The sequence below is a fragment of the Raineyella antarctica genome (genome assembly GCF_900092135.1).
Taxonomy (GTDB): domain Bacteria; phylum Actinomycetota; class Actinomycetes; order Propionibacteriales; family Propionibacteriaceae; genus Raineyella; species Raineyella antarctica.
In genome coordinates this window covers 225761-283431 of record NZ_FMYF01000002.1, presented here as the reverse complement: position 1 = coordinate 283431, position 57671 = coordinate 225761, and the positions used below count along the sequence as shown (strand labels likewise).

45 protein-coding genes (2 of these 45 running past the window's edge) are annotated in these 57671 nt (G+C 71.7%); 27 read left to right on the top strand and 18 right to left on the bottom strand.

From position 1 onward, the window contains the following. The 5 genes from GA0111570_RS03740 to GA0111570_RS03720 form a co-directional block, all read left to right on the top strand. Positions 1–418, top strand: partial view of a complex I subunit 4 family protein gene (locus GA0111570_RS03740; protein ID WP_092606493.1) — the final stretch only. 1073 nt of this gene lie to the left of the window's left edge; only the last 418 of its 1491 coding nucleotides appear in the window; its start codon lies beyond the left edge, outside the window; its stop codon occupies positions 416–418. Between the two features lie 3 nt (positions 419–421). Further along, positions 422–1867 (top strand): NADH-quinone oxidoreductase subunit N, encoded by a 1446-nt coding sequence (locus GA0111570_RS03735; protein ID WP_217634004.1) that lies wholly within the window; start codon positions 422–424, stop codon positions 1865–1867. Between the two features lie 132 nt (positions 1868–1999). Beyond that, complete coding sequence (gene arsA, locus GA0111570_RS03730; protein WP_092606489.1) at positions 2000–3832, top strand: arsenical pump-driving ATPase; 1833 nt, start codon at positions 2000–2002, stop codon at positions 3830–3832. A gap of 28 nt (positions 3833–3860) precedes the next feature. Next, complete coding sequence (locus GA0111570_RS03725; protein ID WP_092606487.1) at positions 3861–5039, top strand: pyridoxal-phosphate dependent enzyme; 1179 nt, start codon at positions 3861–3863, stop codon at positions 5037–5039. 189 nt (positions 5040–5228) lie between these two features. Continuing rightward, complete coding sequence (locus tag GA0111570_RS03720) at positions 5229–5486, top strand: DUF2249 domain-containing protein (protein WP_092606485.1); 258 nt, start codon at positions 5229–5231, stop codon at positions 5484–5486. Between the two features lie 146 nt (positions 5487–5632). Here GA0111570_RS03720 and GA0111570_RS03715 read toward each other — a convergent pair whose 3' ends face one another. Genes GA0111570_RS03715 through GA0111570_RS03705 form a run of 3 tightly spaced genes read right to left on the bottom strand, consistent with a single transcriptional unit; the run spans position 5633 to position 7614 of the window. Then, positions 5633–6268 (bottom strand): peroxiredoxin family protein, encoded by a 636-nt coding sequence (locus tag GA0111570_RS03715; protein WP_092606484.1) that lies wholly within the window; start codon positions 6266–6268, stop codon positions 5633–5635. 30 nt (positions 6269–6298) lie between these two features. Next, on the bottom strand, positions 6299–7315 hold the full coding sequence (locus tag GA0111570_RS03710; protein WP_092606482.1) for a cytochrome c biogenesis CcdA family protein: 1017 nt from the start codon (positions 7313–7315) through the stop codon (positions 6299–6301). Positions 7316–7317: 2 nt separating this feature from the next. Next, a complete protein-coding gene (locus GA0111570_RS03705) occupies positions 7318–7614 on the bottom strand; it encodes a thioredoxin domain-containing protein (protein WP_092606480.1) in 297 nt (98 codons plus the stop codon). On the opposite strand from GA0111570_RS03705, the gene GA0111570_RS17255 reads away from it, so the two are divergent. The 4 genes from GA0111570_RS17255 to GA0111570_RS03690 all read left to right on the top strand — a co-directional run bounded on the left by GA0111570_RS17255 (position 7613) and on the right by GA0111570_RS03690 (position 10411). Next, the gene (locus GA0111570_RS17255; RefSeq protein ID WP_139283133.1) at positions 7613–7843 is read left to right on the top strand and encodes a hypothetical protein; all 231 of its coding nucleotides are present in this window, start codon (positions 7613–7615) and stop codon (positions 7841–7843) included. The two genes, GA0111570_RS03705 and GA0111570_RS17255, sit on opposite strands and share 2 nt — an antisense overlap. Before the next feature lie 189 nt (positions 7844–8032). Then, positions 8033–8179, top strand: coding sequence for a YHS domain-containing protein (locus GA0111570_RS03700; RefSeq protein ID WP_092606478.1), 147 nt, complete (start codon positions 8033–8035; stop codon positions 8177–8179). A gap of 52 nt (positions 8180–8231) precedes the next feature. Beyond that, positions 8232–9770 (top strand): multicopper oxidase family protein, encoded by a 1539-nt coding sequence (locus GA0111570_RS03695; RefSeq protein WP_139283132.1) that lies wholly within the window; start codon positions 8232–8234, stop codon positions 9768–9770. Between the two features lie 32 nt (positions 9771–9802). Further along, complete coding sequence (locus GA0111570_RS03690; protein WP_092606476.1) at positions 9803–10411, top strand: thioredoxin-like domain-containing protein; 609 nt, start codon at positions 9803–9805, stop codon at positions 10409–10411. A gap of 122 nt (positions 10412–10533) precedes the next feature. Here GA0111570_RS03690 and GA0111570_RS03685 read toward each other — a convergent pair whose 3' ends face one another. After that, entirely contained in the window at positions 10534–11610 is a 1077-nt protein-coding gene (locus GA0111570_RS03685) for a 2,3-butanediol dehydrogenase (protein ID WP_092606475.1), read from the bottom strand. A gap of 342 nt (positions 11611–11952) precedes the next feature. Between GA0111570_RS03685 and GA0111570_RS03680 the strand changes: the two genes are divergently transcribed. Next, complete coding sequence (locus GA0111570_RS03680) at positions 11953–12756, top strand: alpha/beta fold hydrolase (protein WP_092606473.1); 804 nt, start codon at positions 11953–11955, stop codon at positions 12754–12756. Between the two features lie 269 nt (positions 12757–13025). Next, on the top strand, positions 13026–13436 hold the full coding sequence (locus GA0111570_RS03675; protein WP_092606471.1) for a VOC family protein: 411 nt from the start codon (positions 13026–13028) through the stop codon (positions 13434–13436). Positions 13437–13485: 49 nt separating this feature from the next. Here GA0111570_RS03675 and GA0111570_RS03670 read toward each other — a convergent pair whose 3' ends face one another. Beyond that, positions 13486–14223, bottom strand: coding sequence for a DUF4386 domain-containing protein (locus tag GA0111570_RS03670; protein WP_092606469.1), 738 nt, complete (start codon positions 14221–14223; stop codon positions 13486–13488). A 96-nt stretch (positions 14224–14319) separates the two neighbouring features. On the opposite strand from GA0111570_RS03670, the gene GA0111570_RS03665 reads away from it, so the two are divergent. The 5 genes from GA0111570_RS03665 (at position 14320) to GA0111570_RS03645 (ending at position 19663) form a co-directional block, all read left to right on the top strand. Further along, positions 14320–15108, top strand: a complete 789-nt coding sequence (locus GA0111570_RS03665; RefSeq protein ID WP_092606467.1) for a TetR/AcrR family transcriptional regulator — start codon at positions 14320–14322, stop codon at positions 15106–15108. A gap of 193 nt (positions 15109–15301) precedes the next feature. Then, positions 15302–16753, top strand: a complete 1452-nt coding sequence (locus GA0111570_RS03660) for an FAD-dependent oxidoreductase (protein WP_092606465.1) — start codon at positions 15302–15304, stop codon at positions 16751–16753. 49 nt (positions 16754–16802) lie between these two features. Then, a complete protein-coding gene (arsD, locus tag GA0111570_RS03655; protein WP_092606463.1) occupies positions 16803–17324 on the top strand; it encodes an arsenite efflux transporter metallochaperone ArsD in 522 nt (173 codons plus the stop codon). A gap of 11 nt (positions 17325–17335) precedes the next feature. Further along, on the top strand, positions 17336–19162 hold the full coding sequence (arsA, locus tag GA0111570_RS03650; protein ID WP_092607125.1) for an arsenical pump-driving ATPase: 1827 nt from the start codon (positions 17336–17338) through the stop codon (positions 19160–19162). A gap of 24 nt (positions 19163–19186) precedes the next feature. Then, a complete protein-coding gene (locus GA0111570_RS03645) occupies positions 19187–19663 on the top strand; it encodes an arsenate-mycothiol transferase ArsC (RefSeq protein ID WP_217634003.1) in 477 nt (158 codons plus the stop codon). Between the two features lie 51 nt (positions 19664–19714). On the opposite strand, the gene GA0111570_RS03640 is transcribed toward GA0111570_RS03645, so the two are convergent. After that, on the bottom strand, positions 19715–20095 hold the full coding sequence (locus tag GA0111570_RS03640; RefSeq protein ID WP_092606461.1) for an ArsR/SmtB family transcription factor: 381 nt from the start codon (positions 20093–20095) through the stop codon (positions 19715–19717). Between the two features lie 126 nt (positions 20096–20221). Here GA0111570_RS03640 and arsB point away from each other — a divergent pair, with 126 nt between their 5' ends. The 3 genes from arsB to GA0111570_RS03625 all read left to right on the top strand — a co-directional run bounded on the left by arsB (position 20222) and on the right by GA0111570_RS03625 (position 23320). Then, the gene (gene arsB / locus GA0111570_RS03635; protein WP_092606459.1) at positions 20222–21322 is read left to right on the top strand and encodes an ACR3 family arsenite efflux transporter; all 1101 of its coding nucleotides are present in this window, start codon (positions 20222–20224) and stop codon (positions 21320–21322) included. 28 nt (positions 21323–21350) lie between these two features. Beyond that, the gene (locus GA0111570_RS03630; protein WP_092606457.1) at positions 21351–21803 is read left to right on the top strand and encodes an arsenate reductase ArsC; all 453 of its coding nucleotides are present in this window, start codon (positions 21351–21353) and stop codon (positions 21801–21803) included. 101 nt (positions 21804–21904) lie between these two features. Then, positions 21905–23320, top strand: coding sequence for a dihydrolipoyl dehydrogenase family protein (locus tag GA0111570_RS03625; RefSeq protein ID WP_092606455.1), 1416 nt, complete (start codon positions 21905–21907; stop codon positions 23318–23320). A 230-nt stretch (positions 23321–23550) separates the two neighbouring features. Here GA0111570_RS03625 and GA0111570_RS03620 read toward each other — a convergent pair whose 3' ends face one another. Then, a complete protein-coding gene (locus tag GA0111570_RS03620) occupies positions 23551–24351 on the bottom strand; it encodes a PrsW family intramembrane metalloprotease (RefSeq protein ID WP_175557305.1) in 801 nt (266 codons plus the stop codon). Between the two features lie 275 nt (positions 24352–24626). On the opposite strand from GA0111570_RS03620, the gene GA0111570_RS03615 reads away from it, so the two are divergent. Further along, a complete protein-coding gene (locus GA0111570_RS03615; protein ID WP_092606451.1) occupies positions 24627–25292 on the top strand; it encodes a hypothetical protein in 666 nt (221 codons plus the stop codon). Between the two features lie 343 nt (positions 25293–25635). On the opposite strand, the gene GA0111570_RS03610 is transcribed toward GA0111570_RS03615, so the two are convergent. The 4 genes from GA0111570_RS03610 to GA0111570_RS03595 all read right to left on the bottom strand — a co-directional run bounded on the left by GA0111570_RS03610 (position 25636) and on the right by GA0111570_RS03595 (position 44519). After that, positions 25636–26481: a hypothetical protein gene (locus GA0111570_RS03610; RefSeq protein ID WP_092606449.1), complete on the bottom strand. Its 846-nt coding sequence runs from the start codon at positions 26479–26481 to the stop codon at positions 25636–25638. Positions 26482–26795: 314 nt separating this feature from the next. Beyond that, positions 26796–27122 carry a nucleotidyltransferase domain-containing protein gene (locus tag GA0111570_RS17560; protein ID WP_175557304.1) on the bottom strand — a complete coding sequence of 109 codons (327 nt, stop codon included), beginning with the start codon at positions 27120–27122 and terminating at the stop codon, positions 26796–26798. A gap of 199 nt (positions 27123–27321) precedes the next feature. Further along, entirely contained in the window at positions 27322–36984 is a 9663-nt protein-coding gene (locus GA0111570_RS03600) for a Tc toxin subunit A-related protein (RefSeq protein ID WP_139283131.1), read from the bottom strand. A gap of 38 nt (positions 36985–37022) precedes the next feature. Beyond that, positions 37023–44519, bottom strand: coding sequence for a SpvB/TcaC N-terminal domain-containing protein (locus tag GA0111570_RS03595; RefSeq protein WP_092606443.1), 7497 nt, complete (start codon positions 44517–44519; stop codon positions 37023–37025). Positions 44520–45103: 584 nt separating this feature from the next. Between GA0111570_RS03595 and GA0111570_RS03590 the strand changes: the two genes are divergently transcribed. After that, on the top strand, positions 45104–45547 hold the full coding sequence (locus GA0111570_RS03590; RefSeq protein ID WP_092606441.1) for an SRPBCC family protein: 444 nt from the start codon (positions 45104–45106) through the stop codon (positions 45545–45547). A gap of 72 nt (positions 45548–45619) precedes the next feature. Here the strand turns inward: GA0111570_RS03590 and GA0111570_RS03585 are convergent, their stop codons facing one another. Continuing rightward, positions 45620–46384, bottom strand: a complete 765-nt coding sequence (locus GA0111570_RS03585) for a 2-oxo acid dehydrogenase subunit E2 (protein WP_139283130.1) — start codon at positions 46382–46384, stop codon at positions 45620–45622. A gap of 110 nt (positions 46385–46494) precedes the next feature. Then, positions 46495–47355, bottom strand: coding sequence for an aldo/keto reductase (locus GA0111570_RS03580; RefSeq protein ID WP_092606437.1), 861 nt, complete (start codon positions 47353–47355; stop codon positions 46495–46497). Between the two features lie 492 nt (positions 47356–47847). Here GA0111570_RS03580 and GA0111570_RS03575 point away from each other — a divergent pair, with 492 nt between their 5' ends. Next, positions 47848–48333 (top strand): hypothetical protein, encoded by a 486-nt coding sequence (locus GA0111570_RS03575; protein ID WP_092606435.1) that lies wholly within the window; start codon positions 47848–47850, stop codon positions 48331–48333. A 310-nt stretch (positions 48334–48643) separates the two neighbouring features. On the opposite strand, the gene GA0111570_RS03570 is transcribed toward GA0111570_RS03575, so the two are convergent. The 4 genes from GA0111570_RS03570 to GA0111570_RS03555 form a co-directional block, all read right to left on the bottom strand. Further along, on the bottom strand, positions 48644–49063 hold the full coding sequence (locus GA0111570_RS03570; protein ID WP_092606433.1) for a (R)-mandelonitrile lyase: 420 nt from the start codon (positions 49061–49063) through the stop codon (positions 48644–48646). Positions 49064–49074: 11 nt separating this feature from the next. Further along, on the bottom strand, positions 49075–50061 hold the full coding sequence (locus GA0111570_RS03565; protein ID WP_092606431.1) for an aldo/keto reductase: 987 nt from the start codon (positions 50059–50061) through the stop codon (positions 49075–49077). A gap of 122 nt (positions 50062–50183) precedes the next feature. After that, the gene (locus tag GA0111570_RS03560; RefSeq protein ID WP_092606429.1) at positions 50184–50969 is read right to left on the bottom strand and encodes a carboxymuconolactone decarboxylase family protein; all 786 of its coding nucleotides are present in this window, start codon (positions 50967–50969) and stop codon (positions 50184–50186) included. 144 nt (positions 50970–51113) lie between these two features. Further along, positions 51114–52085 carry an aldo/keto reductase gene (locus tag GA0111570_RS03555; RefSeq protein ID WP_092606427.1) on the bottom strand — a complete coding sequence of 324 codons (972 nt, stop codon included), beginning with the start codon at positions 52083–52085 and terminating at the stop codon, positions 51114–51116. Positions 52086–52312: 227 nt separating this feature from the next. On the opposite strand from GA0111570_RS03555, the gene GA0111570_RS03550 reads away from it, so the two are divergent. Genes GA0111570_RS03550 through GA0111570_RS03540 form a run of 3 tightly spaced genes read left to right on the top strand, consistent with a single transcriptional unit; the run spans position 52313 to position 54356 of the window. Beyond that, a complete protein-coding gene (locus tag GA0111570_RS03550; protein ID WP_092606425.1) occupies positions 52313–53173 on the top strand; it encodes a helix-turn-helix transcriptional regulator in 861 nt (286 codons plus the stop codon). Between the two features lie 58 nt (positions 53174–53231). Then, positions 53232–53762, top strand: coding sequence for an SRPBCC family protein (locus GA0111570_RS03545; RefSeq protein ID WP_092606423.1), 531 nt, complete (start codon positions 53232–53234; stop codon positions 53760–53762). A 12-nt stretch (positions 53763–53774) separates the two neighbouring features. Continuing rightward, positions 53775–54356: a GNAT family N-acetyltransferase gene (locus tag GA0111570_RS03540; protein ID WP_092606421.1), complete on the top strand. Its 582-nt coding sequence runs from the start codon at positions 53775–53777 to the stop codon at positions 54354–54356. A gap of 120 nt (positions 54357–54476) precedes the next feature. Here the strand turns inward: GA0111570_RS03540 and GA0111570_RS03535 are convergent, their stop codons facing one another. Then, a complete protein-coding gene (locus GA0111570_RS03535) occupies positions 54477–55742 on the bottom strand; it encodes an HNH endonuclease signature motif containing protein (RefSeq protein ID WP_217634002.1) in 1266 nt (421 codons plus the stop codon). A gap of 340 nt (positions 55743–56082) precedes the next feature. On the opposite strand from GA0111570_RS03535, the gene otnK reads away from it, so the two are divergent. Further along, positions 56083–57492 carry a 3-oxo-tetronate kinase gene (gene otnK / locus GA0111570_RS03530; protein ID WP_092606417.1) on the top strand — a complete coding sequence of 470 codons (1410 nt, stop codon included), beginning with the start codon at positions 56083–56085 and terminating at the stop codon, positions 57490–57492. A 17-nt stretch (positions 57493–57509) separates the two neighbouring features. Next, positions 57510–57671 carry the 5' end (the start) of a 2-oxo-tetronate isomerase gene (gene otnI / locus GA0111570_RS03525; protein ID WP_092606415.1) on the top strand. The gene runs 624 nt beyond the window's last position, so 162 of the gene's 786 nt are visible here — the first part of the coding sequence; the start codon lies at positions 57510–57512; its stop codon lies beyond the right edge, outside the window.

The following is a 57671-nucleotide window of genomic DNA, read 5'->3' as shown; positions in this document are numbered from 1 at the left end:
CTTCCACGACCGGGCGGGTACGTACGACCTGGGCGCCTTCGGCGGGCTCGCGGGCCCGGCACCGCGGCTGGCCACGCTCTTCGCCGTGGGGGCGTTCGCCTCGCTGGGACTGCCCGGCCTGTCCGGCTTCATCGCCGAGTTCCAGGTCTTCACCGGCAGCATCGCGGTCGCCCCGGTCAGCGCCGTCGCGCTGGTCGGCATCCTGGTCACCGCCGCACTGTTCCTGCGGGCGCTGCAACGGGTCTTCACCGGCCCGGAGGCCGGCCACTCGGCCGGCTTCACCGACCTGCGGCCGGCCGAGGCGTGGGCCGTCGGCGCCTTGCTGCTGCTCTCGCTGCTGATCGGTGTGCTGCCCCGGCCGCTGCTTGACGTGATCGAGCCGGCCGCCCGGACCGTGGCCGAGCTGGTCGGGAGGTAGCCCGTGACCGCGGAGGCAGCGATGCGCCCCCTGCTGTTGTTGCCCGAGATCGTCGTGTTCGTCGGCGGTCTGGCGGCGCTGCTGGCCGGGTCGTTCCTGGCCCGGCGGCGGCAGTGGATCACCCGGGTGGTCGCCGGCGTGGCGCTGGTGTCGGCGGCCGTCCTCGCGGCGATCGCCCTGGCCGGATCGGACCTGATGGCGTTCGAGGGCACCTTCCGGGTCGACACCGCCACGGGCGTCGCGCGGCTGGTGGCCTGCCTCGGCACCCTGGCGGCGCTGGGCCTGGCGGCCGACGAGTTGGCCGACTCGCCGCGCGAGAGCGAGTCGTACGCGCTGCTGCTGTTCTCCACCACGGGTGCCCTGGTGCTGGCGGGGGCGGAGGACCTGCTGGTGCTGGGCGCGGGCTTCCTGCTGACCAGCATCCCGCTCTACGGGCTGATCGGGATGGCCCGTACCGGCCGGGGCGCGGAGGCGGCGATGAAGACCTACCTGCTGGGAGCGCTGTTCGGCATCCTGCTCCTGGCGGGCGTCACCGTGCTCTACGGGGTCACCGGCACCACCACGTACGCCGAGCTACCCGACCGGCTGGCAGCCGCGCCCGCCGGGGCGGTCGCGGCCGGGACGATCGGCCTGCTCGCCGGGCTGCTGTTCGAGGCCGGTGGGGTGCCGGCCCACTTCTGGGTACCGGACGCCGCCCAGGGGGCCGGCGGAGCGGTCGCCGCGTTCCTGACCACGATCCCGAAGATCGGCGCCCTCCTGGCGACCTACCGGCTGGTGGCCCTGCTTCCCGGGACACTCGACTGGCCGGTGTTCGTCGGTGTCCTGGCCGCCGCGAGCATGACCCTGGGCAACCTGGCCGCGTACTGGCAGCAGGACCCGCGCCGGCTGCTCGGCTGGTCCACCGTCAGCCAGGTCGGCTTCCTGCTCGTACCGGTCGCCGTCGCCGGGGCCAGCCCGCTGGCACTGCCCTCGCTGCTGCTCTACCTGGCCGGCTACACGGTCACCAACCTGGGTGCCTTCGCCGTCTCCACCGCCCTGCCCGACCGCCGGGAGCTGGCGTCGTACCAGGGGCTGGGTCGGGCCCGTCCGTGGTTGGGGACATCACTGGTCGTCACCCTGCTCGGTCTGGTCGGGACCCCGCCGACGGTGGTCTTCGTCGGCAAGCTCACCACCGCGACGGCCGCGTGGGACGCCGGTCTGGCCTGGCTGACCGTCCTGGTGGTCCTCAACTCGCTGCTGAGCCTGTTCTACTACCTGCGCTGGATCGAGCCGGTCTACGCGTCCGGCCGATCCCGGGAGGAGGCGGGCGAGGAGGCGGCCGAGGAGGCGGGCGAGGCAGCGTTCGTCGTACGGCCGTGGTCGGCCCGGATCGCCGTCGCGGCAGCGCTGCTGAGCGTGGCGTTGGGGATCGGCGCCGGACCGCTGTGGGCCGTGGTGACCGGACGGTGATGCCGGGCCGCTGGTCATCCGGGTGTCGGAGCTGCTGGGTACCCTCGACGGGACGAGCCAGTTGCGACTGGACTCGGACGACCTGACCCCCGACGACCTGACCCGGACGACGCGACCCAGAAAGCACCCGCCATGGCCCTGAACCTGCTGACCGACGTGCCGCGCTTCCTGTTCTTCACCGGCAAGGGCGGGGTCGGCAAGACCTCGCTGGCCTGCTCCACCGCCGTGCACCTGGCCGAGGCGGGCAAGCGGGTGCTGCTGGTCAGCACCGACCCGGCCTCCAACGTCGGGCAGGTCTTCGCCACCGAGCTGGCCACCACGCCCCGGCCGATCCCGGCCGTCGCCGGGCTGGACGCGCTGGAGACCGATCCGGACGTGGCCGCCGAGGCCTACCGGGAGAAGATCGTCGGACCCGTACGAGACCTGCTCCCGGCCACCGAGATCGCCGCGATCACCGAGGGCCTGTCCGGGTCCTGCACCACCGAGATCGCCTCGTTCAACGAGTTCACCGACCTCCTCGCCGATCCGGCCTCCACCGCGGCGTACGACCACGTCATCTTCGACACCGCACCCACTGGGCACACCATCCGGCTGCTGGCGCTGCCCGGTGACTGGAGCAACTTCATCGAGACCGGCAAGGGCGTCGCCGCCTGCCTCGGGCCGATGTCCGGCCTGGAGAAGCACCGCGACGCGTACGCGGGGGCCGTCGCCGCGCTCGCCGACCCGGAGCGCACCCGGCTGGTCCTGGTAGCCCGGCCCGACCGGTCCTCACTGGACGAGGCGGCCCGGGCGGCCGTCGAACTCGCCGACCGCGGGATGCGCCGGCAGTACCTGGTCCTGAACGCCGTCCTGCCCCCGGATGCGGTCCAGGGCGACGACCTCGCCGCGGCGCTGGCCGCCAGGCAGCAGGAGGCGCTCCGCGAACTTCCGGAGGCGCTGCGGGACCTTCCGCAGGACCGGATCGGGCTGCGTCCCGGCAACGTCGTCGGGGTGCCGGCGCTGCGCGACCTGCTGGCCGCTCACGACGGCGCCCCCGCTCTCGCCGACGGGGCCGCTCACGAGGACCGTGCCGACGAGCCTCCGCTCGGCGTGGCGTACGACCTGCCGGCGGGCCTGCCCGTCGGGCTCGATGCCCTGGTCGACGAACTCGCCGAGAACGACCACGGGTTGGTGATGTGCCTGGGCAAGGGTGGGGTCGGGAAGACCACTGTCGCCGCGGCGATCGCGGTCGCCCTCGCCCGCCGCGGTCACCGGGTGCACCTCACCACCACCGATCCCGCCGGGCGCCCCGAGGGTGTCGTCCGCGACCCGGTGGACAACCTGACCGTGACCAGGATCGACCCGGGCGAGGCGATCGCCGCGTACCGGGACCGGGTGATGCGCACCAAGGGTGCCCATCTGGACGCGGACGGCCGGGCCCAGCTCGCCGAGGACCTGCTCTCCCCCTGCAACGGTGAGGTCGCGGTCTTCCACGCCTTCTCCCGGATCCTCACCCAGGCGACCCGGCAGTTCGTGGTCGTCGACACCGCCCCGACCGGCCACACGCTGCTCCTGCTGGACTCCACCGGTTCCTACCACCGCGAGGTGGTGCGCAGCATGGGCCCTGTCCAGCACTTCACCACGCCGCTGATGCGGCTGCAGGATCCGGGGCTGACCCGGCTCGTATTGGTCACGCTGCCCGAGACCACCCCGGTGCTGGAGGCCCGCGAACTGGAGCAGGACCTGGCCCGCGCCGACCTGCACCCGTGGGCCTGGGTGGTCAACGACTCCCTGGCCGCCGCCGGCCCGACCTCTTCCCTGCTGCGCGCCCGCGCCGCCGCCGAGGGGGAGCACCTGCGGGAGGTCGCCGACCATGCCGAGCGCGTCGCGATCCTCCCGACGCTGGCGATCGAACCGAGCGGCGCCGAGCGCCTCGAGCAACTCAGCCACCTCGCTCCCGTACCGGTCAGCCCCACCGGCCGCTGACATCAGCTGACGAGGGAGGCTGACGACGATGACCGAGCACGCGCCGGTGCCCGCCGCGGAGCCCTACCTCTACGACCGGTCGGGAACCCGCTACCCGCTCACCGACCGGCGGTGGCGAGGGGACGACCTGACGCCGCTGGCGATCGGTCCGCTGCCCGGGCTCGGCCCCGACCGGATCGACACTGCCGAGCACTCGCTGTGGCGCTACCAGGCGGCCCTCCCGGTCGATCCGGCCTACCGTGTCAGCCTGGGCGAGGGCTTCACGCCGATGCCCGCGATCGCCTGGGACCGGCCCGGCTCGGACGGAGGCCGCATCCACGCCAAGCTCGAGTGGTTCAACCCGACCTCCAGCTTCAAGGACCGCGGGGTGTCGGTGATGATCTCCCACCTGCGCAGCCAGGGCGCCACCCACGTCCTGGAGGACAGCTCCGGCAACGGCGGCGCGGCGGTGGCGGCGTACGCGGCGGCCGCGGGGATCGGCGCCACGATCATCGTCCCGGCCGCCACCTCGCCGGCCAAGATCCTCCAGGCCCGCGCGTACGGGGCGCGGATCGAGCTGGTGGAGGGCACTCGCGACGAGGTGGCCGCCGCCGCGATCCGCCGGTCGGTGGACCTCCCGTACGCCAGCCACAACTGGCACCCGATGTTCCTGCAGGGCACCAAGACCATCGCCTACGAGATGTGGGAGTCCCTCGGCTTCCGGGCACCCGACAACGTCGTGCTGGTCGCCGGCGCGGGCAGCACCATCCTCGGCTGCGACCTCGCCTTCACCGAACTGCTCGACGGAGGGTGGATCGACCACCGGCCGCGGCTGCTGGTCGGCCAGCCCGAGCACTGGGCGACCATCGCCGACACGTTCAACGGCATCGACCCGGCGAGCCGGGGCCCGAGGGTCCCGACGGTCGCCGAGGGCGCCTCCATCGCGCACCCGGTCCGGCTGCCCGAGACGGTCGAGGCGATCCGCCGCTCCGGCGGGGCGGCCACCACCGTCAACGAGGAACAGATCCGCGCCGCCGTCCGCAAGCTCGCCGCCCGCGGCCTGTACGCCGAACCCACCAGCAGCGTGGCGGCCGCCGCGCTGGACGCCTTCCTGGCCGACGGCACCATCGAGCCCGGCCAGACCACCGTGCTGGTCCTCACCGGGTCCGGGCTGAAGGCGGCCGAGCGGATGGCCGAGGTGTTCGGGAGCGCACCGGACCGGGCGTGAGCCGCGGACGACACCCGTCCCTGCAGACGGGGATGTCCGCATCCCCCGGCCCGCCGGCTCCCAGGGCGATGTTGTTAAACATGGCGCTTCCGTGTTTAATGATCCCGTGGTCGACGCGGGCGCCTCACGGGACCCGGACGCCGACCCTCACCCACGCGCCGGACGACCGGCGCCGACAGGAGAGCGACGATGGAAGAACTCAGGTTGACCGAGGTCCAGCAGGAGATCCCGGTACTGGATGCCCGGACCATCCCGCACGCGATTCGCCATGCCACGATCTTCGGCGCCCTGTCCGCGATCGGACCGGGTGGCTCGCTCATCCTCGTCGCCCCGCACGACCCGCTGCCCCTACTGGCGCAGATCGCCGAGCGCGAGAGTGGCGCGATCGAGGTCAGCTACCTCGAGCGCGGCCCGGAGGCCTGGCGCCTCCAGCTGACGCGCCGCTGAGTCACGCCGTCAGCCGCGCGCCCAGCCGCACCACTCCTCATCTCCCGCACCGCCCCGGCAGAAGCCACAGCTCCGGGGCGGTGGCGGGAACGTCCCGACACCTGTGCCGGGCGCCCGCTGGGCGCGGCGGACCGGGGATCGTACGTTCAGGCGAGGTGGGACCCCACTTCCTTGAGCAGGTCGTCCGGCGACAACCACATCGACGGGTACTCGCCGTACCAGCGCTGCTGCCCCTGCTTGTCGACCAGCACGAAGCTGTGGCCGGGCAGGCCGGCATGCATGCCCTTGCCCAGGGTGCCGTACGCCTCCGAGACGCGTCCGTCGTCGAGCAGGAACGGGGTGGTGACGTGGTTGGCTGCCATGTCGGCGAGGATCTGGTCGCGGGAGTTCATCACGATGGGCAGCACGACCACGTCCGCGGCGTCGAAGTCGGCCTGGCGCTTGGCGATCTCGCCCATCTGGACGATGCAGATCTGGCAGCCGGCGCCTTCGCTGAAGTACAGCAGGACGTTCTTGCCCCGCAGGTCGGACAGCCGGTGCACCGCGCCGGACGTGTCGGTGAGGGTGAAGTCACTGGCCTGGTGCACGCCGGAGGACCGGGTCGGCAGGCTGGTGAGGATCCCGGCGACCACCAGGGCGACGGCGACCAGCAGGCCGACTCCCCAGGTGATCAGCCGGTTCCGGTGCCTGCGCGCCTCCTGGCGCCGGACTTCGGCGAGGCGCTGCCGCGCATTGGGCTGCCCCGGAGCGGCCTTCGGAGCAGTCCTGGTCCTGGTCGTCATGTCTCACGCTTTCTTCGCCCTTGGAGGCGGTCAGTGGCAGGAGGGGTGCTTGGTGGTGGCGGGCTCGCCGGCGGCCTCGCCCGGAGCCCTGTCCACGGCCTCATCCGGAGCCTGGTCGGCGCCCTCGTACGGTGCCTGGTCGTTGCCCTCGTCCGGGCTCGCCGGCTGGGCAGTGTGGGGGCCGGGGGCCGAATGGCGATCCTTGAGCGTGGCGACCACGAAGGCCGCCACCAGGGCGATCAGGCCGACACCGAGGATCGCCTCGGGGACCGGCCGGGACCAGGTCTCGAGCCGGCGGAACACGCCGGCGACGGCCTCGCCGATCGCGACCTGGAAGCCGGGACCGGTGGTCATCGTGCCACTGTTGGCCAGGTGGATGACGAACCCGCCCATCAGGGCGAACGCCACCGCGACGGCTACGTTCACGACATTGGTGTGCAGGCTGCGGCCACCCAGCCGGATCACCACCGGGTGGGCGCGCAGGAAGCGCCGCTCCCCCAGGCGCAACCGGTCCCACAACAGGGCCATCACGAACAGCGGGAAGGCCATCCCGAACACGTACGCCAGGCCGAGCGCCACGCCACCGACAGGGCTGGCGGACAGTGCGGACAACGTCATCACCCCGGCCAGCACCGGCGCGCAACAGGCCGACGCCACCCCCGAGAAGACCCCGAGGGAGAAGAAGCTGGCCGAGTCGCCGCGGCGGGTGTCCGGGGCGCGCAGGATCGACGGGAGCGACCACATCCGGCCGGTGAGCGACCACACCGCGAGCAGGACCATCAGCGCCCCGCCGCCGTAGTAGAGCACCCGGTGGTAGTGGGCGATGGCGCCCGAGAGCAGGCTCATGCCGAGGGTCAGCGGCAGCATCACCAGGGCCAGGCCGGCGGTGAACACGAAGGTCAGCGGCAGCAGTCGCCAGCGGCGGTTCTTCACCGCCGCGGCCAGGTAGCTGGGGGCAAGGAAGACGATGCAGCAGGGGGCGAACAGCGCCACCCCTCCGGCGAAGAACGCGGCCAGCACCGAGCCGGTGGTGAGCAGGTCTCCCATGGTCAGGCCGCCGTCCGCGTACGGTTCCGGAGCAGTCGCTGGAGCTTGCGCCGCGGCAACCGACCCGAGCTGAAGTACCAGCCGTCGAGCAGCACCAGCGGCGTCATCGGCGCCCGGAGCTCCTGGAGCAGTGCCCGGCCCTCCCGGGAGCGGGCATCGACCCGCTCCACGACCATCGGGAACTCGAGGCCGAGCTCGGCCAGGGCGCGGTTCGCGTCGGCACAGAAGTGGCAGGCCTGCGCCTCCACGATCGTCAGCACGGCCGGCCCACCCACCGCTCCGGTTTCGTCATCCGTCATGTCCACGATCGTTCCCGCCCGACGTCCAGAGCGGGCACAGGAACTGTGCGGATCCGATCAAGATCACCGGCCCCGACGTACGACCTGGTGCCGGCACCGGCTACGCAACGGCGCCCTCACCGGGGACGTCAGCGCGGAGGACTACCAGACCCGCGTGAAAATGCTCCGTACGGTCCGCGACCAGGGCCTGGACCCGCTGTCCGGGGTGCCCCACCCCGCGCAGCGGTGACGATTCGGGGCTTCTCGGTGGATGCCGCAACCTGTCGGGTCCCAGGGACAGAATCTTGAGCAAACCCTGACCTTGTGGGCTGGAAGTAGACGGACCGGAGGACTACCGTCGACAGCGGATACCCCACCGGGGTATGACAGGACCCGCAGGGGTCCTCCCACCCGACCACGCCAGCGAAGGAACCCCATCATGACCACCACCGATCCCGTCTGCGGCATGACCGTCGAGCCCGAGACCGCCGCCGGCTCCGCCGAGCACAAGGGGCAGACGTACTACTTCTGCTCGGCCGGCTGCCGGACGTCCTTCCTCAAGGATCCCGAGAAGTACGTCGGCTGAGGCCCGCGCCACCGACACCGCCAGCAGCCACCCCTCCCCCGGAAGGTCGACCTTGTCATCCACGTTCTCCCGCCGCTCCCTGCTGCTCAGCGGGCTGGGCGGCGCCGCCGCGCTCTCCTTGGCCGCCTGCACCAGGAATCCGGGTACGACGCAGACCGCCGCGGCCGTCGCCTCGGCCACGCCACTGAGTCCGGGTCCCGGACAGAACGTCGTCTCCACGACGCTGACGCCTCGCGAGGTCACCCTCGACCTCGGTGGCGGGGTGACCGCCCGGACCTGGGCGTACGACGACAAGCCGGTCGGGCCGGTCATCCGCGCCACCGCCGGCAGCCTGCTGCAGGTCGACGTACGCAACCAGTTGCCCGCGTCCACGTCGGTGCACTGGCACGGCATCCACCTGCGCAACGCCGCCGACGGGGTTCCCGGGGTCACCCAGCAGCCGATCGAGGCCGGCGCCACCTACCGCTACGAATTCGTCGCCCCTGATCCGGGCACGTACTTCTACCACCCGCACTCGGGGGTCCAGCTCGACCGCGGGCTGTACGCACCGCTGATCATCGACGACCCGCACGAGCCCGGCGGCTACGACGCGGAGTGGATCGTCGTGCTGGATGACTGGACCGACGGCATCGGCAAGGGCCCCGACGACATCCTGGCCGACTTCCGCGCCGAGAAGGGCACGGTCGGCACCGGGATGGGCGGCATGGGTTCGGGCGGCATGGGTTCGGGCGGCATGGGTTCGGGCGGCATGGGTTCGGGCGGCATGGGCGGGATGCACGGTGGCGGTTCCGGTTCCCCGCTCGGCGACGCCGGCGACATCGCCTACCCGCACTACCTGGTCAACGGCCGCATCGCCACCGATCCGGCCGTCTTCGAGGGCAAGAAGGGCCAGCGGGTGCGGATCCGGCTGATCAATGCAGCCTCCGACACCGTGTTCCGGGTCGGCCTCGCCTCCCACGAGATGACGGTCACCCACACCGACGGGTTCCCCGTGCGGCCCACCCCGACGCGGGCCCTGTTCATCGCGATGGGCGAGCGCTTCGACCTCACCGTCACCCTCGGAGACGGCGTGTTCCCGCTCGTCGCGCAGCCGGAGGGCAAGACCGGCGCCCCCGCGCGCGCCCTGGTCCGTACGTCCGGCGGCACGGCACCGTCGCCCCAGGCGCGGATCGGTGAGCTGGACACCGAGCCCCTGCTGGCCACGGCGCTGTCCCCCGTCGGTGCGGCGAAGCTGCCCGATGCCGCGGTGGACCAGACCCTCGACTTCCAGCTCAACGGCCAGATGCAGCCGTACGCCTGGGGCATCAACGGGAAGCAGTTCCCGAACGACGAGCCGTTGACGCTCCGCGAGGGCCAGCGGGTCCGGATGCGGATGACCAACATGACCTCGATGGTCCATCCGATGCACATCCACGGCCACACCTGGGCGCTGCCCGGCAGCAACGGGCTGCGCAAGGACACCGTGCTGGTGCTCCCGATGCAGACGATCGAGGCCGACCTGCAGGCCGACAATCCCGGCACCTGGATGTACCACTGCCACAACATCTACCACGCCGAGATGGGCATGATGACGCGCCTCGTCTACGCCTGACCCGCTCCCCTTCGCCGAATCGAGAAGACCCCATGACAAGCAGCCAAGCCCGCGCCAAGCTCGACGCGCTCCGCCAGCAGGACGCCGCCCGGACCCGGAAGCGGCGCCGGGCGATCATCGGCGCGGGGGCGGTCGTCCTCGTCGTCGCCGTCCTGCTGGTGGTCTGGGCGGTGGTCCGTACGCCGGCGCAGCCCCAGGCCAGCACCGGTCTGGTCACCTACTCCAACCTGTCCCGGGACCACGTGACCGGCCCGGTCACCTACCAGCAGACACCGCCGGCCGGGGGCCCGCACTCCGCCGTGTGGCAGAACTGCGGCATCTACAACAACCCGGTACCGAACGAGAATGCCGTCCACTCCCTCGAGCACGGCGCCGTCTGGATCACCTATCGACCCGACCTGCCGGCCGCCCAGGTCGCGACGCTGAAGGCCGACGTCAAGGGGCAGCCGTACGGGCTGCTGAGCCCGTTCCCGGGCCTGCCCTCCCCGGTCGTCGCCACGGCGTGGGGCGTCCAGCTGCGGCTGGACGATGCCACCGATCCTCGCCTGCAGCAGTTCCTCGCCACGTACGGCGACGGCAGCAAGGCACCCGAGCCCAAGGGCGAGTGCACCGGCGGAACCGGCACCCCGGACAGCAACTAGCAACCAGCGGCGACCAGCGCCGGCCGCAGCGCGCACCCGCCCCGGATCCTGGCAGGGGCCATGGTCCGGGGCGGGTGCTGGCATCGCCCGGTGATCGGGTTGCAGTAGGACGAGTGGGCGGGTCAGAGCCCCTCGCCGGACGGGGACACGAGGATCTTCACCGCCGTCTCGTTGTGGTGGATGAGGGTCTCGAACCCCTTGTCGATGAGGTCGTCGAGGCCGATCCGCCCGGTGATGAAGGGCTTGAGGTCGATGGCCCCGGACTCGACCAGCTGGATGGTGGACGGGTGCGTGTTGACGTAGGCGATGGACCCGCGGACCTCGATCTCCTTCATCACCACCTGGAACAGGTCGATGCTGGCCCGCTTGGTCCAGATCGCGACCACCTGAAGGACGCCCTGGGGGCGGAGGGCGTTCAGCAGGGTGTCCAGCACGGGCTGGGCACTGGTCGCCTCGACCGCCGCGTCGGCGCCCCTGCCACCGGTGAGCCTGCGGACCTCCTCGGCGACGTCGACCTTGGTGGGGTCGAACACGTGGTCGGCGACGCCGGTGTCGAGCACCCGCTGGCGCCGCAGTTCGCTGAGCTCGGTGACGGCGACGGTAGCTCCCCGCGCCTTCAGGACGGCGGCCGTCAGCGAGCCGATCGGACCGGCTCCGCCGACGAGGACGAAGTCCCCGGCCTTGGCCCCCGACCGGTCGACGGCGTGGTAGGCCACGGACAGCGGCTCGATCAGCGCCGCCTCGTCGAGCGGGACGTCATTGCGGATCGGGTGCACCCAGCGGCGCTTCACCGACACCTTCTCGCCGAGGCCGCCGCCGCAGCCGGACAGGCCGATGAACCCGAGCTCGCGCGAGAGGTGGTAGTCCCTGCTCTCCGGGCCGGTGTCGACGTCGTCGTGGATGATGTACGGCTCGACCACGACGTGCTGTCCCACCTGGAGGTCGTCCACGCCTTCGCCGAGCGAGGACACGACGCCGGAGAACTCGTGTCCCAACGTCACAGGCGCCGACTCACCGGAGATCGGGTGCGGATGGCCTGCCGGCGGGACGAAGAGCGGCCCCTCGAGGTACTCGTGCAGGTCGGAGCCGCAGATTCCGCACCAGGCGACGTCGATGCCGACCTCGCCGGGCTTCACCTCCGGCTCCGGGATCTCGTCGATTCGGATGTCACCGCGGTCATAGAAACGGGCAGCGCGCATCTCGTCTACTTCCTTGACTCCCGGCAGTGGGCCATGGTCACGTGAAGTCGTCCGCGCCGGGTGTGGATGCTCGCGCCGACAGGCGTACGTCCCGCCTGTCGATTGCCTTTCAGGCTACGCCGATGCGTCCGCACCCATGCCCCGATCAGGCGCTTCGGGTGGACGGTCCCATGGCACCTGGTATGGCACCTGGCACTCCGCTCCCGCATCGCTGCTGGCTGAGGCCGGGGACGCTGGGCCGGGGCTGAAAAAGGCCGACGCACCTCTTCCCCACGTCCGTGATCGGCTCATACTGGCAGTGTCAGGCGCGCAGCGCCGCGCGCCACCGGCCGGAGGTGTGCCATGTCCGTCACCCAGTCACAGCAACTGCAGATGCAGGCCGAGGTCAGTGGGGACGGGCCCCCGCTCCTGGTCGTCGGTGGCGGGCTGACCGGCTGGGCCAGCTGGCGCCCGATGCTTCCCCGCCTCACAGAGGGCCGCCGCGTGGTCCTGCTGCAGCCCCTCAACGTCCAGTTCGGCCTCGAGAACCGGCTCCTCCCCACGGACTACGGCGTACGCACCGAGAGCGAGGCGCTGAACAACGCCGTCGAGGCCACGGGCGTCGAGCTGCCGGCGGACCTGCTGGCCTGGTCGTACGGTGCCCACGCCGCCCTCGACTTCACCCTGAACCACCCCGACCGGGTCCGCCGACTCGTGCTGATCGAGCCGCCGGCGCTGTGGTTGCTGCCCGACCACGGCCGGGCGATCCCGGGTGTCGCCGAGATGGAGGCCCTGATTCCCGACATCGCGGCCGAAGTGAGCGACTACCACCTGGCGGACTTCCTGAGGCTGGCGGCACTGGTGCCTCCCGGCGGGGACCCCCACGGGCTCCCCCAGTGGCGGGACTGGGTCGGCTACCGGCGCTCGCTGCGCAACAACCCGGTCCTGTTCACCCACGTCGATGACCCGGCGCGGGTCGCGGCCCTCGACCTGCCCGTCCTGCTCTTCACCGGGACCGGCACCAGTGAGTTCCTGCGCGCCGTCATCGAGGTGCTGGCGACCACCCTGCGCCGCGTACGCGTCGTCGAGCTGCCCGGTGGCCATGCACCGCAGCTCGCGGCCCCCGACAGGTTCTTCGAGAAGGTGAACGCGTTCCTCGAGGACTAGGTCAGGGACCCTGGCGTCCTTCGGAGGTACCTGCCCGTGAGGAGATCAGGGGCTAGCCGTCCTTAGGTGCGCTGTATCTACTGCTCCAGCGATAGATACGGCGCACCCAAGGCCTACCCATCGCGGTCCGGAGCTGCAGGAGCACCTCCGGAACCGTCGATCCAGAACCGCGCCGCCGAAGAACCCAGCGAAGGCCCTCGTTCCCAGCCCGTTGAGGTACCCGCAGCCCCTTGGGACGATGGATCCCACCGCACCCCCAGGAGGCCGGGATGAAGACCCTGCACACCGCCTACCGGGTCAGCGACCTGGACACCTCGCTCACCTTCTACCGCGCCCTGGGCTACCGGGAACTCCTCCGCGTGCAGCCCGATCCCGAGACGCTGCTGGTGATGCTGGCCTTCCCCGGCGAGCGGGTGGCAACCCTGGAGCTGGTCCACCGACCCGGCGACGGGCCGGTGGACCTCGGCACGGGCTTCCACCACCTGGTGGTCCAGGTCCACGACCTCCGGGCGGCCGTCGTCGGCCTGGCCCATGCCGGACTGGAACCCGAGCCGATCCAGCCCTTCGACGATTCGAGGGGCGGCGGGACGTCCTGGGTCACCGACCCCGACGGCTACCGCATCGAACTGGTGGAGTGGCCCCGCGGCCACGCGGACGGGATCAGCGCCGACCTGGACTGAGCGGACCGTACGAGCTCTGCGGAACGTACGAGCTCGCCCGACCGACTCGTCAGACGCGGTTGCGAAGCCCGCCCGAGACCGCCTCCACCGCGTCCACCGCCGGCGCAGCCTGCGACTCCGACGAGAGGACCGGCGCAGCCTGCCCCTCCCCCGCCGAGCGGACCCCGCGGATGATCAGGTGCAGCGCCAGCGAGATCTCCCACAGGAAGATCGGCACCGCCGCCCACGGCTGCGGCTGGTTGAGGCCGAACATCACCCCGAGGTTCGCCGCCGCGACCAGCGGCGCACCGACCAGGCCCAGGATCGGGATCGCGCGCAGCACCAGTCCGTGGCGCAGCAGCAACCACGCGATCACCACCGTGTTGATCGGGGCGACCAGCCCGGGGCCGACCAGGAACGTCCAGTCGTGCACCAGGCGCAGGCCGGCGACGACCTCGGCGGACAGGCCGGGCGAACCGGCCAGGGCGGGACTGGCGACGGCCGGCAGCAGCACCACCACGCCGGTCAGGATCACCGAGGCCTCGAGCGTACGCAGCGCCACGTACGCGACCGCCAGGCCCGGCGCGTGCCGGCGGACCAGCGGGTAGAGGGCGACCGAGGTACCGACGACGGCCGCGGCCAGCACGACCTCGAGCAGGCCGCCGAGGAGGACCGAGTTCCGGCCGGCCAGCCCGGCTTCCGGATCGAGGGCGGAACCGCCGTACAGCGCGACGGCCGCGACCGAGGTGACGTGGGTGACGAAGTACAACAGGCCCGCAAGGCGGGCGATGGATCGAGGACTGCTCATCGTGGGACTCCCTGACCTCCCGAGGTGTACGGCGTACACCTTCTACCGGAAGGGTAGGTGTACGGTGTACACACGTCAAACCCCGAGGAGGCGCCGATGGCACGCGGCAACCCGCCACGACAGCAGCTCAGCCGCGCCCGGGTGGTGCAGGCCGCGATCGAACTGGCCGACGCCGAGGGCATCGAGGCCCTGAGCATGCGCCATCTCGCCGAGCGGCTCGGCGTGGTCCCGATGGCGCTCTACAAGCACGTGGGCGACAAGGAGGACCTGCTCGATGCCATGGTCGACGAGCTGATCGGGCAGGTCCGCGCGGCAGAGGCCGGCGAAACCGGGCCCGCGCCGACCCCCGACCCCACGCCTGGTCCGGTGAGGGCCTCAGGCGCAGAGAACACCCCCCTCCCGGCGGGCCAGCCGGACTGGGCGGACGCCATCCGCCGGACGATCCTGGCCACCCGAACGGTCGTCCAGCGCCACGGCTGGGCGCGCCGCGTGATCGAGACCCGTACGGTCCGTACGCCGACCGTGCTCGGCCACATGGAGCACCTGACCCAACTGTTCCTGCGCGGCGGCCTGTCCCCGGACCTGGTGCACCACGTCATGCACGCCCTGGGCAACCGGATCTGGGGCTTCAGCCCCGAACTGTTCGACGAGTCCCCGGGCGGCCGAACGCGGGAGAGCAGGAGCCGCGCCGAGCAGCCCGACCCGGCCGACTACCCCGGCATCATCGCGATCGCCACCGACGCCGCGGCACGCCGACCGGGAGCGACCGGCTGCGACGAGGAGTTCGAGTTCCGGTTCGCACTCGACCTCCTGCTGGACGGGATCACACGCCTCCAGGAGTCCGGCTGGACCTCGACCCCTGGGCGCTTGACGCCGGAGGATTGACATCCAGGCGTTGACATCCAGGCACGGACGTCGAGCATTGACACCCGTCAATGGCTAGACTAGTTTCACATCGAGAGTCGTCTATATGAAGCTGCCTGGATGGAACTCCGTGTGGCGCCACCGATCGACAGCACCATGGGGTTGCCCATCCGTCGGCCACCGGCCGCCGGATGTCCCCCGAGAGGATCGCGCAATGGCCCACCTGGTCACCATCGGTGGCAGTGACGCCGGCATCAGTGCCGCGCTGCGTGCACGCGAACTCGACCCCACCACCGAGGTGACCGTGCTGGTCGCGGACGACTACCCGAACTTCTCCATCTGCGGCATTCCGTACCACGTCTCGGGTGAAGTTCCCACGATCGCCGACCTGGCCCACCGCACCGGTAAGGACCTTGCCGCGGCCGGTCTCACGGTGCTGCGACGCACGCTGGCCACCAGCATTGATGCCACCACCCACACCGTCACCGTACGAACGCCGGAGGGCACGACCCGGGTGATCGACTACGACAGCCTGGTCATCGGCACCGGAGCGACCAGCATGGTCCCGCCCATCGCGGGGCTGCGCGGAGAGGGCGCGCTCGGCCCCACCGACGGAGTCCACACCATCCGTACGATCGACGACACCCGCGCCGTGGTGGCCGACCTCGACCGGCACCCGGGCGGCCGGGCCGTCATCGTCGGCGCCGGCTACATCGGCCTGGAGATGGCGGAGGGCCTGGTCGGGCGGGGTATGTCCGTCACCCAGGTCGAGGCGCTCCCGGAGGTGCTGTCCACCGTCGACGCCGAACTCGGGTCCCTGGTCCACGCCGAACTGGTCCGCCACGGCGTCGACGTGCACACCGCCACCACCGTGGACCGGATCAGCCGCGACGACGACGGACTCCGGCTGGCCGCGTCCGGACCCGAGGGTCCGCGGACGTTCCGGGCCGACCTGGTGGTCGTGGTCGTGGGCGTACGACCCGACACCCGGCTGGCGGTGGAGGCCGGCGTGCCGACGGGCGCGAAGGGGGCCCTCGTGGTCGACGACCACCTGCGCACAGCCCTCCCCGACGTGTACGCCGCGGGCGACTGCGCCGAGACCCACCACCGGCTGCTCGGGACCACCTGGCTGCCGCTCGGCACCACCGCACACAAGCAGGGCCGCATCGCCGGCGCGAACGCCGTCGGGGCCGACGTCACCTTCCCCGGGATCGTCGGCACCCAGGTGGTCAAGGTCTTCGACCTGGTGATCGCTCGAACCGGGCTGCGCGACCATGAGGCCGGCAACGCCGGGCGCGGCTGGAGCCCCCTGACCGTGGCGACCACGGCCGACGACCACAAGCGCTACTACCCCGGCGCCACCCCGCTGCACCTGCGGATCACCGGCGACCGTACGTCCGGCCGGCTGCTGGGTGCCCAGCTCGTCGGGCAGCGCGGCGCCGAGGTGGCCAAGCGGGTCGACACGTACGCCACGGCACTCTTCCACGAGATGACCGTCGCGGGCCTCAGCGACCTCGACCTCTCGTACACCCCGCCGCTCGGCGCACCCTGGGACGCGGTCCAGGTCGCCACCCAGGCCTGGGAGGCGGCAGCCCGGTCCCGGACCGGCGACCAGTCCCAAGTGGTGACGACCTGGGGAACGATGAACCGAAGACCGACCGACTGAAGACGTCGAAGCGTTCGAAGCAGAAGTGAAGCAGCAGAGAGGACCCACCATGACCGACACCACCGCCACGGGCGAGCTCGCCGAGGGCCGCACCACCCTGACCGTCATCCGGGCAGCCGAGGGCCGCACCACCCTGACCGTCATCCCGGCAGCCGAGGCGCGTCCCCGGGTCGAGGTGTTCGAACCCGCCCTCTGCTGCAACACCGGCGTCTGCGGTGACGACGTCGACCAGGCCCTCGTCACCTTCACGGCTGACCTGACCGCCCTGAACTCCCGCGGCGCCGACATCGTGCGGCACAACCTCGCGAACGACCCGCAGGCCTTCGTCGACACCCCGGCCGTCGCGGACTTCCTCCGGGTGGCCGGCTCGGCCGGACTCCCGCTGACCCTCGTCGACGGCATCACCGTCGCGACCGGCGGCTACCCGGACCGCGCCACGCTGGAGCGGCTCGCCGGGCTCGCGGGGAGCGGCGCCGGACACGAGCAGGCCGGACACGAGCAGGCCGGGGCCGAGCAGACCGGGGCAGAGCAGGCCGGAACGAGCTGCTGCGGCGGCTCGGGATGCTGCTGAGCGGGCACGCCATGACCCTTGACTTCCTGGCCGACGTGCCGCGCTTCCTGTTCTTCACCGGCAAGGGCGGGGTCGGCAAGACCTCGCTGGCCTGCGCCACCGCCGTCAGCCTGGCCGACGCGGGCCAGCGGGTGCTGCTGGTGAGCACCGATCCGGCCTCCAACGTCGGGCAGGTCTTCTCCGTGGAGCTGTCGAACACGCCGACGGCGATCCCCGCGGTGCCGGGGCTGGAGGCGCTGGAGATCGACCCGGAGGCGGCCGCCGAGGCCTACCGCGAGAAGATCGTCGGGCCCGTACGAGGTCTGCTGCCCGAAACCGAGATCGCGGCGATCACCGAGAGCCTGTCCGGGTCGTGCACCACCGAGATCGCCTCGTTCAACGAGTTCACCGGCTTCCTGTCCGATCCGGTGGCGACCGCCGCGTACGACCACGTCATCTTCGACACTGCGCCGACCGGGCACACGATCCGGCTGCTCGAGCTGCCCGGTGACTGGAGCAGCTTCATCGAGACCGGCAAGGGCGATGCGTCCTGCCTCGGGCCGATGTCCGGCCTGGAGAAGCACCGCGACGCGTACGCCTCGGCCGTCGCCGCACTCGGTGATCCGGACCTGACCCGGCTCGTCCTGGTCGCGCGGGCCGACCCGCCCTCCCTCGCCGAGGCCGCTCGCGCAGCCACCGAGCTCGCCGACCGCGGGATGCGCCGGCAGTACCTGGTCGTGAATGCGGTGCTTCCTGCCGGATCCGCCCAGGGTGACGAACTCGCCGAGGCGATCGGGGCCAAGGAACAGGCGGCACTCCAGGACCTGCCCACGGCGCTCGCGGACCTGCCGCGCGACCTGGTCGGGCTGAAGCCCGGGAACGTGGTCGGCGTCGCGGCCCTCCGTGGCCTCCTGGCCGAGGAGCAGCCGCCGACGCGTACGACCCCGGCCGACCTCCACGCCAACGTGCGCAGCGACCAGCCGGCCGACCTGCCCAGCGACCTGCCGGACGGTCTCCCCATCGGCCTGGACGCGCTGGTCGAGGAGCTGGCCCAGGACGACCACGGCCTGGTGATGTGCATGGGCAAGGGCGGGGTCGGGAAGACCACCGTCGCCGCTGCCATAGCGGTCGCCCTGGCCGAGCGTGGGCACCGGGTGCACCTCAGCACCACCGATCCCGCCGGCCATCCGGAGGGCGTCGTACGCGACGCGGTGGAGAACCTCACCGTGACCCGGATCGACCCGGACGAGGCGATCACCGGCTACCGGGACCGGGTGATGCGCAGCAAGGGAGCCGGCCTGGACGCCGAGGGCCGTGCGCAACTGGCCGAGGATCTGCGCTCCCCCTGCACGGCCGAGGTCGCGGTCTTCCACGCCTTCTCGCGGATCATCAACGAGGCCGGCAAGCACTTCGTCGTCGTCGACACCGCGCCGACCGGCCACACCTTGCTGTTGCTGGACACGACCGGCTCCTACCATCGCGAGGTGACCCGCAACATGGTCGCCCAGCAGCACTTCACCACCCCGATGATGCGGCTGCAGGACCCGGAACTGACCAGGCTCATCCTGGTCACCCTGCCGGAGACCACCCCTGTGCTGGAGGCCCTCGAGTTCGAACAGGACCTGGCCCGAGCCGACCTGCACCCCTGGGCGTGGGTGGTGAACGAGTCGCTGGCCGCGGCCCGTACGACCTCTCCGCTGCTCCGGGCCCGCGCCGCCGCGGAGGTCGAGCACCTCCAGGACGTCGCCGAGCACGCCGAGCGCGTCGCCGTCCTGCCGATGATGGCGGCCGAGCCGACCGGCGCCGAGCAGCTCCGCCGGCTCAGCAACCTGGCACCCCAGTCCACGACGACCCGCTGACCACCTCACCCACCAGGAGACCCCGTGTCCACCACCCCGCCCTCGGTCCTGTTCGTCTGCGTCAAGAACGGCGGCAAGTCCCAGATGGCCGCCGCCCTGATGCGCCAGGTCGCCGGCCCGGCCATCACCGTCCACTCCGCCGGAACCAAGCCTGGCAACGCCCTCAATGCCCAGTCAGTGGCGAGCATCGAGGAGGTCGGCGCGTCGATGGAGGGCGAGTACCCCAAGCCGATCGACCCCGTGCTCCTCGACACCGTCGACGTCGTCGTCCTCGTGGGTGGCGAGGCGACGATCGAGCATCCTGGTACGGCGCCGATCCGCGTCTGGGAGACCGTCGAGCCCTCGAAGGACGGCATCGAGGGGATGGAACGGATGCACCTGGTCCGCGAGGACATCTCCCGCCGCGTCGAGGCGCTGGCCCTGGAGTTGACCGGGGAGCTGCCCACGGACCCCGTCGGGAACGCCGCCCACGACCAGGACAGCGACCAGGACCGCAGCTAGCGGACCCGGAGGACGTGCGGCGTACGCAGCGCCGGACCAGGCGCAGTCGGCTCAGCAGCAGCGGGTGTCGGTGGCCGCCTCGCAGGCGCCGAGGAAGTCCCGGGCGACGTCCAGCACGCCGGCGACGGCGGTGTAGTGCGCCCAGCGACCCCGCTGCTCGCGGGTGACCAGTCCGGCGTCCACCAACTTCTTCAGGTGGTGGGACAGGGTCGGCTGGCTGATGCCGAGGGTCTCGGGCAGGTGGCAGGCACAGGCGGTGCCGCCGGCGGAGGCGGCGATGTGGTCGAGCAGGCGTACGCGGGTCGGGTCGGACAGCGCCTTGAAGATGTCCGCCAGGCAGGCGGCCCGATCGGCCTGCATGAGGGCGCCCCCGACCTCGCACGTGTCGTCCGGGTCGACGCGAGGGGTGCTGATGGTTCCGACGTCTGCCATTCGACCAATCTACGTGATGTATCGACAGATGTCGATCAGTGGCGACACCCGCGGCTCACATTGACATTCATCAATGAGATCGGCAGGCTTGTCATCGAACATCGTCGATATGAACGGGGTGACCACGTGTCACACACGGAGACGCATCCGGTTTCCAGCCACCACGCACCGGTCGCCAAGCAGCTCAGCCTGCTGGACCGGTACCTTCCGGTCTGGATCCTGGCCGCGATGGCCGCCGGACTGCTGCTGGGACGCTTCGTACCCGGCCTGAACACGGCGCTCGACGCGGTGAAGGTCGGCTCGGTCTCGCTGCCGATCGCGATCGGCCTGCTGGTGATGATGTACCCGGTGCTGGCCAAGGTCCGCTACAACGAGACCCGGCGCATCGCCGCCGACCGGCGCCTGATGGGCCTGTCGCTGGTGCTGAACTGGATCATCGGACCCGCGGTGATGTTCACCCTGGCCTGGCTGCTGCTGCCCGACCTGCCCGAGTACCGCACCGGACTGGTCATCGTCGGCCTGGCCCGTTGCATCGCCATGGTGCTGATCTGGAACGACCTGGCCTGCGGCGACCGCGAGGCCGCCGCCGTCCTCGTCGCGATCAACTCGGTCTTCCAGGTCATCGCGTTCTCCGCGCTCGGCTGGTTCTACCTGCAGGTGCTGCCGGGCTGGCTGGGCCTGGCCACCACCTCGGCCGAGTTCTCCTTCTGGGCGATCTTCGTCTCGGTGCTGGTCTTCCTCGGCATCCCCCTGGTCGCCGGCTTCCTGACCCGGCTGGTCGGGGAGCGGACGAAGGGTCGTACGTGGTACGAGGGCTCGTTCCTGCCGAAGATCGGCCCTTGGGCGCTCTACGGCCTGCTGTTCACCATCGTGCTGCTGTTCGCTCTGCAGGGTGACCAGATCACCAATCGCCCGCTCGACGTCGCCCGGATCGCCGTACCGCTGGTGGCGTACTTCGCCATCATGTGGGTCGGGGCGCTGCTGCTGTCCCGCGCCTCCGGCCTGGACTACGCGCACTCCACCACGGTCGCGTTCACCGCGGCCGGCAACAACTTCGAGCTGGCCATCGCCGTCGCGATCGGCACCTTCGGCGTCACCTCCGGCCAGGCCCTCGCCGGCGTCGTCGGACCGCTGATCGAGGTCCCCGTACTGGTCGGCCTGGTCTACGTCTCGCTGTGGCTGGCGCCCAAGCTGTTCCCGAACGACCCGACCCTGCCCACCCGCTGACCGGCCCCACCCACCCGAAAGGCACCCCATGAGCACCCCTGAGTCCATCTCGCGGCCCTCGGTCATGTTCGTCTGCGTCCACAACGCCGGACGTTCCCAGATGGGCGCGGCGTACGCCCACCACCTCTCCGGCGGCAGGGTCGAGGTCCGGTCGGCCGGCTCGGCGCCCGCCGACAGCATCAACCCGGCCGTCCGCGAGGCACTGTTGGAGCAGGGCATCGACATCTCCGCCGAGAAGCCGAAGATCCTCACCCCGGAGGCCGTCCAGGCCTCCGACGTGGTGATCACCATGGGCTGCGGCGACACCTGCCCCTACTACCCCGGCAAGCGGTACGAGGACTGGGTGCTCGAGGACCCGGCCGGCCAGGGCGTCGAGTCGATCCGCCCGATCCGCGACGAGATCCGCCGCCGGGTCACCGAACTGCTGGGCGAACTGGGCGTCGAGGTGCAGCCGACGCCGGCCGAGGCCGCACAGGGCTGACCCGCCGGGTCATCGCCGCCCGATCGCCGGCCATCGCCTGCCCCATGCCGACTCATCGCCGGCCCGCTGCGGGCGACGGCCGCGCGCGCAAGAATGCGCACATGACCCAGCACGACCTGATCGTGATCGGCGCCGGCATGGCCGGCCTGGCCGCCGCGGAGAAGTGCGCCTCGCGCGGCTGGCAGGTCGCCGTCGTCGACGACCAGCCGTACGGGGGCACCTGCGCGCTGCGTGGCTGCGACCCGAAGAAGATCCTGCGCCGGGCTGCCGAGGTGGTCGAGTCCGCCCGGCTGATGGCCGGCCGCGGGGTCGGGGTGCGGGGCGGAGGCCCGGGCGATGGCGGGAGCGACGTCGAGGGCGGCGGGGATGCCGGTGGCCTGGCGATCGACTGGGCCGACCTGGTTGCGTACAAGCGCGGGTTCACCGATCCGGCACCGGCCCGGATGGAGGCCAACCTCACCCGCCTCGGGATCCGTACGCTGCACGGGGTGGCCCGCTTCGTCGGGGCCGACGCGCTCGACATCGACGGGGAGCGGCACACCGCCGCGCACATCCTGGTCGCCACCGGGGCGGTGCCGCGGCCGCTGGACTTCCCCGGCCACGAACATGTACTGGACAGCACCGGGTTCATGGAACTGGCCACGCTGCCGGAACGGATCCTGTTCCTGGGCGGCGGGTTCGTGTCGTTCGAGTTCGCCCACGTCGCCGTCCGGGCGGGGAGTCGTACGGTCATCATCGACCGGCACCCCCGGCCGCTGAAGCAGTTCGACCCGGACCTGGTCGAGCGCCTGGTCGCGAGCGGCGCCCGGGCCGGGGTCGAGGTGTGGCGCTCCAGCACGATCTCTCGCATCGAGCGCATCGGTACGGAGTTGCGGGTCACGGTGGAGACCGACGGGGTCCCGCGCGAGGTGGCGGCCGACCTGGTCGTGCACGGCGCGGGCCGGATCCCCGATCTGGCGCGCCTGGACCTGGGCGCCGCCGGCGTGGCGTACGACACCCACGGGGTGACCGTGACCGAGCACTTGCAGAGCACGACGAACCCGGCGGTCTGGGCGGCCGGTGATGCGGCGGCTTCGCCGGGCCTGCCGCTCACCCCGGTCGCGGTGGTCGAGGCGAAGGTCGCCGCCTCCAACATGCTCAAAGGAGATCGCGCCGAGCTGTACGCCACCCCGGACCACACCGGCACCCCGGCCGGCGTCTTCAGCATCCCCGAACTGGTCCGGGTCGGACTACTCGAGCACGAGGCCCACGACGCCGGGATCGACGTCGACGTACGCCTCACCGACACCAGCGGCTGGTACTCCAGTTACCGGATCGGCGGCACCACCTCGGCGGTGAAGGTCCTGGTGGACAGGGCGACCGACCGGGTGATCGGCGCGCACCTGCTCGGCCCCGACTACGCGGAACTGGCCAACACCTTCGCGCTGGCGATCAAGGTCGGCCTGACCCGGCGCCAGCTCGCGGCGGCGCCGGCGCTGTACCCGACGCTCGGATCGGACCTCAGCTCGATGCTCTGAGGGGTGGCTGCCCTGATCGCTCGCCGGCTTGAGCATCGGCTGCCCTGATCGCCCGCCGGCTTGAGCACCGGCTGCCCTGAGCACCGGCTGCCCTGAGCACGGGCTGCCCTGATCGCTCGTTGCTCGGCCACCCTTGGGTGCGGCGAATCTACGGATAGACCACCAGATTCGGCGCACCCAAGGTCCTGCCACCGGCACTCCCGGTCGGGATCCAGGGATCAGCGGGCCCTTCAGCGGCGCAACCGGCTGGGGATGACCAGGCCCAACAGGATGGCCACGCTGATGCCGGCGATCCCCACGTGCAACGCCACGGTCGCGGCGCCGTCCCAGAGGGTGTGCAGCAGCACCGCCAGCAGGAAGGCGCCGACGAACAGCAGTCCGGCGTGCCGTCGCGGGGGAACAGCACCGAGCCGCCAGAGCGCGGCGGTGACCATGCCCGTCCAGGCCACGTGTCCCGCCGGGGACAGCAGCCCGCGCAGCAGCAGGGTCTGGTCGACGGCGGCCACGTTGCCCCCGCTGGAGATCAGCGCGGTGAACCCGTAGCCCATGGTCTCCAGCACCGCGAAGCCCATGCCCGACGCGACCCCGAGCACTACCCCGAGGCCTTCGGTCCGGCGACGGGCCACCAGGAAGACCAGCAGCGGCATCACCAGCTTCACGGCCTCCTCGATGAACCCCACGGCGAGCATCCCGAGCGCCGGCATCTGGCGCAGGGTGGAGTACTCCAGTACCGAGGCGGCAGTGGTGCCGATCGCCCCGCCGACGACCGCCGTGAGGGCAACCAGGCCCGAGTGCCCGTCCGGCCGCGGCCCCATCACGTACGAGACCAGCAACACCGACAGCGGGACGGTGATGGCCCCGATCAGCAGGAGGGTCGGGAAGAGGTTCGGGTTGCGGGTGGTGAGCATCGCCGAGAGCACGATCGCGTAGGCGCCCACACCGAGCGGCAGCACCAGTAGTCCGGACAGGCGCAGCCACCAGGGGCGGCGAGGGGCAAGGGCTGCCGGGGCCCGGTACAGATCCTCGTCCATGCGGCTCTCCTCGCCCATCGACCGGGCCGGCAGGGCGCCGACACGTCCGTCTGTGAGTCTGCCACCGGCGGCCGCGTTCGCGCAGGGTTGCCGAGCCCGTCAAGATCGTCGAGCCCTTCGAGCCCTTCGAGCCCTTCGAGCCCTTCGAGCCACGGAGCGGACTGACCGCGAGCGGAGCGACCGACGGCGGTCCCGGCTCGACCCCAGCAGGTGACGGGTATCTTGTCGCCATCAGCCCGTCGGGGGCCGGTGACAGCGATGCGAAGAGGGATGCCATGTCACGACGTACGTCCGGGAAGGGCTCGAGCGGGCGCAAGCAGGCGTCCGGGCGGCGCCGCGCCCCTGGCACCCAGCGCCCCGAGGCCGGGGCCGGGGCAGCGGCCGAGGCCGGCGGCGATCGTCCGACCGGGACCGAGGGGAACGCTCCTGATCGGACCGCGAGCGACCTGAACCCGAGTGACCGAAGCGCGAGCGACCTGAACGAGGCTCTCGACGTGCTCGCCACCCACCCGATGCTGGCGACGATGCCGCACTGTGGTTCCTGCGGCAGTCCGGTCCGTTGGATGTTGCCCGAGGAATTGAAGGACGCCGACCGCGAGGCCTATCGGAAGGTGATCGCCGGACTCGCCCCGGAGGTGGTGGAACGCTCCGACGTGTGGTGGTGCCCGGCGTGCGGGGCCGTCGGGATCGAGGACCACGGGGACGACCCGTACGCCGCGGAGGACGAGGCCTTCGACTCGATCGACCTCGACGACCGGTGCGTCGACTGCGGGACCGAGGTCGAGTGGTACGACCCTGCGTACGTGGCGACGATCGACAAGGACGCGTACATGCAGGCCAAGCGCCTCTTCGGGGCCGCCGACCTGCTCGACGGTGAGGCGGCCGTCTGCCCCGGGTGCGGCCGGATCACGTTCTTCCCGTACCAGGAAGGCGACGACTGACGATCGCCCGGATCCGAGCGGGAGGACTCCGTCTCGGCCACACTGTCCCGGCCACGCTCCGGCGAACTGGCCAACACCTTCGCGCTGGCGATCAAGGGCTGGCGATCAAGGTCGGCCTGACCCGGCGCCAGCTCGCCGCGGCGCCGACGCTCTACCCGACACTCGGATCGGACCTCAGCTCGATGCTGTGAGGGTGACGCCCCGGGCGAGACACCGAGGCCCTTAGGTACGCCGAATCTGTTGGTCTATCCGCAGATTCGCCGCACCTAACCCCCTGCCCCTACCGCGTACCCGTCGCGGCCCGGCTGCTGCATGCGCGTCCGCTGCAGCGTCTCCGCCCTGCTCAGGCGGGCACCGCCGATTGGCCGTGCGGCAGGTTGGGATTATAGGGTTCGACCCCGACCAATGCCAGGGTCGGTGAACTGGTGCTCCCGGTAGCGGTGAAGTAGGCGTAGTTCTCGGTCGACGGGTCATAGGTGAACCGGAACGCGGACTCGACATCATTTCCCGCTCTTACGTACATGTACATCCAGACCGCATCGCCCGCCTGAAGTGGCTCGTTTTCCTTGGGGAAATAGGTGCATGGCTCCTGAGTCGGCCCTCCACCGCCACTCAGCTCTGGACTGTACGTGGCGCCTCCCACATCTGTTGGGTACGTGACGCCATTGTGCACCCACTTCATGGTGAACGAACAGTTGTACCAAGCCTGGTCCAGCAGGTTGAAGCCCGAGATATTTCCGAACGACTGGGCGAGGGGGCCCACCTTGGTCTCAAGCATGTGTTGGGAACTGCCGAGGTCGGGTACGAAGCGAAGGGTCTGCAGGGCCCATTCCGGGCTCTTCGCCGCCGTCGCCATCAGTTTGTCGCGGTGGCGGCCGAGGTCTGGTACGGAGCGGAGGGTATTGAATGCCCATTCCGGGCTTTCCGCCGCCTTTGCGATCAGCGCACTGCGGTGGCTTCCGAGGTCGGATACGTGCAGGAGAACCCGGTAAGCCCACTCCGGACCATTGTCGAGCACGCGGGCAACGAGCCTGTCGATACCGATCTCCTCGACCGCCGCCGCAAAAATATCGTCGTAGCAGGCGTCTGGGTCTTTGATGACCCGACTGGTCCGCGTCGCGTTCTCGGCTTCGGCAAGCCCGAGGCCGATCTGCCTTTGGACATAATGAGTGAGTCGTGGTCCTGCCATGGCCCGGATCCTTTCCGTGGCGCCCTGAAGGTTAGCCCGCGGGGCTCATCTGACTGCTGAATTCAAGGCCACTAACACCCGTATCAGAACGTAACTCATAATCGTCCGCAACACAATGCCTTGGTAGAGGGGTAGCGCTCAGTCCCGACCAAGCTTCATCGAGAGACCCAGAAAAGACTCCGGACATGAAAAGACCCCGGGATACCGGGGACTTCTCTAATAACTGAAAGCTTCTTGTGACGACGCAAATTTCTGTTCCCAGACGATTCGCAACCCTCAATACAACATCCTTAAGTCCTCTCAGTGCCTCCATTCTAGGACCGTTCGGAGGCGCTCGGCAAGAGCCCATGCACAACAATTGCGCCGGATAACACCGAGCCCGCGAACCCCGCCGGATCAGCACGGGCCGCCTCGACGTCCGCCGGCGTCCACAGCAGCAGGTCGACGTGCATGGGAACCCCGTGGACGGCATCCTCCAGGGCCGCCCGCAGCATGGGCGAGGGCCGCTCCCGCAGCACCACGACGAGGTCGACGTCGCTGTGGACATTGGCGGTGCCCTTCGCCCACGACCCGAAGAGCAGCACCGCCAGCGGATCGCACTCGGCGACCAGCGACCGGGCCAGGCGCCGAGCGAACGCCAACTCGCCCCGCGACGCGGCCTCGGCCCCTGACCCGCCCCGCGACGCGGCCTCGATCCCTGACCCGCCCCGCGACGCGGCCTCGATCCCTGACCCGCCCCGCGACGCGGCCTCGATCCCTGACCCGCCCCGCGACGCGGCTGCACCGCCGGGTCCGCCCTCGCCCGCGCGCCCGACCCCTGCTGCCCCGGCCGCCCCAGCTTCACGCACCGGTCGCCTCGAACCGCAGCAGCAGCCAGGCCCGCCGCACCACCTCGGGCGCCAGGACGTCCCAGCCGGCATCTGCCTGCCGCTTCAGCTGGATGGTCCAGGTGCCCAGCAGGTCCTGGCTCCCGGCCGCCCACCCCGCCGTGGCCTGGGGCAGGTCGCCAAAGTCGCCGCCCGGAGCGGCCGGGACCTCCACCGTCGCCCCGCCCGGAGGCGCCAGCCGTACGTCGAAGGCGTCCTCGTCGTCGGACTCCAGCACCAGGTCGGCCCGGGTCACCACCAGCCGCTTGCGCAGCGCGAGTTGCCGGTACAGGTACTGCAACTGCTCCGCGCCCAGGTCGATGGTGAGCCGCTGCTCCCCCGCCGCCGGGTGCAGGAACCGCGCCCACTCGGTGGCATGGCCGGCATCCAGCCACAGCAGCACCGCCCCGTGCTGCGGCAGGGCCTTGTCGACCGCGTCCCTGGCCAGGTCCACCAGCGCCGCCGAGCCCTGGTCGCCCTCGTACTCCAGGGTCAGGACGACGTCCGACAGCGTGCTGACGTCGAACGCGTTGTCGCGCGGGTCGAGGGTGATCGTCCAGCGGCTGATCGCCCCGGCCCCCTCGAACGCCTCGTACCGGTCGTCGGCCCGGGCCCCGGACACCCGGCCCCGGTCGTTCACCCCCTGGCTGGTCCGGATCGCGTTCACCACCGGCATCGCCGCGGCGAACCGCGCATCAGCACCGCCGAACGCGTCGCCGAAGCCGCCGCCGGTGTCGTCGTTCAGCCGGACCACCGCCGAGGTCAGGGCCAGTCCCGCGTGCACCCCGGTGTACGGGCCGGCCACGCACGGCGCGGTGACCGCGACCGAGACGATCCGCTGGTTGGTCCAGCCGGGGTTCTCCCGGGCCAGGATCCATTCGGCCACCTCGATCGACGTGGTCCCGGTCGCCTTCAGTTCCAGCAGCTTGTCGGGCATCAGGGAGGCCAGCGAGACGTGCGTGGTCGCCTGCAGGCGGCGCCGGTTGCGCTCCAGCGCGGTCGTCTCCAGCCGGCGCAGGTCGTTGACCAGCCGGTCGCCGGCCAGCAGCCCCTTCTTCAGGCTGTCCCAGTAGCCGAAGGTGATGATCGGTGCCGACGTGGTGTCCCCGACCTCGAACCGGTACGCCCGCTCGGCCCGCCGGGCCAGGTCGTACGCCAGTTGGTAGGCCTGGAAGTACACGCTCGACAGCTGGGCGACCATCCACTCGTAGAGCTGGGCGCCGGTGTACTTCGAGCGCAGGAACTCCTCCACCCCCTTGGCGTTCTCCACGGTGCGCAGGTGCGCGTCCAGTTCGTACTGCGCCACCGCCTCGCGGACCTGGGCGGTGACCACCTGCTTGCCGACCTGGGCGATCTCCTTGCGGGCCAGGTCGGCCTGGAACTGGTGCTCCTCGAAGCGGCGCTGGTAGCCGCCCTGGGTCTCCAGCAGCGACCCGGTGCTGTGCAGGATCCCGCCCAGGCCCTCGAACAGCCGGGCGAACGCCCCGACGGAGTTGGACACGTTCTGGCCGCCGTACTTCACCGTCACCACCGGCGATCCGCCGAAGCCGGACGCCCCGGCCTCGAACGAGGGCACCAGGCTGGCCCCGCCGGCGACGGTGTTGAGCACCGTCGAGACGATCTGGGAGACCACGGCCGCGGCATGGACGATGGTCGCGGCGGTCTCCCAGTCGTTCATGTACGGCCGGGAGGAGTAGTAGTCCAGCCGGGCCTGGGCCGCCTCCAGGCCCTGCTCGACCGCCTCCCGGCCCCGCTGGGCCTCCAGCACCTGGCCCTCGCGGACCCGCTGGACCAGGGTGACCGCGGCCACCTCGTTGCCGGCGCGGAGCCGCTCCAGCGCGTCGTCGTCGCGGCGCTGCAGCGCCTGCAGCATCCGCTCCCCCAGCGATCGGACGTCGGCCGCCGCCGACATCGCGGCGGAGAAGAGGGTGGCGTACCGGTACGGCGAGCCGGACGCGGGGGTGTCGTTGAGCACGCTGTCCAGGTCGACACCGGCGGCGGTGGCCCGGACCAGCAGTGCCGGGTCGATCGGCGGCTCGAACAGCGGCAGCTGGCGGACCCGGCCGGAGATGTCCATGCAGTGGCGGATCTTGAACAGCCGGTCGGCGACCCGGTCCCAGTAGCCGAGCAGGTCGTCGTTGGCCGGGATGGCGAAGTAGGACAGGTTCACCACCGGCAGCGCCTGGGTGTCGGAGGCGACCACCAGGGTGGGGCGCTCGGCCAGGTTCTCCAGCTGCACCTCCACCTGCTGGTCACCGAACGGGTCGAGGGCGGCCGCGGCGGTGAGTTCCTCGTACGACCTGCCCTCGCGCGGGATCATCGGCACGTGCTCCGGACGGCGGCCGAGCAGCTCGCCGGCCAGCACGTAGAGCAGCGTCGCCTCGTTGATCGCCTCGATCGTCTCGCGCCGGAACAGCTGGTCGCCCCAGTCGACCAGGGCATCGATGTAGCGCATCACGACGGCCTTCTGGTAGGCCACCGGACGGAACCGGGCGATCACGTCGGGCATGAACGGATGGTTGCGCCACTCCGCGATCTGCTTGCTGACCTCGGGGTCGGTCGCGTCGGCCAGGATCGACTCGATCCGCTGCTTGGTGTAGTCGGCGTCGGTGGCGTCGAAGAACGGCTTGGTGATCCAGTACCGCTGCGGCGCGTCGAGGGCCTCGGTGTTGGACGGGTCGAAGATCCGGTGGAACCAGTCCAGCGCCTCCTCGAACCGCTGGTTGCCGGCCAGCTTGCTGGCGATCAGGAACGGGACGTGGAAGAAGACCTCCCAGTTGTAGACCGACATCGCCCCGGAGCGGGAGAAGTCGAGGGTGTCGGTCGCCGCGGCCGGGTCCGCCGCCGCGACACCGGCCACCGGCGCGTACGTGGTGAAGGAGAACGCGTTCCCGGGCGGGTAGGCGTTCGGGAAGCGCTGCATGGTCCGGTTCAGCACCCCGTCGACGCCGCTGCGGTCCAGCTCGCGGACGAACAGGGCGGCGTACGGGTGGGAGAACGGGTGGAAGGTGTACTGCAGGCGCTGCACGGTCGTGGTGGAGTCGATCGTCACGTTCACCCACTGCGAGGTGACGACGTACGAGCGGCTCGGGTCGGTGTAGACGAACGGGCTGCGGTCGGTGGCCGTGTCGGGCTGGATCCGGTGCAGGCTGTGCGCCGCCGCGAACGGCGGGTGGGCGCCGGTGAGCAGCGTCACCGAGGCGCCGTTGGACAGCACCGTCAGTGATCCCTCGTTGGCGGTCCAGGTGTTGTTCACCATCCGGCCCGCCTCCAGCCGCATGCCGGTCGGCTGCACCACCCGCGCCGAGACCTGCCGGGTCGTCTTCATCGGGTGCACGGTCCGGCCGGTCGGGTCGCTGAGCCTGCGGACGTACTCGAACGAGTCGTTCACGACCGAGTCGTCGAGCAGCTGGTACTGGCCGTCGAGCGGCTTCAGCCGCAGGTCGACCACCCGTCCGTCGAAGACGAACGAGGAGGAGTGCCACGGTCGTGCGGTGGCGTCGAAGGGCCGGCTGGTCAGCGCCCGGCGGCCGCCGCTCTTCGGATCCCAGAACGCCCGGCCGTTGAACTCCGGGCTCATCGCAATGTAGACGTCGATCCACAACTGGTTCTCCGCGCCGTGGTAGCGCGGCTTGAGGCTGTACGATCCGCGCGGGCGCGGCCACGGGTGGACCAGCACGTTCGGCGCGGTCTGCCGGGTGGTCCAGCCGCCCCCGCGGTGCACGGTCCAGGCCAGCTTCAGCTCCAGTTGGCTCGGCGCCTCCGGGCTCTGCTGGGTGCTGGAGTTGGCGGCCGCCGCGGGCTGGCGCTGGGTCTTCTGCGGCTTGGACTCGATCTGCAGCCAGAACAGGTGCAGCATCCGGTTGTAGACCACCGGCAGCACCTGGTCGCCGGTGATGTCGACCTCGATCGCCTCCCACGGCGACCAGAGCGCGGCGTTGATGTCGTACGAGCGGTAGAAGTGCCGGTACGGCTCGACCCGGGTGCGGCCCACCACGTGCAGCACGTTCACCGAGGGACCCAGGTCGTCCCACGGGTGGTCGTCGTCGATCTCGTGGTGCACGCCGATCACCTCGAGGTTCGCCACCTCGTTGAGCTTGTCCAGGTAGCCGCGCATCGCCGTCTCGCACCGTTCGGCGGTGATGTCGCCGGAGAGCACCTCCTGCTCCAGCTCCTTGAAGAACGGGGTCTTGTCGTCGCGCAGCTCGGGGGCGATCCAGTTCTCGGGGTAGAGGAAGATCTTGCGGTTGGCCTCCCAGACCCGGTAGTTCTTCATCCACTTCCACTGCCGCCAGGAGTCGGGCGCGGACAGGTCGGCCTTCTCGTCGGTGGTGACCACCACCCGCGGCTTCTCCAGGTTGAGGAAGGCGCGCTGGACGAACATCTGGGTGCTGCCGATCGCCTGCTTGATCCGCGAGGTCAGCGCGCACGCGGAGGTCTCCACGTCGACCAGGAAGTAGCGCAGCAGGTCGTCCGGGTCGGTCCACCGCCGCGGGTTGGGCACCGTCTTCCCGTCGATCGTGACGGTCTGCGGCTCGGTCCGGGCGGCGTGCTCGAGCAGGAAGGCGACCAGCGCGTCCCGCTTGTGCTCGCGCCAGTCGTCCTGGAGCGGAGCCAGCACTGCCAGCCAGGCGGAGCGCTCGTACTTGGCCTTCGCGGCGGCGGTGACGGCGGTGGCCACCTCGCGCTCGGTCGGGCCGGCGGCCCGTTCCCGGACGGCCCAGACCGCGGCGGTCGCGGCCGGTACGCCGAGGCGCCGGACCTGCCCGGCGGCCTCGACCAGCCGGCGGCCGAGGACCGGATCGGCGTACGCCGCCGGGTCGTCACCGTCCAGGGTCTTCAGCGTGTCCGCATCGATGCCGGTCAGGGCGGTCGCGTGGGCGCGGACGGCGTCGATGGCGGCACCGCCGAGGGCGGCCCCGACCAGGTCGTCGGGGGTGCTGGTGGGGACGGTCGGCGCAGCACCCGGGGCGGCGGCCAGCGCGCGGGACAGGGCCAGCAGGTCGCGACGGACCGCTGCCCAGCCCAGCAGCCGGAGCCAGTCGGCGACCAGCGGCGCGGCGGGCGGCGTGGCCACCGGCAGGTCGACCGGCCGTAGCCCGACCGCGCCGGGATGCGCCAGCACCCAGGCCAGGTCGTCGTCGGACCAGCCGAACAGGGCCACGACGCGGCCCATCTTCAGCACCCGGCGGTAGGCCTCGAACAGCCGCGGGAAGCCTGCCGGGGTGATGTCGGGGTGCACGAAGGCGCCATCGGCGTCGCGGTCGAGCAGGTCGGGGGCGGTGAACGCGTCCAGCAGCTTGCCGGTCGCATCGGAGAGGTCCAGCAGCTGCCGGACCTGGGTGGCGAGCAGCCCGGTCGCCCCGGCGAGGGCCGAGATGACCGCCCCGGCCGAGTCGGTCCCCGGGTCGGCCCGCAGTCCCTCGCGCAGCGCCGACAGCGCGGTGACGATCGCCCCGTCCGCGGCGGCCAGTGGGGAGTCGGGCCGGGCGTTGAGCAGGAAGTCCTGCTCGGCCAGCGTCGCCCCGCTGCCGCGCAGCACGTCGAGCAGGTCCAGGAACTCCAGCAGGTCCGCCGGGGAGGCGAACGGGTCGGCGAGCACCGGGGCGAGCAGGTCGGTGGCCAGCAGCAGCTCGGCCAGGTCGATTCGCAGCGCCCGGGCCAGCTCGGCCCAGGCCACCAGCCGGGACAGCGTCGGCAGGTCGTTGGTGCTGCCGGTGCGGGCCAGCAGGGCGGTGAGCGCGGTGTCGTTGGTCGCCAGGGCGGCGAGCAGCGCCGGGCGGTGGTCGGCCAGGTCGCTGCCGTCCGGCTGGGGGTCGAAGGCCGGGTCCGGGGTGCCGGACAGGGCCCGGGAGCGGAAGGTGACGGCGTAGCGGGACGGTGCGGCCGACGGCAGCGCCGTTGGGTCGGCCGGGTCGGGGCGCCCGGTGGTCGGCAGCGTCCCGAACCAGGTGGCGAGCTGCTCGGCGCCCAGGCCGAGCCGGTCGGCCAGTCGGCCGGCCCCGTACAGCGCGACCAGCGTGTCGCCGTCCAGGGCGCCGGCACCGATCCGGTCGGCGCGCAGCAGCAGGTCCAGTTCCCAGGTGTCCCAGGGCGTGTGCCGGGCCAGCCGGAGCAGCCTGTGCACCCGGTCCAGGACCTCCGGGCCCACCGCATCCAGGGTCTGGAGGCGCAGGTCGGCGCTGGTGGCGGGCCGGGTGAGGTGCACCCGGGGATCGCCGTCGGGGGTGATCCAGGACCCCTGCAGCAGGAGTTGCAGCGGCAGGTAGCCCAGCTTGGTCCGCTCCATCACCTCCAGGACCGGGATCGAGGCGCGGGAGGAGTCGAAGCCCCAGAAGGCGTCCTGCTCGCCGGCGGTCGCCGCGGCGGTGGTGACCAGGCCCGCCTCGTGCACCGAGATGCCGAAGTACTCGGCGGCGACCTCGACCGGTGCGGCCGTCCCCAGCGCCCGCATCAGCTTCCAGCGCGGGACGCCGAGGTGCTGCAGCAGGACCCGGACCTGGTCGGCCCACAGGTCGTACGCGGAGGAGATCGGGATGTCGGAGGTGCGCAGCAGGTCGTAGACGGTGTCGTCCTGGTGCTCCGGCGCGGCGCGCAGTTCGTCGGCGGGCAGCGTGGTCTGCAGGTCGACCCGCCCGGCCGAGCCGGGGAAGACGCTCTCCAGCACCTCGTTGGACAGGTCGATGAAGGGCAGCGTGGTCTCGGTGTTGGGGCAGTCGAGCTTGACCTTGGTCAGGTCGGGGCGCCGGGCGACCAGCACGTCCAGCACGCTCCCGCCGCCGGTCGCCGCGGCGTGCCCGTCGAGGAAGCGGAACACGTCGGCCAGGTAGGCGGCCGGCCCGTACACCGAGGCGCACTGCGGGCAGTCGCAGGCGTCCAGCGGGCCGAACAGCAGCTCCAGGTCGGGCAGGTCGGCCAGCAGCTCGGCGCGTGCCTCGGCGGTCAGCGCCTGCGGGGCCAGCGCGGCCGGGAGGGTGGACTGCACTTCGGAGCGCATCTCGCCGAGGCGCTGCAGCACCTGGGCGTACTGGAACTCGGCGAAGCCGTGGATGGATCCGGCCAGCGACTCCGCGACCCCGGCGTCCTTCATCGTCGCGATGAAGGCATCGCGTCCGCGGGCCATGATCTGGACCGAGCTGTGCAGGCCGTTGGCCAGCAGCGCGGTCGCGGCGTCGGCGGTCGGGGCCAGCCGGTGCACCCGCTGCAGCACCTTCAGCTCGGTCCGCGTCTCGGGCTCCAGGGCCAGGTCGTTGCGGGCGGCGTACGCGTCGATGTTGGAGACCCGCAGCTCCAGGTCGGGGTGGTCGTCGACGATCTGCTCGATCTCGTCGATCCGGGTCAGGCCGCCGGCGCCGCTCCGCTTCACCGCGGCGGTGACCGCGACGGTCGGGAACAGCCGCTGCGCCTGGGCCGCCATCGTCCGGGCGTACGTGGCGCGGCGGGCCTGCTCGGTGTCGCCGTCGGTGTTGGCGGGAACGGCGCCGACGGCGGCGACCACCTGGTCCCAGTCCGCGGGGGCGAGCTTGGCCAGCGCCCGGGTACCGGTGCCGGCGACCCGCTGGGACAGCTCCTGCACCATCGGGTCGAAGTTCTTGGCGACCAGGCCGACCTCGGTCCCGCGCTCCAGCGAGGCGACGGCGTTTGGGCCGCCGTACGTGCCGGGGTCCTCGTGCAGCAGCGCCCAGAACTTCGGCCCCATCCCGCCGGCCGCCACGAAGGCGTCGGCCACCGCGTCGTACGCCCCGGCGGGCACGTCGCTGCGCTGCAGGGTGGCCCGCAGCGTGCCGTTGCCGACCAGGAGCGGCCGGTCGAGCGCGAAGGTGCGGCGTGCCGTGGCGAGGGCCGCGAGCACCGCGTCGAGGCGTGCGGCCAGGCTGACCGGGACCAGGTTCTGGGCCAGGGCGGTGGCCAGGGCTGTCCGGGCCAGGTCGGACTCGGTCGCGGCGATGCCGGCGGCGACCAGGTCGGTCAGCTGCTCGACCAGGGTCCATTCGTGGGTCTGGGCGAGCAGGTCGTCGGGCAGGTTGCTGGGCAGGCTCTGGGCCAGGAATGCGAAGCAGGTCTCGGCGTCGATCCCGGCGCCGAGCCGTTGCGCGGCCCGGGCGGCCAGGACCAGCCGCATCACGTCGTCCTGGGCCAGCCCTGCGGCGCGGGCGACCCGGGTGACGTCGGGCCGGTCGGCGGTCTCCTGCAGGGTGGTGACGTCGGGGACGCCGGCGGCCCGCACCGCGGCGAGCTGGGTCTCGTACAGGCTCGCGCCGCGGTAGGGGTAGGGCCCCTCGGTGAAGTTCACCCAGGCGATCGGGGTCGGGTCGGCCAGCCGCTTGGTGCCGATCTCGGCCCCGGCGGGGTCGACGAACCGGACCTTCAGCAGCAGCGGGGACACCGGCCGGCCGTCGGCGGGGTCGGTCGGGACGGCGTACGGCAGGTCGTAGAAGCCGTTGCCGAGAGTCGTACGGTGGGCGAGGACGACCCCCTGGCCGGTCGGCGGGTCGGTGGCGAGCTCGACGGTGACGCCGGGCCGCCCGGCCCAGCTGGCGTCGCGGACAGTGCCGCGGATCCGCTGGGCGTGCTCGGGTCCGGGGGTGGCGGAGCGGACCAGGCCGTTGAGCGTGCGCAGGGTCGCCCCGTCGGCGGCGCCGGTCTGCGGCAGGCCGTGGGCGGCCTGGAAGGCGATCACGGCCTTGCGGGTGGTCGGCCCGAACCGGGCGGCCTTGAGCTCCGCCTCGACCGGGGGGTGGCCGAGGAAGGCCAGGGCCTTCTGCAGGGCGGGCACGTCCTTGTTCACCATGTTCAGCCGCAGCGGGCGCGGGACCACGCCGAGGTCCGCCGGGTCCGGCGCCCCGACCTTGGCGGCGGGGGCCCGGCGGCTGGCGGCGACCGAGTTGATCCGCTCGAAGGTCGCCGTGTCGACGGTGCCGGTGGCTGGCAGGCCGAGCGAGGTCTGCAGCGCCTCGACCGCGGCCTTGGTCGTCGGGCCGGCCTTGCGGGACTTGGACTCGGCCGGGTCGATGGCCACCTTGAGTCCGCGGATGGCGGCGGCGCGCAGGATCCTGCGCTGCAGCAGGTGGGTCTGCCGGCCCGAGGCGAGCCGCGCGGTGAGCGCCGCCTCGCCCAGGGCGGCGAGGGTCCGGTCCCCCACCAGCCCGTCGGCGGTCAGGCCCTTGGCCTGCTGGAAGCGGGTCACCGCGGCCACGGTCGAGTCACCCAGCTTGCGGGAGGTGGTCTCGGCCTGGTCGGGGGCGAAGCCGGCGGCGGCCAGCATCGCCTGCACCTTCGCGGTCCGCGCCGGGTTGGTGGCGACGTGGTGGTTGACGGTCTCGGCGAGGAGCCGGGCCACGGTGGCGTCGTCGGCCCGGCCGGTTGCCGGCAGGCCGGCGCGCCGCTGGAAGGAGCTCAGGGGGCTCGCGGCGGGCGTCGCTGGCGTCGCCGGTGTGGCTGCGGGCGTGACCGGCGCAGCGGGGGTCGCCGGTGTGGCTGCCGGAGTCCCTGGGGTTGCCGGCGTGGCTGCGGGCGTGACCGGGCGCGCGGCCGCCTCCGCCAGGGCCGCGGCCACCGCTGCGGCCGCGGCGTTGCGCCGCCGGCCTGCCGGCAGGCCGGCCAGCGAACGAGCCGAGTTCACCGTTGTCCCAGCCATGGTTCCTCCTTGGTGCGGGTCGATCAGAAGTGCCGTGCTCAGAAATGCCATTGCGCGGTCACGCCGAACCGCGGGTTGGTGAAGAGGTTGGAGCTCAGGTCGGGGATGAAGCCGCCGGAGACGGAGTAGACGAGGCCCTGCCGGTAGCCGAAGTAGGAGGCGCCGAGGGTCAGGCCGCTGGGGGTCCACGGGTTCGCCGGGGACCCGAGCACCGCGGTGGTGCCCGCGCTGGGCGGGGACGGATCCTTCAGCGTGATCCCCGGCGTGTACGTCAGGCCGAACACGCCGGCGTACCCGGACAGGCCGGCCCGGCTGCTGTAGTCCACCCCGCCGGTGATGTACGAGGTGAACAGCGGACCGGCTCCGGAGAACCGCGCCGACAGGTCGACCCCGGAGGACGAGACGGTGCCGGTCGCGGTCGCCCGCAGCGAGGGCAACCCGAAGAGCGTCAACCGGGCGCCACCGCGGACGTCCAGGCCGCCGGCGCCGTTGCCGGTCCCGGTCGCGGTGGCGTCCAGCCGGAAACCGGGGATCCCGGCGGAGGCACGCAGCCGGGCCGAGTCCAGCGAGACCTCACCACTGGGACTGACCGCGCCGGTGGCGTCCAGCCGCAGCCGGGCCACGTCGGCGATCGAGGTGGCGTCCAGGCTGCCCTCGAACCGGCCACCGGCCAGCGCCGCACGGGCCCGGAAGGTGGCCAGCGACAGGCTGCCGTAGCCGAGGGCCCCACCCAGCCGCAGCTCACCCTCGCCCTGGGTGAGGGCCGGCAGCAGCGAGCCGGGCAGGCCGCCGATCCCGATCCGTTCGGGCACCGAGAAGCGGAAGCTGCCCTGGCCGCGGAGCCCGAGGTTGAGCCCGGACGGCTCCCCCAGCAACAGCCCGCCCTCCAGCCGCGCCCCGGCCCGGCCCAACCCGGTGTCCACCGCGGCCTGGCCGGAGAGATCGGCCAGTCCCGTCGTGTTCAGGCTGAGTTGCGGCACCTGCAGCAGGAAACTGGCGCGCGCGTTCAGCCCGAGCACGCCGTGCCCGGAGACGCTCCGATTGGAGGACAGGAAGTCGTGGAACTGGAAGTCGCCGGCGACGCCTGCCGGGGAGATGTCGGTGACCAGTGGGGTGACCCGCGGCTTGGGCGGGTCCATGCCGCTGGGATCGTTCAGCATCACCGGCGAGTCGTTGCAGTAGCGGTAGAGGTTGGCGCCGGCCTGCACCCCGAGCGGGTCGGCGGAGGTCCAGCGGGCCAGCCAGGGGGCGTAGTAGCGGACCCCGTGCACGCTGAAGCCGGTCTCCTCGTCACGTTCCCGCCCGGTGAAGCGGTACCGCTTGGATGGCACGTCCAGGTCCGCGGCGACCGCCTGGTACGTGGTCGCACCGTACGGCGCGTACTCCTCCAGGCTGACCACGGCAGCACCCTGGTCCAGCTCCAGGACGGCCGAGCCGAGGTGGTTGCCGTGCTGGTAGCGGACCACCTGCACCGGTGACCCGTCGTCGATGCCGTTGCGGGTCTCCACCAGCGCGAGCCTGCGGCCGCCGTCCACCAGGTGCAGGGTGCGGCGCTCCAGCCCGGCGGCCGCCCCGCTGTGCCGGCGGTACACCTCGGTGTCGCCCAGGTAGACCCGGTCCTCCAGCACCTGGCCGCCGGCGTCCAGGCGCACCTTGCGGACCCGGTTGCCGTCCGCGTCGTACACGTAGCGGGTCGAGCCGCCGGGGCCGGCCTGCCGGGTGCTGGCGGCCAGTTGGTCGCGGAAGTTCCAGGCCAGCGACGGCAGGTGGGCCATCGCCAGGATGCTGCCGTGCGGGTCATGGTCGAACGTCTCGGTGCTGGCCCCGACGGTGGTGCTGGTGAGCCGGTTGCTGTCGGCGGCATGGACGAACGAGCGGGTCCAGGACAGCGCGCCCGGGCAGGACTCCTGGTGCCTCAGCTCGGCCAGGTTGCCGGCGTCGTCGTAGTCGTACGTCTCGCAGTAGCGGCCCATCGCGGTGCCGTCACCGGGCTGCGGCAGGCCGAGCGCGGCGGCGTCGTCCGGGCCGTACGGCACCCGGCCCTGCCCGACGTGCTCGCGGCCGGTCGCCCGGGTGAGCCGGTAGAGCGGGTCGTACGTGTAGTCGTTGGCCGCCTCGACCACCTGGTTGCGGAAGAACACCGCTGCCACGGCGGCGTCGGTGATCGAGGTGATGTTGCCGGCCGGGTCGTACGCGTACGCCAGGTCCTGGACGGTGTCGCCGAACGGCGCCGGCCGGGTGGTGGTCAACCGCTGCAGGCGGTACGTGTCGGGGTCGTACGTGTAGCTGGTGGTCACGCCGTTGCGCAGCTCGAGCCGCAGGCGCTGGCCCTTGGCGTCGTAGTCGACGTCCGCGATGCCGGTGGTGGCCGAGGGCGGGTCGGTGGCCGGGTCGATCAGGCCGGCGGGATTGGCGGGCCGGCCGAGCCAGACGTCCAGGCGCTCCAGCAGGTTGGCCTCGTTGTAGACCGGCTGGGTGACGTCGTACGGCCCGGCGCCGTCCGGGTGCGCCGCGATGGTCTGCACCATCCGGTTCAGCGCGTCGTAGCGGGAGGTGGCGGTGTAGGCCTCACCGGGCGGCTGGGGCAGTGCCCAGTCGATCGCCCGGTCGACGGTGGTGGCGACCTCGCGGGTCCGGGCGGTGGTGTTGCCGGCGAAGTCGTACGTGTGGGTGAGGATCCCGGCCGCGTCGAAGCGCCGGTGCACCCGGCCGCGCAGGTGCCGGGCACGGTCGTTCGGCAGGCCCTCGCCGTACTCGGTCCGCTCGAACGTCACCGGCCCGGCCAGGGTGTCGGGGTCGGAGTGCTGGGGATCGGAGCCGGCGACGGTGCGGCTCAGCGGGCGGCGCAGGGCGTCGTACGTGGTGGTGAACGCGTGGCCGCGGCTGTCCCAGGCCGTGACGGGCCGGCCGGCGACGTCGTTCAGCGTCCACCGGTCGCCGGCATCCACGCTCGAGCGGTGCACGGCGGTGCCGAGCATGTCGAAGTCCGCGGTCGCGACGGTGCGGCCCAGCGGGTCGACGACCGCGCGGGTGTTGCCCTCTCCGTCCAGCACCGTGCGGGTGTCCAGCAGCGTCCCGCCCTTGTCGGCCCGGGTCAGGAAGCCGCGGCCGAGGCCGTCCAGGACGCGGGTCAGCGGGGTGTCGGCGTGGGCGGTCGCCTTGGTCGCGGCGTCCTCGCCCTGGTGGCGGGCCAGCCAGGTCTGGCGGCCGGGCCGGGCGGTGAGGAAGGCCTGCACGACCGGCCCGATGTCGGGGTCGGTGGCCGGGTCGGTCGCCACCGTGTCGTTGCCGTCGTACTCGCGCTGCCACCACGGGGAGAAGACCGTCTTGCCGTACGAGCCGTCGGGGTTGAGCACCGCGACGACCCGGCCGGGCGGGTCGTAGAAGAGGGTGCCGCTGGGCCCGGCGCGCACGTCGCCCTCGAAGGCCGGCGTGGCGGTGAAGAATGGTTCGAACTGCTGGACCGGCCGGCCCTTGTTGTTGAAGACGGTCCAGCCGGTAGCGGTCCAGCGCGGGCCGTTGTCCGGCTCGGCCTGCACCTTGCGCTGGATCTCCCGGCCGAACCCGTCGCTGTAGGCGAAGGCCTGCTGGACCGGCGAGGTCGGGGCGTCGGCGGCGTGCACCTCCCGGGCCAGGGTGGCCACCACGACCGGGGCGCCGGTCCGGGCGAAGGCGTCCACGTCCGGGACCAGACGCGTACCGGCCCGGCCCAGCAGGGCCGCCGGATCGGCGAGCGGGTCGGCCAGGTGGGCCTGCACCTGGGCCGCGGTGAGGTCGGTGTCGAAGCCGTCCAGCACGTCCCCCTCGCCCGCGTTGCCGACCCGGGCGGTGGCGGTGACCATCCCCAGCAGGTCGAAGGCGGCCTCGGTGCGGTCGCCGTTCGGGTCGGTGACCGCCCAGGGGCCGAGCAGCCGGTAGTCGATCTCCGCAGTGGTCTGGTTGCCGAGCGCATCGGTGCTGCGGGTCGCGACCAGGTCGTAGCCGTCGTAGTCGACGGTGGTGGTGCCGCCGAACGGGTCCTCGAACCGGGTGGGCCGGAAGAAGTGCCGCCGGGCGGTGGCCAGGTCGCCGTACCCGGCGCGACCCGAGGGCACCCACCAGGAGCCGTCGGAGTCCAGGTCGCGGTAGCCGGCGCCGGGGAGCAGGGCGGTGACGTCGTGCGGGTAGGCACGCTGCAGCAGTCCGGGGGTGAAGGCCTGCCGGTAGGTCTCGTGCATCAGCCCCCGGGCCCCGACCACGCCCCAGTCCGCGGGCCCGGTCAGGTCGTCGCGCCGGTAGCGGACGCGTTCGACCTCGATCGGGCGGCGGGCGGCGGTGGCCGGCGGGTCGTCCTCGTACGCGATCACCGGGGCGGCCTCGATCGCGGCCGCCAACTGGTCGAAGGGCAGCGCGGCGGACAGGCCGGTGACCTCGTACGTGAGGGCGGTGTGCAGCGCCGGCAGCCGGTGGTCGTCGACCTCCTCGACCGGAGCGGTGTAGCTGGTGTCGGTGCAGGTGAGGTGCGCCCGGGCCTGGTCGGCGCGCGCCTCGGCCGATAGCGCCGGGTCGGGTGCCTGCCGGCCGAAGGCGATCGCGACCGCGCGGGTGACCTGGCCGTACTCGTTGGTCGCCAGGGTGAGCGTACGGGTGGTGCGCGGGTCGGCGGTGTCGCGCTCCAGCTGGGTCTGCAGCGACTCGCGCGGGTGCGGCAGGAAGACGGCGTGCGGGCCCGTTCCGCGTGGCTGCAGCAGCCGGACCGTGGCGTTGGCCTCGGAGACCTGGTAGGGGTACGGCTCGCGGTCGGACCCGTCGAGGGCGTAGACCTCCTGGCGCAGCAGGGTGCCGCGCAGTGCCCGGCAGGCCTCGCGCTCCTCCTCGGCGGTGAGCCCGGCGGGCAGCACGGTGTCGGGGAGCAGGTCGCCGGGGAAGTACTCGTGCGCGTAGAGCTGGGAGATCCGGTCCCCGCCGAGGTGGGCGCCGGTGTGGTACCAGCTGCGGGTCAGCACCGGCGGCACGTGGAAGGCGGGGTCCTGGTTGGCGCCGGCGGGGCGCGCGTCGAAGGTCTCGCTGTCGCGCTGGTCGACCCGGCCGAAGCCGCGGAACTCGCGCTCCACCCCGTCGTAGTGGCCGTGGTGGTAGGCGTACGTGGTGGTGAAGGTGTTGCCCGCGACCAGGTCGCGGGTCTCGACGCCGGCGACGACGTGCACCGGGAAGGGCAGCCGGGTGATCCACGGCGTGCCCTCGCGGGCGTCGCGCAGGTAGTGCTGGGTGGAGGACTCGTACGTGATCCGGGTCAGCGCGCCGAGGTTGTTCGCCGCCTCGGTCAGCAGGTGCGGCTTGCCGGCGGCCATCAGCTCGACGTAGCGCACCGGCGCGGGGGCGTCGTTCGGGGCCGGGGAGGACCAGACCAGGCAGCCGGTGCCGGTGCCGAGCAGGTCGGTCACCTCGACCTCGGTCAGGTCGTCCAGGGGTGGCAGGGCGGTGATCGGGACGGCGGCGGACCAGGAGTTGCCGCTGCGGTTGGCGTACGCCCGGGCGCCGTCGGCGGCCAGGTAGACCAGGTCGGTGGGCCCGCTGCCGTCGATGTCGCCCAGCCGGATCCGGCGGGCATCGAAGGCCTCCGGGGCGTCCAGCAGGGGGGCGTCGGCCATCACCACCGCGGCCCCGAACCGGCCGTAGCCGAGGTTGGGCCAGTAGCGGATGTCGCCGTTACGGATCCGCACCAGGTCGGACAGGCCGTCGCCGGACAGGTCGGCCAGGAACACCGTGCCGGTACCGTCGGCGAACACCAGCTCCGGGGCGGGCCGGACGTCCAGCGGCAGGTCGTAGCCCTGCTCCCCCAGCGACCGGTGCCAGGTCAGGCCGTCACCGTACAGCCGCAGGACGTCGGGCAGGCCGTCGCCGGTCAGGTCGGTGAGGCGTTGCGCCGGGTCGTCCCAGTCCAGGTCGGGCCAGGAGGTGAACGTACGGTGCGGGGACCAGCCGGCCTCGTCGGTGCGCTCGTGGAAGCCGGGGGCGGTGGTGGCGTCGACCAGGTCGAGCGAGCCGTCGCCGGCCAGGTCCAGCAGCCGGCCGCGGGTCGAGGGCGTGGTTGCCTGCAGTTCGGCGGCGGCCAGGCCCCCGTCGCCGGTGTTGCGGCGGTACCACCAGGCGCTGTCCTGCCGGGTGAGGGCGCCCGCGATCCCCTCCCCGTCCAGGTCCACCCATTGGGTCGGACCGGGCAGGTCGACGGCGGCCAGCGTCCTTGCCCGGGTGCCGAACTCGGTCCGGCTGTAGCGCAGGTCCAGGGGGGGCAGGCCCGCCGTACGGTACCGGTCGCCGACGCGCCGGTGGCCGCCGGCACGGACCGAGGTGAGCAAGGAGTAGCCGGACGTGTCGTCGTACGTGAGGGCGATGTCGCGCACCAGGGTCGGCTCCGCGCCCAGCTCGGCCATCGTGTGGAACACCAGGACCCGTTCGCAGCGGCGGTAGGTCCGCACCTCGAAGCCGGCCCGGTAGCTGGAGAACGGGTCCGGTCGTACCGGCCAGTCCCCGCCGGCGGTGAGGCGTACGTAGCGGTGGCCGTCGGCGGCGGGTGCGTCGGGCGCGCCGCCTGCGGGGGCGTCGGGCGCGGCGTCGGGCGGGTCGTCGACCAGCAGGCCCTCGCCGTGGTCGAACACCACCTCGAACAGCCAGGCGGTGTCCCAGTCGCCGGCGTGGTCGGGGTCGAGGCGGGAGTGGACGTTGCCGTAGCGGATCCCGGCCAGGTAGCGCTGCGACCGGGCCCGGCCCTGCTCGTAGCTCAGGCCCGGGTCGACGCCGGCGCCGTCCTCGGGTCGGTAGTCGTACGCGATCGCGTTGCCGAACGCGTCGTGGCTGGAGCTCACGAGCCAGCTGAAGATCCGGGTCGGGTCGGCCGGGTCGCTGATCCGCTCGGCCGCGGTCCGACCGTAGTAGGTGGTGACGTCGTCGGCGGAGATGGTGCGCCAGTACGTGTCGGTGGGGTCGGTGCGGCTGGCCCAGCGCTCGATCCGGGCGAACGATCCCTCGGTGCGGGGCCGGTAGCGGGTGATCCGGTAGCCGTCCCGGTCCGGGAGCGCGTCAGTGGCCGGGACGAGGTCCTCGGCCCCGGAGAGGACGAACACGTCCGAGTCGTCGTAGCGCGGCAGGCCCTTGTCGGTGCGCCGGCTGACAGCCGGCTGGTCGAGACTCCAGCCCAGTCCGAACGGTCCGTTGCCGGCGCCCGAGTCGTACACCAGGTTGAGGTCGGGGCCGAAGCCGGAGCGGCCCGGCGAGGCCCCCAGCGGGATGCTGAACGAGCCGGTACCGGTCGCGGCGTTGACGGTGAACTTCTCGCCCAGGCCGCGGATGGCCCCGCCGCCACGCGGGAGCTGGATCGCCGGTGGGGAGAAGGGGCCGGTGGCGGGGGTGGCGCTGGTGGAGGCCTGGGGGCCGGAGGCCGGGGTGCCGGAGATCTGGTTGGCAGAGTCTGGTGCGGGCTGCGTTCCGGCGTTCCCGATGACCCCAGTGTTCCCGGCTGGGGGCTGAAACGGGGAGCTGCCCGTGGGGCGGTTCATGCCGCCCGGATCAGGGATGCGCCGAGGACCGGAGTCCCGGCGATATCGCCGGCATCGTCAGTGAAAAGCAAGTCAGTGAAAAGCGATGTGCCGACCCGGACCGGAGAACTCGCCCTCATTCGCATAGAGGCGTTGTGTCCGATGCCCTCGACCTTGCACCCGACGACCTTCACTCCCAGCGCACGGGAGTCGACAACGGATCCGGGGAAACCCAAGGACCCCACCGTGCAAACAGTGCGCGGAGGATCCTGATCGCCGTTCTGGGGGGTCATCGGGCCCGGCATCACCGCTCCCTTCGCCGGCCCACGGGCACAGGGCGCGCGGGAATGGTCGATGAATACAGTCGCTGACACAGTTCCGGAGAACAGTGCGGGACTGACCGAAAGCTTCTTCAGTCTGCCCCCGGAAAGGCCACCCACGCAATCATTCCTGCGAGACTCTAAGCCAATCCCGGGAAGCAATTGGATGCACGGCTGCACGCAATGGAACATCTCCGATTCTGGCCACTAGTTGTAGCCGAAAGTCATTTGTCTGAAAGGGAGTAACGGGGGACAATTCCGGAACCTCCGGCGTAGCGTGGACGCATGGTCCACGTCTCCGGACACCTGCCGATCAGCGCCCCACCCGAGCTGGTCTTCGACGCCGTCGCCGACTCGCGCAACGAGCCCTCGTACAACCCGGACATGACCGGCGTCGAGCTGCTCACCCCCGGCCCGATCGGCCCCGGCAGCCGCTTCCACGCCCGGATGGGCCGGTCGGGCATGGAGCTGGAGATCGAGCTGACCGAGTACGACCGGCCGCACCGGCTGGGGTCGCGGACCACCAGCTCGACGATGGAGACGATCGGGGTGACCACGTACGCCCCGGTGGCCGGCGGGACCGAGATGGGCTGGGACTGGCAGGTCCGCCCGAAGGGCTGGTTCCGGCTGCTGTCCCCCTTCGTCGGGGTGCTCGGCAACCGGATGGAGCGCCGGATCTGGACCGGCCTGAAGCACCGACTCGAGAGCACGGAAACCCTCCACCCCTGACGCATCGTGCCGCTGGGTGCCGGCCCTGGGGCGCCGCACACTGAGCTGCTGCGGAACCCGCGGCTCAGCGCCTTAGCCGCTCGCGGCGTCCTCCCCCACGAGCACGCGAAGCGCCTCCCCGCCGGCCAGTAGCTCCACCAGCCGTTCGGTGAACCGGGCCGCCGGCGCGCCATCGATCACATCGTGGTCGAAGGCCAGGGTGAGGTGGGCGATCTCCTGCTCACCCAGCTGACCGTCCTGCCACGCGAGTCGTCGGCCGATTCCGCCGATGGTCACCCCCAGCGTCCCTGCCCCCGGACTAAGGCCCCAGCCGGCGACCTTGGTGCCCATGCCCAGGTTGTTGACCCCCGCCACGCCGAGCTGCAGCGCCCACCTGGTGCTGCGGCGCACCCACCACATCAACGGGCGGGCCGCGAACGGCGGTATCAGCGCCAACCATTGCTGGCCGGCAATGGTCTCGTGCCGGGCGGCCTGCCCGGCACGGATCTCGTCGTGCACCTGGCGCAGCGTCTTGGCGTCGGCGTGCCGGATCGGCAGGTAGCCGACGGCCGGCTGTCCGTCGATCGTCCGCTCGAGCAGGACCTCCACGATCACCTCGTCCAGGAACACCAGGGAGTGGCCGCGGCGGAACGCGTTGAGCTCGGGGACCTCGGCCAGAGCGCGCGCCACGCAGGTGGTCACGTACGCCGTCAGGGAGAGGTGCTCCCCGGTCGACTCACCGTGCTCGCGGATCAGCCCGCGCGGGACTGTCAGGTCCGCCTCGACCAGGGCGAGCATCAGGTGCTTGTGGCGGACGGACTCCTGGCCCGCTGCGAGGGCCCGTCGGGCCCTGCTCATCCGTTCGACGCGGTATCCCGGAGCCGACATGGCTATGCCCCCACCCTGGTAGGTGATGCTGCTGCCCGACCAGCGTATCGAGGCGACGAACGCCCTGTGTGCGAGGAAACTCAGTCCACCCGCGACGAGCCGAGTCGCTTGGTCATGCCCGGATCCCGGTGGTCGAAGAACTGGCTCACGCCCTGGTCCAGCGTCGCGATCCGCGCCATCTCGTCCTCGGACAGCTCGAAGTCGAAGACGTCGAAGTTCTCCGCCATCCGCTCGGGGTGGACCGACTTGGGGATCACCACGACCCCGCGCTGGATCAGCCAGCGCAGCACGACCTGGGCGACCGACTTCTCGTGGGCGGTACCGATCCCGCTGAGCACCTCGTTGCCGAAGAGGTTGTTGCGGCCCTCGGCGAAGGGTCCCCAGGACTGGATCCGTACGCCGTGCTTGTCCATCAGCCGCTGGTAGTCGGCCCGCTGGTAGAAGGGGTGCGTCTCGATCTGGTTGACCGCCGGCACGATCTCGTTGTTGGTGATCAGGTCGACCAGCCGGTCGGGCATGAAGTTGGAGACGCCGATCGCCTCGACCAGCCCGTCGCGGTGCAGCTCCTGCATGGCTCGCCAGGAGCTGTAGTAGTCCCCGTACGGCTGGTGGATCAGGTAGAGGTCGAGGTACTCGAGCCCGAGGCGATGCATGGAGGTCTCGCACGCCCGCCTCGCGTTGTCCTCCCCCGCGCCGCGCAGGCCGGAGTCCTGCACCCAGAGCTTGGTCGTGACGAACAGCTCCTCCCGCGGGATACCGCTGCTGGCGATGGCTCGACCCACCGCGATCTCGTTGCCGTAGGCGGCAGCGGTGTCGAGGTGGCGGTAGCCGACGGCCAGGGCATCGCTGACCGCCTGCTCGGTCGCTTCCGGGGGGACCTGGTAGACACCGAAGCCGAGGATCGGCATCTTGACGCCGTTGTTGAGGGTGACGTTCTGCACGGAATGCTCCTTGCCAGTCGCGATGCTCGAAATGTCGTGGGGTGCAGCGGGGAACGGGGCCCTCGGGGGCCGATGCTCCAGTGTCTCGTGTACTGAATCCCAACGCCTACCCCTCGATCCCAGGACTTGCGTGACGAATCTCCGTCGATCGAGGCCGGGCGTTGGGATTCAGTACACACTCGGCCCAGGACCGGCCCCCGGAGCGGCCCCGAAGCGGCCCCGAAGCGGCAGTTGCCATATCGGCCAGGCCAGAAGACGGCGCAGGTGTAGGTCCAGGTCCATGGACCGGCCCCTGGTGGACGAGAAGAATCGTGAGCAGGCCGCAAGGACTGCAGGGCAGTCGAACCGCGGTGAGTCATCGAATCGCGGCCCGGACGTGATCGGCATGAGCCGCCCACAACGGACCGACCACCTTGTCGAGCACGTAGCGACATGCCGCCGCAACCGTGGACTCGGAACGAGTCCACGCACCCAGAGAAGGGGTAACAGCTCATGACCAACGCCACGTTCACCGCCCAGCAATTGACCGCCGGCCAGCAGGAGCTTGCACAGAAGCAGGCACACTACATCGAAGGTCTGAAGGCCGAAGGAAACCCGGACCTGCTGCAGCAGGTCCAGACCGCCGCAACGGGCACCTACGGCGCCAGTGGCACGCTCAGCATCCAGTCGTACCTGATCTACTCCGTGGTCCGCATCGATCTGGAGTACACGGATTCGAAGAAGAAGGTCCACTTCGAGGGCCGGGCCTGGGGCGTCGGCGCCGGTGCCGTGGAGAGCTTCGGCGGCGGACCGTTCGTTGCCCCTGAGGTGCTCGTCGGCGACTGCGGCTTCCACGTGCAGTTCGGCGCAGCTTCGGGTGGGATCGCCCAGGTGACCTGCTGGCGCGACAACTTCGGCGCCCTCGGGCAGATCACAGCTGCCGCTATCGGCGCCGGGGCGACCGAGATGGGTGGCACCGGCACGTGGACATGGGCGTAGCCGTCCGCCTCCATCGTCGCCAGGCAGGGAGTCCGTAACTTCCCGCCGGGCCCGGGCGCCGGTGAGCAGCCGGTGAGTCAGGTAGTCCCGGCAGCGCCCAGCCAGAGGCTGGGCGCTGCTGTCGCCACTCCAGCGTCCGACGGGAGCCCAGAGGTCGCCCCGGCCTCGGCATCCTGGAGTGGATGCGGCGCTGCCTGCGCTGATCTGCTGGAGTATCGACACCGGCCGGGCCGTGGACCTTCCCGCTGCGCTCGTGGAACGCCCACCCGGCCGCGCCGGCCCGGCTGGACGGCTCCACCGGTCCAGCTGCTCAGACGTCGCGGTGCGCCGCGTCGTACGTCTCGTCGGTCACCGGCTCGAGCCACGTGGTCGCCTCGACGTCCCGCGGATCCTCGAGCATGGCGAAGTGGCTCATGAAGTTGTCCCGCGTCGCGCCGTGCCAGTGCTCCTCCCCCGGCGGGGTCCACACGGTGTCGCCGGCACGCATCACGATGACATTGCCGTCCCGGGTGGCGACCAGGCCGATCCCGCTGGTCACGTGCAGGGTCTGGCCGAGCGCGTGGGAGTGCCAGTCCGTCCGGGCACAGGGCGCGAAACGTACGTGCGCGACGACGAGTCGGGACGGGCCGTTGCCGGTGAGGCCCGGGTTGACGATCCCGTCGACGTACACGTCGCCGGTGAACTGGGCCGCGGGTGCCTTGGCGGTGGGTGGGGTGGTGAGTTTCTCCATGGGGTGCTCCTTCAGCGGTTGGTCATGCGTTCGGCGGCCTCGGCGTAGCGCCCGCCCTCGATCGGGATCGACGCGAGCGCCTCGTTGATCGCCGCGAGGTCCACGGGCGTCAGCTCGAGGGCGGCGGCGCCGATGTTCTCCTCCAGCCGGTGCAGCTTGCGAGTGCCGGGGATCGGCGCGATCCACGGCTTCTGCGCCAGCAGCCAGGCCAGTGCGACCTGAGCCGGAGTGGCACCGATCCCCGCCCCGATCTCGCCGATCAGCTCGACCAGCCGGTGGTTGGCCGCCAGGGCCTCGCCCTGGAACCGCGGGATCGTGCTGCGGATGTCGTCGGCGCCGAACTGCGCGTCGGCCGCCACCGTGCCGGTCAGGAAGCCCTTGCCGAGCGGGCTGTACGGCACCAGGCCGATGCCGAGCTCCTCCAGGGTCGGCAGCACCTCGGCCTCGACCCGGCGCCACCACAGCGAGTACTCGCTCTGGACCGCGGCGACCGGCTGGACCGCGTGGGCGCGGCGGATGGTGCCAGCTGCGGCCTCGGACAGGCCGAGGTGCTTCACCTTGCCGGCCTCGATCAGTTCCTTGACCGCGCCGGCGACGTCCTCGATCGGGACGTCCGGGTCGACCCGGTGCTGGTAGTACAGGTCGATCACGTCGACGCCGAGCCGGCGCAGCGACCCCTCGACGGCCTGCTTGATGTGGTCGGGACGGCTCGACAGGCCGGTCTGCTTGCCGTTCTCGTGGAACGCGAAGCCGAACTTGGTGGCGATCACGACCCGGTCGCGGACCGGTGCAAGCGCCTCGCCGACGAGCTCCTCGTTGACGTACGGGCCGTAGACCTCGGCGGTGTCGAAGAAGGTGATGCCGAGCTCGACGGCCTGGCGGATCAGGGCGATGTTGGCGTCGCGGTCGCCGACCGGGCCGTAGCTCTGGCTCATGCCCATGCAGCCGAGGCCGAGGGCGGAGACGACGAGGCCGTCGCCGAGGATGCGGGTGTCCATGGGGTGCTCCTTGGGTGGGTATGTGGGGTAACTGGGGATCAAGGCAGGTGGTGGCGGGTCAGGTACCGGCTCAGTGCCAGAGGTGGCGGGTCAGGTCCCGGGGCGGGTCGGTGCCAGGTCGGTCAGTGGGGGTCGGGCTCGTCCGCGGACCCGGTGTCCTCGGGCAGCACCTTGTTGATGCAGCCGATCGCGTTCAGTGTGCGCGGGTAGCCCACGTACGGCAGCAGCTGGGTCAGCACCTCGAGCAGCCGGGCCCGGCCGTTGCCGACCGCCGCGTTGCCCGCGACGTGTCCGGTCAGTTGCGGCTCGCACCCGCCCAGCGCGGTCAGCATCGCGAAGGTGAGGAGCTCCCGGGTGGCCAGGTCCAGGCCGGTCCGGGTGTAGTGGTCGCCGAAGCAGTGGGCGGACAGGTGGTGCTGGATGTGCACCTGGTCGCGGGGCGAGGCCTCGTACATCGCGGCGATCGCGTCCCCGAAGATCTCCTCCTGCACGGACCTGCCTGCTGCCTCGCGGGTGGCCGGCGTGGTCGTCGACTGCCCGGCCAGCGGCAGCGCGACGCCGGCGCCGGTGAGCACCTCGTTGACCAGGTGAAGCGCCTCGTACGCCCGGCCGATGCCGACGTACGGGACCGCCTGGTAGACGATCTCCTTGATCTCGACCGGGGTCACGCCCACCCGCAGTGCTGCGCCGAGCATCACGCGCAGCTCGCCGAGGGCCTGCATCGCGATCAGCGCGGCGAGGATGGCCTGCAGGCGCAGGGTCACCGGGAGTTCGTCGTGGGCGATGATCTCGTCGAAGGCGAAGTTGTCGAACAGTTCGACGAACTCGGGGTCGGTCTGGGTGAGCGTCGAGCGGTGCTCGCCGAACAGCTCGTCGTGGTGGGTGCGGGCGGCCTCGGACAGGGCCATGGGTTCTCCTCGGGGAAGGGTCGGTGCGGGGAATGCTTCGGTTCTGGATCGTCCGTCCCTGGGGGCCTCCCAGTTCTTGATCGTCCGTCCCGGACGGCGGAGGATCCAGAACTGGAGGGCGGGGCGTCGGCGGCCGATGAAGCTTCAGAAGGCCGATGGCACGTGCGGGCGGTAGTGCTGCTCGAGCAGCGCCACCTCGTCGTCCTCGAGTCGTACGTCGAGGGCCGCGACGGCATCGGCGAGGTGGTGCGGCTTGGTGGCCCCCACGATCGGCGCGGACACCACCGGGTTGCGCAGCACCCAGGCCAGCGCGACCTGCGCCATCGGGATCCCCCGGGCCGCCGCGACCTGCTGCACCGCGTCGACGATCGGCTCGTCGCCCTCGATGTCGAACCGCGCCCCGACCGGGTCCTGGTCCATCCGCGAGGTCCGCTCGCCCCAGGGCCGGGTGACCCGCCCCTTCGCCAGCGGGGAGAAGGGGATCGAGCCGACGCCCTGCTCGGCGAGCAGGCCGAACATCTCCCGCTCCTCCTCGCGCATCAGCAGGTTGTACTGGTCCTGCATCGACACGAAGTGCGTCCACCCGCCGAGGTCGGCGGTGTACTGCATCATCGCGAACTGCCACGCCCACATCGACGAGGCGCCCAGATAGCGGGCCTTGCCCGCCTTCACCACGTCGTGCAGCGCCTCCATCGTCTCCTCCACCGGCGTCTCCGGGTCGAACCGGTGGATCTGGTAGAGGTCGACGTAATCGGTGCCGAGCCGGGTCAGGCTTGCGTCGATGTTCTCCATGATCGCCTTGCGCGACAGCCCGGAGCCGCCCGGACCCGGGTGCATCGGGAAGTACACCTTGGTGGCCAGCACGATGTCCTCGCGCCGGGCGTACGTACGGATAGCGCGCCCGACGATCTCCTCCGAGCTGCCGTTGCAGTAGGAGTTCGCGGTGTCCCAGAAGTCGATGCCGGACTCGACCGCCTGCCGGAAGAACGGCTGCGCGGCCTCCTCGTCCAGCGACCAGCTGGTGTAGCCGCCGCGGGCCGGGTCGCCGAAGCTCATGCAGCCGAGCCCGATCCGGCTCACCTTCAGGCCCGAGGCCCCCAGTCGTACGTGGTCCATGACGTTCCTTCCCGTGGGCCGGTGTCGGCCCGTACGGCCGGTGCCGGTCGCCTCGCTGTCCTTGCGACCAAGTTCTCGGTCGTTGCGACCAGGTGCTCGGCCGTTTCCACCGGGCTCTCTGCCGTTGCCACCAAGGCAACCACCGTCCTCGACCGCGCGGGAGACTCTGCGAAGAGGGGTACCAGCAGTACCTGCCTGCGGCGGGCGCGTCGACGTAGCGTGGAGGCGTGGCGACGAACGACGACATCCGTGACTTCCTGACCTCGCGGCGGGGCCGGATCACCCCCGACCGGGCCGGGCTGCCGGCGTACGGGGGCAACCGTCGCGTCAGCGGGCTGCGGCGCGAGGAGGTCGCGCTGCTGGCCGGGATCAGCGTGGAGTACTACACCCGGCTGGAGCGCGGGCACGTCGGAACGGTCTCCGAGTCGGTGCTCGAGGGACTGGTCCGGGCACTGCAGCTGGACGAGGACGAGGCCGCGCACCTGGCCGACCTGTTGCGTACGGCCGGGCCGGGACGCCCGCAGCGGCGCCGGACGACTCCGCGGAAGGTGCGCCCCGGCGTGCAACTGGTGCTGGACTCGTTCACCGGGCCGGCGCTGGTGCGCAACGAGCACTTCGACCTGCTGGCGCTCAACGCGCTGGGCCGGGCGCTGTACGCCCCGGTGGTCGACTTCGCGCCGAAGCGGCCGAACACCGCGCGGTTCATCTTCCTGTCCCCGGAGGCGCCGCGGTTCTTCCTGGACTGGGACCGGATCGCCGACGAGTGCGTCGCCGCGTTGCGGGCCGAGGCCGGCCGGGACCCGTACGACAAGGACCTGTCGGACCTGATCGGGGAGCTGTCGACCCGCTCGGAGACGTTCCGGACCCGCTGGGCGGTGCACAACGTGCACACCCACCGGGCCGGGTCCAAGCGCTTCCACCACCCGGAGGTCGGCGACCTGGAGCTCAGCTACGAGAGCCTGCGGCTGGTGGCCGACGAGGGCCAGACGATGTCGATCTACACTGCCGAGCCGGGCTCGCCGTCGGCCCGGGCGCTGGACCTGCTGGGCAGCTGGGCGGCCACGCCGGCGGCCGCGAAGGTGGAGTGAGGGCGCGAGCCCCCTTCGGGCTCTGGCCGTCACCCGCGGCGCATGGCAGGGTAGGGCCATGCGTAGCCGCCACGTGAGCCAGGTGATCCATCGCGATCCCGGGGCCGTGTACGACCTCGCCGCCGACGTCGACAATCTGCCGCGCTGGGCCGCCGGGCTGGCCAAGGGCGAGCTCCTACGGGAGGGCGACGACCTGGTGGTGGAGTCGCCGATGGGCCGGGTCACCCTCCGCTTCACCGAACGCAACCCGTACCTGATCCTCGACCACGACGTGACGCTCCCCTCCGGGGTCGTCGTGCACAACCCGATGCGGGTGCTGCCGCATCCGGAGGGCGCCGAGGTGGTCTTCACCATCCGCCAGTTCGAGATGACCGATGCCGAGTTCGACCGCGACATCGAGGCGGTGGCGGCGGACCTGCGCCGACTCCAGGAGCTGGCCGAGGCGAGCTGGCCGGAGGAGAGTCTGCCGGAGCAGACCCTGCCGGAGCAGACCCTGCCGGAGAGCGCGGAGCAGGGCCCGCGGGAGACCCTGCCGGAGCAGACCGCGCCGCAGCAGAGCCGGCCGGAGAGCCGGCCACCGGAGAACTGAGGCGCCCGCACCATGACGATCACCACCCACCCGGCCACCGAGGACCGCTTCGACGACCTCGCCACCATGCTCGGACCGAAGAACCCTGACTCCTCCGTGTGCTGGTGCCTCAGCCACCGGATCGATTCGAAGACGAACCGCTCGCTCCTCGGCACCGCCCGCGCGGACTACGTCCTTGGGCTGACCCGGCGCCCGGTGGCGCCCGGGATCCTGGCGTACGACGGCGACGACGTCGTCGGCTGGGCCGCCATCGCCCCGCGGGCCGAACTGCCGTTCGCGAATTCCCGCAAGATCCCGCACGTGGACGACCTGCCGGTGTGGTCGATCTGGTGCATCCGGGTCCGGCCCGGCCGCCGCGGCCAGGGCATCTCCCACGCCGCGCTCGCCGGCGCCGTCGAGTACGCGTACGAGCTGGGCGCCCCGGCGGTCGAGGGCTATCCAGTCGACAACCAGGGGCAGCGGGTCGACCCGACCATGGCGTACGTGGGCACCCGTGCGGTGTTCGAGGCGGCAGGCTTCGAGTTGGCCGCACGTACGGACTCGGTCTCGGGCGGGTTCCCGCGCGTCGTGATGCGCCTCGACCTGCGCATCTGAACCGCCCCCTCCCTGGCAGCACCGAGCCCCCCTCCCCTGGGCAGCACCGATCCCCGCCCTTCCCGGGGCAGCACCGAGGCCCCGGCACGAGGACGTGACGGGTTCCCGACCGCGGCCCGGTCAGGCGGCCTCGGCGCGCGGGATCCTGAAGCGTTGGTGGCGTCGGGGCCGCTGCTCGGGGTCGACGCGAACCGGCGGCAGCACCTCCGGGATGCCGCCGTTGCCCAGACGGATCTGCCAGCGCTTGTCCGCAGGTGCGGTGGTTGGCTCGACGATGCGGTGATGGTGCGCGCAGACCGAGACGAGGTTGTCCAGCGATGTCGCCCCACCGGCCTGCCACGGCACGATGTGGTGCGCATGGCAGTCCGTCGGCGGCTTGTCGCAGCCGGGGAACACACACCCTCGGTCCCGGGCGTTGAGGGCGGTGCGGATGGGGGCGGTGACCAGCCGGTGTTCGCGGCCCACGTCGAGGACCTCCGACTCGGCGCCGAGCACCACCGGCACCAGGTCTGCGTCGCAGCACAACCGGCGCAGCTCCCCAGCGCTGATCGGCTGGTCCGGCCCGACCAGACGAGCACCCGCCGCCAGGTCGGCCAACCGCTCGTGCGGCATGGTCACTACGATCCGCGGCCGGTCGCCGCCATGCGCCGGCGCGTCCTGATGGGCCGCGGCGGCCTCGGCCAGCGCGACCAGGGCGTCCGCCCGGCGCATCGTCGGGGTGACCTCCTCGGCCAGCGGATCCAGCGCGTCCAGCGCGCGACGGGCCTCGGCTGAAGCCATCGCGTTGATCTGCTCGATCAGGGTCTGCGCCTGCAGCACCGGCAGCCTTCCGCGGATCTTCACCGTTCCGTGCCCGTCATCGGTGAACGACAACTCTCGATTCCGCCGGGCCAAGCGCTCCTCCCGCTCCAACCGCTCGGCCTCCAACCGGTCGACCACCTCCGGCGCGATCACCTCCAGCAGGTGCCCGGACAACGTGGACAGGCCCTTGGCGTCGAACTCGGCGGCGAAGCCGACCATCATCGCCTCGGCCCGGGCGCGCTCACCTGCGTCCAGGTCATCGGGCAGATCCGCCAGCACCCTGGTGATCGCCCGCACCTGCGCCGGCGAGGCCTCACCCGCCAGCGCGGCCCGGGTGAGGTCGGGGAAGCTGCGCAGGTCCCGGCCCAGACCGAGCAGCGCCCAGCCCTCACGCCGTGTCATCCGCCGCTGCGCGGACAGCAGGCTCACCACTGGCAGCCCCGTCGCCGTGACGTCGGCCCCGTACGCGTCAGTCTCGGCGGCCAGCACCGCGGCCAACGCGGCCAACCGGTCCGCGGCCTCCACCGCCGCATCCAGCAAGGCCACCCGTTCGGCATCGGTGGCCAGTGATCGATCGTCGTCCAATGCGTCCAGACCCGTACGTATCCCGGCCAACACAGCGCCGGTTCGGGTTCCCCATTCCCGTTCCATGACCACCACGCTAATCGAACGCACTGACAAATAATCGAGGGCGGCCGGAGGGGCCTGTCCCGACACCTCGACCTGCGCCGAGGCTGCCGTACGCCGCCCCCAGACCGCCGCTCCCACAGCTCGGTTCAAGCGCGCCCGCCACCACTTGTGCATTTTTGTGAAGCTGTGTTAAGTTTCGTGACAACGATCGACCGAGGACGTGCGACGTTGTCGACACCTCGGTCACCCCTACGCAATGGCGCGCCGGGTCGTGGTGCGCTCCTCAGGAGTGGATATGGCTGTACGGCTCGGCGTGATCGCCGACGACTTCACCGGCGCGACCGACATCGCCGGGTTCCTGGTCGCCAACGGTCTGCGCACCGTCCAGCTGACCGGCGTCCCGACCGCCGCGACCTCGGTGCCGGAGGACGTCGACGCGGTCGTGGTCAGCCTCAAGAGCCGCTCCAACCCGGCCCCTGAGGCGGTGGAGATGAGCCTGGCCGCCCTGGGGTTCCTGCAGTCGATCGGCGCCGAGCGCTTCTACTTCAAGTACTGCTCCACCTTCGACAGTACCGACCAGGGCAACATCGGGCCCGTCACGGACGCCCTGCTCGCGGCACTGGGCACCGACTTCACCGTCATCTGCCCTGCGCTTCCGGTCAACGGCCGCACCGTCTACAAGGGCTACCTGTTCGTCGGTGACGCGCCGCTGCACGAGTCGGGCATGCGCCACCACCCCATCACGCCGATGACCGATTCCAACCTCATGCGCCTGATGGACCGGCAGTCCCAGGGCAGGACCGGGAACGTGGACGCGGCCGTCGTTGCCCGGGGCAGCGCTGCCGTACGCGACGCACTGGCTGCCCTGAAGGCCGAGGGTTTCCGCTACGCGGTCCTGGACGCCGTCACCGACGACGACCTGGATGTCCTCGGCGAGGCCGTCGCGGACCTTCCCCTGGTGACCGGGGGCTCGGGCCTGGGCGCCGGACTGGCGCGCGTACTGAGCAGGCCTGCGGGACAGCACGCCGACGACGCCACCGGCACGTGGCAGCACGCCGACGACGCCACCGGCACGTGGCAGCACGCCGACCACGACACGCGGACCTGGCAGCCGACCCCCGGGCGGACCGTGATCCTGTCGGGATCCTGCTCGGTGATGACCAACCAGCAGGTAGCCGCCTACGACGCCTCCGGCGCACCCACGCTCCGGGTCGACGTCGACCGGCTCCTGGCCGACCCTCCGACGTACGCCCGCGACGTCCTCGCCTGGGCCCTGGAGCGGTCCGGGGAGGGGGCCGCACCGCTCGTCTATGCCACCGCGCCGCCCGACGAGGTGGCCAGGCTCCACGCCACCTACGGCGCCGAGCGCACCAGCGAGGCGATCGAGGCACTGTTCGCCACCGTGGCCGCCCGGCTCGCGGAGGACGGCGTACGACGCTTCGTGGTCGCGGGAGGCGAGACCTCCGGATCCGTCACGACCGCCCTCGGCGTGACCGGCTTCGAGGTCGGCCCCCAGATCGCTCCCGGCGTGCCCTGGGTGCGCGCGCTCGACTCCGGCATCGAACTCGCCCTGAAGTCCGGGAACTTCGGCGACACCGACTTCTTCACCACCGCACAACAGCCCGCACCGCAGCCCGCACAACAGACTGCACCGCAGCCCGCACCGCAGACCGCAGAGCAAACCGCGCCGCAGACCGCGCACTGACCCCCGAAGGACCCACCATGCCCCGGTTCGCAGCCAACCTGTCGATGCTCTTCACCGAACTGCCCTTCCTCGACCGCTTCGAGGCCGCCGCCCGCGCCGGCTTCGAGGCAGTGGAGTTCCTCTTCCCGTACGACTTCCCGGCCCAGGACATCGCCGACCGGCTCGCCGAGTACAACCTG

What these genes read in the sequence shown, in the direction of transcription:
- arsA (WP_092606489.1), top strand. Translation starts at nt 2,000, where the DNA reads ATGGCCCTGAACCTGCTGACCGACGTGCCGCGCTTCCTGTTCTTCACC.
- GA0111570_RS03725 (WP_092606487.1), top strand. Translation starts at nt 3,861, where the DNA reads ATGACCGAGCACGCGCCGGTGCCCGCCGCGGAGCCCTACCTCTACGAC.
- GA0111570_RS03720 (WP_092606485.1), top strand. Translation starts at nt 5,229, where the DNA reads ATGGAAGAACTCAGGTTGACCGAGGTCCAGCAGGAGATCCCGGTACTG.
- GA0111570_RS03715 (WP_092606484.1), bottom strand. Translation starts at nt 6,268, where the DNA reads ATGACGACCAGGACCAGGACTGCTCCGAAGGCCGCTCCGGGGCAGCCC.
- GA0111570_RS03710 (WP_092606482.1), bottom strand. Translation starts at nt 7,315, where the DNA reads ATGGGAGACCTGCTCACCACCGGCTCGGTGCTGGCCGCGTTCTTCGCC.
- GA0111570_RS17255 (WP_139283133.1), top strand. Translation starts at nt 7,613, where the DNA reads ATGTCCACGATCGTTCCCGCCCGACGTCCAGAGCGGGCACAGGAACTG.
- GA0111570_RS03705 (WP_092606480.1), bottom strand. Translation starts at nt 7,614, where the DNA reads ATGACGGATGACGAAACCGGAGCGGTGGGTGGGCCGGCCGTGCTGACG.
- GA0111570_RS03700 (WP_092606478.1), top strand. Translation starts at nt 8,033, where the DNA reads ATGACCACCACCGATCCCGTCTGCGGCATGACCGTCGAGCCCGAGACC.
- GA0111570_RS03690 (WP_092606476.1), top strand. Translation starts at nt 9,803, where the DNA reads ATGACAAGCAGCCAAGCCCGCGCCAAGCTCGACGCGCTCCGCCAGCAG.
- GA0111570_RS03685 (WP_092606475.1), bottom strand. Translation starts at nt 11,610, where the DNA reads ATGCGCGCTGCCCGTTTCTATGACCGCGGTGACATCCGAATCGACGAG.
- GA0111570_RS03680 (WP_092606473.1), top strand. Translation starts at nt 11,953, where the DNA reads ATGTCCGTCACCCAGTCACAGCAACTGCAGATGCAGGCCGAGGTCAGT.
- GA0111570_RS03675 (WP_092606471.1), top strand. Translation starts at nt 13,026, where the DNA reads ATGAAGACCCTGCACACCGCCTACCGGGTCAGCGACCTGGACACCTCG.
- GA0111570_RS03670 (WP_092606469.1), bottom strand. Translation starts at nt 14,223, where the DNA reads ATGAGCAGTCCTCGATCCATCGCCCGCCTTGCGGGCCTGTTGTACTTC.
- GA0111570_RS03665 (WP_092606467.1), top strand. Translation starts at nt 14,320, where the DNA reads ATGGCACGCGGCAACCCGCCACGACAGCAGCTCAGCCGCGCCCGGGTG.
- GA0111570_RS03660 (WP_092606465.1), top strand. Translation starts at nt 15,302, where the DNA reads ATGGCCCACCTGGTCACCATCGGTGGCAGTGACGCCGGCATCAGTGCC.
- arsD (WP_092606463.1), top strand. Translation starts at nt 16,803, where the DNA reads ATGACCGACACCACCGCCACGGGCGAGCTCGCCGAGGGCCGCACCACC.
- arsA (WP_092607125.1), top strand. Translation starts at nt 17,336, where the DNA reads ATGACCCTTGACTTCCTGGCCGACGTGCCGCGCTTCCTGTTCTTCACC.
- GA0111570_RS03640 (WP_092606461.1), bottom strand. Translation starts at nt 20,095, where the DNA reads ATGGCAGACGTCGGAACCATCAGCACCCCTCGCGTCGACCCGGACGAC.
- GA0111570_RS03630 (WP_092606457.1), top strand. Translation starts at nt 21,351, where the DNA reads ATGAGCACCCCTGAGTCCATCTCGCGGCCCTCGGTCATGTTCGTCTGC.
- GA0111570_RS03625 (WP_092606455.1), top strand. Translation starts at nt 21,905, where the DNA reads ATGACCCAGCACGACCTGATCGTGATCGGCGCCGGCATGGCCGGCCTG.
- GA0111570_RS03620 (WP_175557305.1), bottom strand. Translation starts at nt 24,351, where the DNA reads ATGGACGAGGATCTGTACCGGGCCCCGGCAGCCCTTGCCCCTCGCCGC.
- GA0111570_RS03615 (WP_092606451.1), top strand. Translation starts at nt 24,627, where the DNA reads ATGTCACGACGTACGTCCGGGAAGGGCTCGAGCGGGCGCAAGCAGGCG.
- GA0111570_RS03610 (WP_092606449.1), bottom strand. Translation starts at nt 26,481, where the DNA reads ATGGCAGGACCACGACTCACTCATTATGTCCAAAGGCAGATCGGCCTC.
- GA0111570_RS03600 (WP_139283131.1), bottom strand. Translation starts at nt 36,984, where the DNA reads ATGGCTGGGACAACGGTGAACTCGGCTCGTTCGCTGGCCGGCCTGCCG.
- GA0111570_RS03595 (WP_092606443.1), bottom strand. Translation starts at nt 44,519, where the DNA reads ATGAACCGCCCCACGGGCAGCTCCCCGTTTCAGCCCCCAGCCGGGAAC.
- GA0111570_RS03590 (WP_092606441.1), top strand. Translation starts at nt 45,104, where the DNA reads ATGGTCCACGTCTCCGGACACCTGCCGATCAGCGCCCCACCCGAGCTG.
- GA0111570_RS03585 (WP_139283130.1), bottom strand. Translation starts at nt 46,384, where the DNA reads ATGAGCAGGGCCCGACGGGCCCTCGCAGCGGGCCAGGAGTCCGTCCGC.
- GA0111570_RS03575 (WP_092606435.1), top strand. Translation starts at nt 47,848, where the DNA reads ATGACCAACGCCACGTTCACCGCCCAGCAATTGACCGCCGGCCAGCAG.
- GA0111570_RS03570 (WP_092606433.1), bottom strand. Translation starts at nt 49,063, where the DNA reads ATGGAGAAACTCACCACCCCACCCACCGCCAAGGCACCCGCGGCCCAG.
- GA0111570_RS03565 (WP_092606431.1), bottom strand. Translation starts at nt 50,061, where the DNA reads ATGGACACCCGCATCCTCGGCGACGGCCTCGTCGTCTCCGCCCTCGGC.
- GA0111570_RS03560 (WP_092606429.1), bottom strand. Translation starts at nt 50,969, where the DNA reads ATGGCCCTGTCCGAGGCCGCCCGCACCCACCACGACGAGCTGTTCGGC.
- GA0111570_RS03555 (WP_092606427.1), bottom strand. Translation starts at nt 52,085, where the DNA reads ATGGACCACGTACGACTGGGGGCCTCGGGCCTGAAGGTGAGCCGGATC.
- GA0111570_RS03545 (WP_092606423.1), top strand. Translation starts at nt 53,232, where the DNA reads ATGCGTAGCCGCCACGTGAGCCAGGTGATCCATCGCGATCCCGGGGCC.
- GA0111570_RS03540 (WP_092606421.1), top strand. Translation starts at nt 53,775, where the DNA reads ATGACGATCACCACCCACCCGGCCACCGAGGACCGCTTCGACGACCTC.
- otnK (WP_092606417.1), top strand. Translation starts at nt 56,083, where the DNA reads ATGGCTGTACGGCTCGGCGTGATCGCCGACGACTTCACCGGCGCGACC.